General features: G+C 73.7%; 33 protein-coding genes. 19 read left to right on the top strand and 14 right to left on the bottom strand.

Annotation, left to right across the window (positions count from 1 at the left end):
* Nucleotide 1: 1 nt before the first annotated feature.
* The 3 genes from LQ51_RS13945 to LQ51_RS13935 all read right to left on the bottom strand — a co-directional run bounded on the left by LQ51_RS13945 (nt 2) and on the right by LQ51_RS13935 (nt 4,501).
* Entirely contained in the window at nt 2–1,024 is a 1,023-nt protein-coding gene (locus LQ51_RS13945) for a serine/threonine-protein kinase (protein WP_082159414.1), read from the bottom strand.
* A gap of 79 nt (nt 1,025–1,103) precedes the next feature.
* Nucleotides 1,104–2,429, bottom strand: coding sequence for a glycosyltransferase family 4 protein (locus LQ51_RS13940; protein ID WP_046565897.1), 1,326 nt, complete (start codon nt 2,427–2,429; stop codon nt 1,104–1,106).
* A gap of 128 nt (nt 2,430–2,557) precedes the next feature.
* Entirely contained in the window at nt 2,558–4,501 is a 1,944-nt protein-coding gene (locus LQ51_RS13935; protein ID WP_046565896.1) for an amylo-alpha-1,6-glucosidase, read from the bottom strand.
* Between the two features lie 42 nt (nt 4,502–4,543).
* Here LQ51_RS13935 and LQ51_RS13930 point away from each other — a divergent pair, with 42 nt between their 5' ends.
* The 5 genes from LQ51_RS13930 (at nt 4,544) to LQ51_RS13910 (ending at nt 11,074) form a co-directional block, all read left to right on the top strand.
* Nucleotides 4,544–7,270 (top strand): MGH1-like glycoside hydrolase domain-containing protein, encoded by a 2,727-nt coding sequence (locus LQ51_RS13930; protein ID WP_046565893.1) that lies wholly within the window; start codon nt 4,544–4,546, stop codon nt 7,268–7,270.
* Between the two features lie 111 nt (nt 7,271–7,381).
* The gene (locus LQ51_RS13925; protein WP_046565892.1) at nt 7,382–8,080 is read left to right on the top strand and encodes an HAD family hydrolase; all 699 of its coding nucleotides are present in this window, start codon (nt 7,382–7,384) and stop codon (nt 8,078–8,080) included.
* 21 nt (nt 8,081–8,101) lie between these two features.
* Nucleotides 8,102–8,893, top strand: a complete 792-nt coding sequence (locus LQ51_RS13920) for a DUF4184 family protein (RefSeq protein ID WP_046565890.1) — start codon at nt 8,102–8,104, stop codon at nt 8,891–8,893.
* A gap of 373 nt (nt 8,894–9,266) precedes the next feature.
* Complete coding sequence (locus LQ51_RS13915) at nt 9,267–10,046, top strand: L,D-transpeptidase family protein (protein WP_052744871.1); 780 nt, start codon at nt 9,267–9,269, stop codon at nt 10,044–10,046.
* Nucleotides 10,047–10,141: 95 nt separating this feature from the next.
* Complete coding sequence (locus tag LQ51_RS13910) at nt 10,142–11,074, top strand: rhomboid family intramembrane serine protease (protein ID WP_046565888.1); 933 nt, start codon at nt 10,142–10,144, stop codon at nt 11,072–11,074.
* A 66-nt stretch (nt 11,075–11,140) separates the two neighbouring features.
* Here LQ51_RS13910 and LQ51_RS13905 read toward each other — a convergent pair whose 3' ends face one another.
* Nucleotides 11,141–11,416, bottom strand: coding sequence for a hypothetical protein (locus LQ51_RS13905; protein ID WP_046565885.1), 276 nt, complete (start codon nt 11,414–11,416; stop codon nt 11,141–11,143).
* Between the two features lie 47 nt (nt 11,417–11,463).
* Entirely contained in the window at nt 11,464–11,895 is a 432-nt protein-coding gene (locus tag LQ51_RS13900; RefSeq protein WP_046565884.1) for a RusA family crossover junction endodeoxyribonuclease, read from the bottom strand.
* 527 nt (nt 11,896–12,422) lie between these two features.
* Here LQ51_RS13900 and LQ51_RS13895 point away from each other — a divergent pair.
* From LQ51_RS13895 to LQ51_RS13880, 4 genes are read left to right on the top strand one after another with little or no spacing between them, the layout of a single operon-like run.
* Entirely contained in the window at nt 12,423–13,712 is a 1,290-nt protein-coding gene (locus LQ51_RS13895) for an ABC transporter substrate-binding protein (protein WP_046565882.1), read from the top strand.
* Between the two features lie 43 nt (nt 13,713–13,755).
* Nucleotides 13,756–14,751, top strand: coding sequence for a carbohydrate ABC transporter permease (locus LQ51_RS13890; protein WP_046565880.1), 996 nt, complete (start codon nt 13,756–13,758; stop codon nt 14,749–14,751).
* A gap of 1 nt (nt 14,752) precedes the next feature.
* Nucleotides 14,753–15,589, top strand: coding sequence for a carbohydrate ABC transporter permease (locus LQ51_RS13885; RefSeq protein ID WP_046565878.1), 837 nt, complete (start codon nt 14,753–14,755; stop codon nt 15,587–15,589).
* 9 nt (nt 15,590–15,598) lie between these two features.
* Complete coding sequence (locus tag LQ51_RS13880) at nt 15,599–16,807, top strand: ABC transporter ATP-binding protein (RefSeq protein WP_046565875.1); 1,209 nt, start codon at nt 15,599–15,601, stop codon at nt 16,805–16,807.
* A gap of 138 nt (nt 16,808–16,945) precedes the next feature.
* Here the strand turns inward: LQ51_RS13880 and LQ51_RS13875 are convergent, their stop codons facing one another.
* The 3 genes from LQ51_RS13875 to LQ51_RS13865 all read right to left on the bottom strand — a co-directional run bounded on the left by LQ51_RS13875 (nt 16,946) and on the right by LQ51_RS13865 (nt 19,587).
* Complete coding sequence (locus tag LQ51_RS13875; RefSeq protein ID WP_046565873.1) at nt 16,946–17,275, bottom strand: nucleoside triphosphate pyrophosphohydrolase family protein; 330 nt, start codon at nt 17,273–17,275, stop codon at nt 16,946–16,948.
* A gap of 365 nt (nt 17,276–17,640) precedes the next feature.
* Complete coding sequence (locus tag LQ51_RS13870; RefSeq protein WP_046565872.1) at nt 17,641–18,744, bottom strand: winged helix DNA-binding domain-containing protein; 1,104 nt, start codon at nt 18,742–18,744, stop codon at nt 17,641–17,643.
* A gap of 114 nt (nt 18,745–18,858) precedes the next feature.
* Nucleotides 18,859–19,587 (bottom strand): YsnF/AvaK domain-containing protein, encoded by a 729-nt coding sequence (locus LQ51_RS13865; protein ID WP_046565870.1) that lies wholly within the window; start codon nt 19,585–19,587, stop codon nt 18,859–18,861.
* Between the two features lie 186 nt (nt 19,588–19,773).
* Here LQ51_RS13865 and LQ51_RS13860 point away from each other — a divergent pair, with 186 nt between their 5' ends.
* Nucleotides 19,774–20,166: a DUF4190 domain-containing protein gene (locus tag LQ51_RS13860; protein WP_046565906.1), complete on the top strand. Its 393-nt coding sequence runs from the start codon at nt 19,774–19,776 to the stop codon at nt 20,164–20,166.
* A 291-nt stretch (nt 20,167–20,457) separates the two neighbouring features.
* On the top strand, nt 20,458–21,075 hold the full coding sequence (gene wrbA, locus LQ51_RS13855; RefSeq protein ID WP_046565868.1) for an NAD(P)H:quinone oxidoreductase: 618 nt from the start codon (nt 20,458–20,460) through the stop codon (nt 21,073–21,075).
* 70 nt (nt 21,076–21,145) lie between these two features.
* Here the strand turns inward: wrbA and LQ51_RS13850 are convergent, their stop codons facing one another.
* Entirely contained in the window at nt 21,146–23,092 is a 1,947-nt protein-coding gene (locus LQ51_RS13850) for a chorismate-binding protein (protein WP_046565866.1), read from the bottom strand.
* Between the two features lie 260 nt (nt 23,093–23,352).
* Between LQ51_RS13850 and LQ51_RS13845 the strand changes: the two genes are divergently transcribed.
* From LQ51_RS13845 to LQ51_RS13835, 3 genes are all read left to right on the top strand, one after another.
* Nucleotides 23,353–24,753 (top strand): FGGY family carbohydrate kinase, encoded by a 1,401-nt coding sequence (locus LQ51_RS13845; protein ID WP_046565865.1) that lies wholly within the window; start codon nt 23,353–23,355, stop codon nt 24,751–24,753.
* Between the two features lie 218 nt (nt 24,754–24,971).
* The gene (locus tag LQ51_RS13840; protein ID WP_231605743.1) at nt 24,972–27,458 is read left to right on the top strand and encodes a sensor histidine kinase; all 2,487 of its coding nucleotides are present in this window, start codon (nt 24,972–24,974) and stop codon (nt 27,456–27,458) included.
* A 5-nt stretch (nt 27,459–27,463) separates the two neighbouring features.
* Nucleotides 27,464–27,877 carry a roadblock/LC7 domain-containing protein gene (locus LQ51_RS13835; protein WP_197087705.1) on the top strand — a complete coding sequence of 138 codons (414 nt, stop codon included), beginning with the start codon at nt 27,464–27,466 and terminating at the stop codon, nt 27,875–27,877.
* A gap of 63 nt (nt 27,878–27,940) precedes the next feature.
* Here the strand turns inward: LQ51_RS13835 and LQ51_RS13830 are convergent, their stop codons facing one another.
* Nucleotides 27,941–29,437, bottom strand: coding sequence for a GH1 family beta-glucosidase (locus LQ51_RS13830; protein WP_046565862.1), 1,497 nt, complete (start codon nt 29,435–29,437; stop codon nt 27,941–27,943).
* Nucleotides 29,438–30,291: 854 nt separating this feature from the next.
* Between LQ51_RS13830 and LQ51_RS13825 the strand changes: the two genes are divergently transcribed.
* Nucleotides 30,292–33,189, top strand: a complete 2,898-nt coding sequence (locus tag LQ51_RS13825; RefSeq protein ID WP_197087707.1) for a glycoside hydrolase family 48 protein — start codon at nt 30,292–30,294, stop codon at nt 33,187–33,189.
* Nucleotides 33,190–33,529: 340 nt separating this feature from the next.
* Here the strand turns inward: LQ51_RS13825 and LQ51_RS13820 are convergent, their stop codons facing one another.
* Nucleotides 33,530–34,213 carry a DUF3159 domain-containing protein gene (locus tag LQ51_RS13820; RefSeq protein WP_082159416.1) on the bottom strand — a complete coding sequence of 228 codons (684 nt, stop codon included), beginning with the start codon at nt 34,211–34,213 and terminating at the stop codon, nt 33,530–33,532.
* Nucleotides 34,214–34,559: 346 nt separating this feature from the next.
* Here LQ51_RS13820 and LQ51_RS13815 point away from each other — a divergent pair, with 346 nt between their 5' ends.
* Nucleotides 34,560–35,447, top strand: a complete 888-nt coding sequence (locus LQ51_RS13815) for a phosphatase PAP2 family protein (protein WP_046565903.1) — start codon at nt 34,560–34,562, stop codon at nt 35,445–35,447.
* Between the two features lie 6 nt (nt 35,448–35,453).
* Here LQ51_RS13815 and LQ51_RS13810 read toward each other — a convergent pair whose 3' ends face one another.
* Nucleotides 35,454–35,906 (bottom strand): YbhB/YbcL family Raf kinase inhibitor-like protein, encoded by a 453-nt coding sequence (locus tag LQ51_RS13810; protein WP_046565858.1) that lies wholly within the window; start codon nt 35,904–35,906, stop codon nt 35,454–35,456.
* 104 nt (nt 35,907–36,010) lie between these two features.
* Between LQ51_RS13810 and LQ51_RS13805 the strand changes: the two genes are divergently transcribed.
* Nucleotides 36,011–36,721 (top strand): maleylpyruvate isomerase family mycothiol-dependent enzyme, encoded by a 711-nt coding sequence (locus LQ51_RS13805; protein WP_046565901.1) that lies wholly within the window; start codon nt 36,011–36,013, stop codon nt 36,719–36,721.
* Between the two features lie 87 nt (nt 36,722–36,808).
* Here LQ51_RS13805 and LQ51_RS13800 read toward each other — a convergent pair whose 3' ends face one another.
* Together LQ51_RS13800 and LQ51_RS13795 are read right to left on the bottom strand one after the other, a co-directional pair.
* Entirely contained in the window at nt 36,809–37,660 is an 852-nt protein-coding gene (locus LQ51_RS13800; protein ID WP_046565856.1) for a DUF1028 domain-containing protein, read from the bottom strand.
* A gap of 23 nt (nt 37,661–37,683) precedes the next feature.
* Nucleotides 37,684–38,895: a low temperature requirement protein A gene (locus LQ51_RS13795; RefSeq protein ID WP_046565899.1), complete on the bottom strand. Its 1,212-nt coding sequence runs from the start codon at nt 38,893–38,895 to the stop codon at nt 37,684–37,686.
* Nucleotides 38,896–39,045: 150 nt separating this feature from the next.
* Here LQ51_RS13795 and LQ51_RS13790 point away from each other — a divergent pair, with 150 nt between their 5' ends.
* The gene (locus LQ51_RS13790) at nt 39,046–40,032 is read left to right on the top strand and encodes an LLM class F420-dependent oxidoreductase (RefSeq protein WP_046565854.1); all 987 of its coding nucleotides are present in this window, start codon (nt 39,046–39,048) and stop codon (nt 40,030–40,032) included.
* Complete coding sequence (locus LQ51_RS13785) at nt 40,029–40,829, top strand: SDR family oxidoreductase (protein ID WP_046565853.1); 801 nt, start codon at nt 40,029–40,031, stop codon at nt 40,827–40,829. The genes LQ51_RS13790 and LQ51_RS13785 overlap by 4 nt, the downstream gene beginning before the upstream one ends.
* Nucleotides 40,830–40,915 lie beyond the last annotated feature (86 nt).

Here is a 40,915-nt window from a genome sequence, read left to right as displayed (position 1 = left end):
TCTACCGGGCCGCCGAGGGCGGCGGGGCGTCGGCGGCCGGGCCGGTCGCCGCGGCCGGGCCGGTCGGCCGGGCCGCCGGAGTTCCGCCCGGGGCCGCGGCCGCGGCCGCCGGAGGCGCCCCCGGTGGCCCGCCGAACGGCGGGGCCGCGCCGGCGCCGTCCCAGGTGGCGGCGTCCGGACGCGCGGAGGCCGGTACGCGTCGGATGACCACACCGGCGGCGGCGGCCGCCAGCAGCCGGGCCGCCTCGTCGTGGCGCAGCCGCCGACGCGGGTCGCGGCGCAGCAGGCCGGCCAGCACCGGCTCCAGCGGGCCGGCGTGCGGGGCCGGATCCGGCGGCTGGCTGGCCAGCGCGGCGAGCGTGGCCATCGCGGTGCTCCGGGCGTACGGCGAGCGCCCCTCCACGGCGGTGTGCAGGGTGGCGCCGAGCGACCAGAGGTCCGCCTCGACGCTGGACACCCCCTCGGCGGCCCGCTCCGGGGCCACGTACTGCGGCGAGCCGAGGACCAGGCCGGGCCGGGTCATCCGGCCGTCGCCGCCGTCGAAGACGGCCAACCCGAAGTCGCTGAGCAGCACCCGGCCGTCCCGGGCCAGCAGCACGTTGGCCGGTTTCACGTCCCGGTGCAGCACCCCGGCCCCGTGCGCGGCGCCCAGCGCCGCCAGCACCGCCTGCCCGATGCCGGCCGCCCGGCGCGGGTCGACCGGCCCTTCGGCGTCGACGAGTTCCTGCAACGACCGGGACGGGACGTACTCCATGACCAGCCAGGGATCGTCGTCGACCTGGACCACGTCGTAGACGTGCACGACGTTGGGATGGCTGAGCCGGGCCGCCGTCCGGGCCTCGCGCAGCGTACGGCGGCGCAGCTCGTCCCGCTCGTTCGCGGCGAGCCACTGCGGCGGCAGCACCTGCTTCACCGCCACCTCGCGGTGCAGCGTCTCGTCGCGGGCCCGCCAGACCCGCCCCATCCCGCCGCGGCCGACCAGTTCGAGCAGGCGGTACCGGCCGGCGATCACTACCTGCTGCACCGCTCTCCTCACCGCTGGTGGAGGTCCACAATAGCCAACGGATCGGACGGCACCTATCGCCCGTCAGGGCCTTCCCCGGTCAGCTCGCGGCACCGGTCAGCAGATTGCCGTCCGGGATGGCGATCGCCGAACGGTTCCCGGCCAGCAGGGTGGCGGCCCGGCGCGCCTGGAAACCGTCGTGGTCCCGGCGGGCGGTGGCGTAAACACCGGCGGTGCGGGCCGCGATGGTCGCCCAGCCGTACCGCTCGACCACCATGCTGCGGGCGCGGCGGGCCACCCGGCGGGCGAAGACCTCGTCGCCGAGGAGCTGGTCGACCGCGCCGGCCAGGGCGTCCGGGTCGCCGTGCGGGAAGGTCACCCCGGTCACGCCCGGCTCGACGATCTCGGCCAGCCCGCCGGTCGCCGCCACCGCGAGCGGCGCGCCGGCCGCGGCCGCCTCGAGGGCGATCATGCCGAACGGCTCGTACAGGCTGGGGATCACCGTGGCGTCGGTGGCGGCGAGGACCGCCGGGAGCTGCCCGGCGTCCAGAAAACCGGCGAACCGGACCGTCTCGCCGACCTGCAGCCGCCGCGCCTGGTCGACCAGCTCCTGCCGGTACGGGCCGTCGCCGGCGATCACCACCCGCAGCCCCGGATGGCGTCGCCGCAACGACGGCACGGCATGCACCAGGTGCTGCACGCCCTTCTCGTAGACCAGCCGGCCGGCGTACCCGACCAGGGGGCCGTTTCCGGCGAAGCGGGCCCGGGCCGAGGTGACCGCGCGGGGGCGGGCGTGCCAGGCCCGGCCGTCCACCCCGTTCGGCACCACGTCGACCCGCCCGGTCGGCACCTCGAACAGCCGTGCCACCTGGTCACGCATGTAGCCGGAGCAGGCGATGAGCCGGGCCGAGGCGTTGCTCAGCCAGTGCTCGACGCCGTGGATGGTGCGGTTCATCTCCCCGGGCAGCCAACCCTGGTGCCGGCCCGCCTCGGTGGCGTGGATGGTGCTCACCAGCGGCAGGTCCAGGTGCTCGGCCAGGGTGACCGCGGTGTGCGCGACCAGCCAGTCGTGGGCGTGGATCACGTCGAAGCCGCCGACGCCGGCGGCGCGCAGCGCGGCCCGGGTGAGGGTGTGGTTGAAGGCCATCGTCCAGGCCAGCAGGGAGTCCGTGGCGAGCGGGAAGCGGACCGGGTCCTCGGCGGCGCGGACGATCCGCACGCCGTCGGCGTACTCCTCCAGGGGTGCGCCGTCGGCGTGCCGGGTGACGACGGTGACCTCGTGGCCGGCGGCGGCCAGGGCGACGGAGAGGGCGTGCACGTGGCGGCCGAGGCCACCGACGAGCACGGGCGGGTACTCCCAGGACAGCATCAGCACCCGCTGGTGCCGGGCGGGCTGGAGGTCGAACACTGCGGCGTCAGCTGACATGCGGCCCCCTTTGAGTTGTGTCTCGCGCCCCCGCGCCGCACCGCGCCGGGTACGTCGGGGGGTCGCGGCCCATCCTGCCCAGAGGTCGATAACCAGCGGAGACACGCTGGTTGCCGGTGTGTAACGGGTTACCGGCGGGGGCGCCGGACGCGCAGCAGCTCGGCCACCGACCAGGCCTGGAACGGGCAGCCGGTGGCGGCGTGCGGGGCGATCCCGTCGGCGGTCTCGCTGACCGAGCCGAGCCCGTACTCGGTCAGGTGCCCGGTCAGCCCGACCAGCAGGTCGTCGACGGGCAGCCCGGCCCGGCGGTACGCGTCGACGAGCGGCCCGGTCAGCCACGGCCAGACGGTGCCCTGGTGGTAGCCTGCGTCCCGCTCGGCCGGGCCGCCCCGGTGCCGGCCGACGAAGCCGGGGGAGCCGGGCGCGAGGCTGCGCGGGCCGAGCGGGGTGAACAGCGCCTCGGTGACCTGGCGCAGCGCCGCCTCGTCCGGGTCGAGGGGGGCGTACGGCAGGGACCAGGCCAGCAGCTGGTTGGGGCGGAGCAGGTCGTCGTCGTGGTGCGGCGCCCCGCCGAGCGGGTACGCCGGGGCGGGCGCGTCCACCACGTCGTGCAGCCAGCCGGCCGGCCCCGGGAACCGCTCCCGGAACGACCCGGCCGCCCGGTCGTGCAGCGTGCGCAGCCCGCCGGCGTCCCCGCCGGTGCGCCCGGTCAGTTCGACGAGCCCGGCCAGCCCGTTGACCCAGAGCGCGTTGACCTCCACCGGCTTGCCGGTACGCGGGGTCACCGGCACCCCGTACACGCGGGCGTCCATCCAGGTCAGTGCCACGTCGGGCGGGCCGCCCTGGGTGAGCAGCCCGTCGGCCGGGTCCACGCCGATGCCGTACCGGGTGCCGGCCACGTGCGCCGCCACCACGGCGTGCAGCGCGGGCAGCAGCTCCGCGCCGAGGTCGGTGTCGCCGGTCAGGGTGACGTGCCGGCTCACCGCGTGCAGGAACCACAGCGTGGCGTCGACGGTGTTGTGCTCCACCCGCCCGGTGTCGGCGGTGTTCGCCAGCATCCCCTCCGACAGCGTCGCCGCGTACGCCCGCAGCAGCTCCCGCCCCTCGTCGGCCCGGTTGGTGGCCAGGAACAGCCCCTCGTAGGAGGTCATGGTGTCCCGGGACCAGGCGCCGAACCACGGGTAGCCGGCCACCACGTCCGGCCCGGTGGCGGTGCGGACCACGAACGCGTCGGCGGCGAGGGCCAGGGTCGCCTCGACCTCGTCGGCCGGCTTCGCGGCGGCCACCACCGCGCGGTGCCGCCGCCGGGCCGCCGCCACCAGCGCGGTCGCCGGTGGCGGCTCCTCGGCGAGGTCGTCGGCCCAGGCCAGCACCGACAGCTCGGCGCCCGGCTCGTCCAGCGAGGCGGAGAACCGGCCCGCGTACCAGAGGTCCTCGTCCGGGTGCAGCCCGCGCGCCGCCTCCTCCCGGTGGTGGACCCCGAGCCACCACTGCCCCGCAGGCGTCCAGTCCGGCCCGGCCAGCCGGAACGCCCCCTCGACCACCGCCCCGCCGGCGACCGGGTCCAGCCGCGGGGCCGGTCCGTCGGCGCGGCGTTCGCCGTGCGCGTCCCGCCAGGTGCAGGCGGCCGCCAGGTCGAGCCGGACCGGCCCGCCGGAGACCAGCCGGTGCACCACCGCCACGCAGGACCGGCCGTACGCCATGGCGATCTCCCGCTCGAGCACCACGTCGCCGACCCGCCACCGCCAGCGGGGCACCCCGTCGGCCAGGTCGAAGCGCTCCAGCAGCTCGAACCCGCGCGGGTCCACCACCCCGGAGGACCATTCGTGGGCGCCGAGGCGCACCTGCGCCCCGGACGGCAGGGTCACCGCCGGATCGAGGCTGACCAGTCCCACCCGGCGGGACGCCGGGGTCTGACCGGCCACCACCAGCAGCCCGTGGTAGCGGCGGGTGCGCAGCCCACCGACGGTGCCCATCGCGTAGCCGCCGCGCCCGTCGGTGACCAGCCACTCCCTGGACGCGCCGGCGGCCAGGTCGCCACAGACCCCCGGTCCGAACCGAATGTCGATCAACTTTCCTCCACCGGCCGCGAGGTGTAACGCGCCACGACGACAATGGCCGCTGTGGTGAAGTACCCCGGCGGCGTCGAAGATGTGCAGGTGATCACTGACCGTCCGACCTCCGCGACCCCCGACCCCGAGCGGCACCGGCTCGCCCAGGCCGACGCCGGCGAGCAGGACTGGCGCGCATGGGGTCCCTATCTGTCCGAGCGGGCGTGGGGGACGGTACGGGAGGACTACAGCGAGCACGGCACGGCGTGGGACTACTTTCCCCACGATCACGCGCGGTCCCGAGCCTACCGGTGGAACGAGGACGGGATGGCGGGCGTCTGCGACGACCGGCAGACGTTCTGCTTCGCGCTGGCGCTGTGGAACGGACGTGACCCGATCCTCAAGGAGCGGATGTTCGGCCTCGGCGGGGACGGCGGCAACCACGGGGAGGACGTCAAGGAGTACTGGTGGTACGAGGACTCCACCCCCACCCACTCGTGGATGCGCTGGCGCTACCACTACCCGCAGGCCGCCTTCCCGTACGACGAGCTGGTCGCGGTCAACGCGCTGCGCGGCCGGGACGACACCGAGTACGAGCTGGTCGACACGGGGATCTTCGACGACGACCGGTACTGGGCGGTGACCGTCGACTACGCCAAGGCGTCACCCACCGATCTCTGCGTCCTGATCACGGTGGCCAACCGAGGCGACACCGACGAGACCCTGCACGTGCTGCCCACGCTCTGGTTCCGCAACACCTGGGCCTGGGGACTGCCGGGCGGCGACCGGGTGCCCCGGATCGTGGGCACGCCGGCCGGCGCGTCCCCCGGCGCGGGCGCCCGGCTGCTCGGCGAGCACCGGGTGCTCGGCCAGTTGCTGCTGGAGGGGGAGGGCGAGCCCACCCCGCTGCTCTGCGACAACGACACGAACGCCGAGCGGCTCTGGGGGCTGCCCGGCCGGTCGCCGTACCCGAAGGACGGCATCAACGACCACGTGGTGACCGGGGCGGACACCGTCAACCCGGACCGGGAGGGGACCAAGGGCGCGCTGCACTACGTGCTGGACGTGCCGGCCGGCGGGCAGCGGCAGATCCGGCTGCGGCTGACCCGTACCGCCCCGCCCCCGGCGAGTGCCCCGCCGCCCCCGGCGGAGCTCGGTGACGACTTCGACGCCGTGCTCTGGGCCCGCCGCGCCGAGGCCAACCGCTTCTTCGCGGGCGTCGTCCCGGCCACCGCCACCGCCGACGAGGCCCTGGTCGCCCGGCAGGCGATCGCCGGGCTGCTGTGGGGCAAGCAGTTCTACCACTTCGACGTCAAACGGTGGCTGGAGGGCGACCCCGGCTCGTCCCCGCCGCCCGCCGGCCGCCGGCACGGGCGCAACAGCGCCTGGTGGCACATGAACAGCTTCGACGTGATCTCCATGCCGGATCCGTGGGAGTACCCCTGGTACGCGGCCTGGGACCTGGCCTTCCACTGCGTCACCATGGCCCGGGTCGACCCCGGCTTCGCCAAGGAACAGCTGCTGCTCCTGCTGCGCGAGTGGTACCTGCACCCCAACGGGCAGATCCCCGCGTACGAGTGGGCGTTCGGCGACGTGAACCCGCCGGTGCACGCCTGGGCGGCGCTGAAGGTCTTCGAGATCGACGGCGGCCGGGACCACGAGTTCCTCGCCCGGGTGATGCACAAGCTGCTGCTCAACTTCACCTGGTGGGTCAACCGCAAGGACACCGGCGGCAACAACGTCTTCGAGGGCGGCTTCCTCGGGCTGGACAACGTCGGCCCGTTCGACCGCTCGGCCGCGCTGCCGGTCGCCGGGACGCTGGAGCAGTCCGACGGCACCGGCTGGATGGCCATGTACGCGCTCAACCTGCTCGACATGGCCGTCGTGCTGGCCGAGCACGACCGGGCGTACGTGGACACCGCCACCAAGTTCTTCGAGCACTTCGCGTACATCGCGGCGGCCGCGTACGAGCAGGGGCTCTGGGACGACGAGGACGCGTTCTTCTACGACGTGCTGCGGCTGCCCGACGGCACGAAGGTGCCGCTGAAGGTCCGCTCGGTGGTCGGGCTGCTGCCGCTGGCCGCGGTCACCCGGCTCACCGCGCGGACCCTGCGCCGCCTGCCCGAGCTGGGCGCCCGGCTGCGCTGGTTCCTCACCAACCGCCCCGAGTACGCCGAGGTGATCGGCGCCCGCCGGCTCGGTCCGGACGGCCGCCAGCAGCGGCTGCTGTCCATGGTCGGCCCGGAGCAGGTGGTCCGGCTGCTCGCCCGGATGCTCGACACCGACGAGTTCCTCTCCGAGTACGGCCTGCGTACCCTCTCCCGGGCCCACCTGGACAAGCCGTTCACGGTCAGCCTGGGCGGGCAGGAGTTCAGCGTCGGCTACGAGCCGGCCGAGTCGACCAGCGGCCTGTTCGGCGGCAACTCGAACTGGCGCGGGCCGATCTGGATGCCGACCAATTTCCTGCTGATCAGCGCGCTGCGCGACTACGCGGCCTTCTTCGGCGACGACCTCCAGGTGGAGTACCCGACCCGCTCGGGGGTGAAGAAGACCCTGGACCAGATCGCGGACGACCTCTCCGCCCGGTTGATCTCGCTGTTCACCCGGGACGGCTGGGGCCGGCGGCCGATCTACGGTGCGGCCCAGCTGTTCCAGACCCACCCGGACTGGCGGGACCTGCTCTGCTTCCCGGAGTACTTCCACGGCGACAACGGCGCCGGGCTGGGCGCGTGGCACCAGACCGGCTGGACCGCCCTGGTGGCCGACCTGATCCTCACGCTGCGCCGCTGAGCCGCGCGGCACCCGCCCGGCCGCCGGGCCGGACCGTCGTAAATCCGGCTGCCGCGCTCGTCGGGTCGCTGTAGCGTGTCCCGGTCCAACGACACGGGGGAGGGGTCCGCGATGGTACGGGGCCGGGACGCGGCGGTACTGGTCTTCGACGCCGACGACACGCTCTGGGAGAACAACGTCGTCTTCGAGCGGGTCATCGACGACTTTCTCGCCTGGCTGGACCACCCGACGCTGGACCGCGCCGAGATCCGGGCCGTGCTGGACGACATCGAGCGGGCCAACGCGGTCGCGCACGGCTACGGCAGCAAGGTCTTCCTGCGCAGCCTCGGCGAGTGTCTGGAGAAGCTGCGGTCGCGTCCGGCCACCGCGGCCGAGCGCGCCGAGATCGACGAACTGGCGGCGGCGCTGACCGCCCATCAGGTGGAGTTGATGCCCGGGGTCGCGGAGACGCTGGACGACCTGGCCACCCGGCACGAGCTGCTGCTGCTCACCAAGGGCGAGCGGGAGGAGCAGCAGCGCAAGCTCGACGCCTGCGGCCTGCTGCACCACTTCGGGGCCGCGCACATCGTGCCCGAGAAGGACGTCGAGACGTACCGCTGGCTGGCCCGGGAACACGGCTTCGACCCGGCCGCCGCCTGGATGATCGGCAACTCGCCCCGCTCGGACATCCGGCCGGCGCGGGCGGCCGGGATGAACGCGGTCTTCATCCCGAACGAGAACACCTGGGTGCTGGAGCACGACGAGCTGGACCCGACCGACCACCGGGTGATCCGCCTGGGCGCCTTCCCTGACCTGGTCCAACACTTCTGATCTGGCGGTAACCTCCGAGCTGTGCCGCTCACCTTCCCGTCGCATCTGGCGCCGGTGCTGCCGCTGAAGCTGTGGCGCCCGCACTGGTTCGACGGGGTGGCGCTGGCCACCGGTGCGGTCGCCCCGGACGTGGGCTACCTGTTCACCGGCACCCGGCTCGACCCCGGGCTGCGCACCCACACCCTCGGCGGGCTGCTCTGGTGGTGCCTGCCGGTCGCGCTGGCGTACGCCTGGATCGTCCGCCGGGTGATCGCCGGCATCGCGGTGCACCTGCCCGGCGGGCGCCTCTTCGGCTGGGCCGATCACGCCGCGCTGGGTGCCGTCCGGCACCCGTGGCAGGTCACCACCTGCTCCGCGCTGATCGGCGCGGCCAGCCACGTCGCGTGGGACCGGCTCACCCACACCGAGCGGCTGCCCCGGCTGCTGGGCGTCGCGGACTTCCACGCGGCGACCGGCCTGTACTGGTGGCAGTTCGCGGACGTGATCAGCTCGCTGGGCGGCGGCCTCGTGGTGCTCACCCTGGCCGTCGGCGGCGCCCGCCGGGGTGAGATCGTGGACGGGGTACGACCGCCCGCGCCGCCGGCCCGTCCCGCGGTCTTCTGGGCGGTGGCGTTGCCGGTCACCGCGCTCGGTTGCCTGGTGCTGCCGGGCCTGCCGGCGGCCGGTGTCGCGGCGCCGGCAGGGGTGCGGCTGCTGCACCTGGCGGCGGTCGCGTTGATCGCCGGGGCGGCCGTCGCGGGTGGTCTGGTCGGGCCCCGGCCGGAGCCCCGGCCGACCACTCGCCTCGAGGACAAACAGCGCCAGGTCGGCTGACCCCGTTACGCCGACATGCCGGTTTTCGACCTTGGCATCAATCACATTCCGCGGAGCCCGGTAAACCTTGTCCGGCCTGCGACGCGCTGCCTAACCTGAGCCGGCGTTCACGGCTCTTCGGGGTGAGTCGGGAATGCGCCGAAGTCCGGTAGTTGGGCACCGTGGAGCTGAGTGCAGGCGGGCCGGCTCGCCGTGTTGAGCCCGGCGTGGCGGCGTGCCACGCCTGCCGGTGCTCGCGACGGCGGAGACCGCTACCACGCCGGACGGCTGGGGTCAGGACCGGGGAGTTGCGGACCCGGTCCTGACCCGTCCGGCAGAAATGTCACTCTCCACGGGGCTGCGGGATTTCGGGCGAAGTGCCAGGATCGTCCGGGTGAAGCGGAGATCCCTCATCATCGGCGCCGCCGCGGGCGTCGCGGCGCCGGTCATCGCCGGCGGCGCCACGCCCGCCGCGGCGGCCATCACCGATCCCGACGTCGGACCGACCAACCCCGCCCTGCCCCGCGGCGGCGTGGTCACCAAGAACCGCGCCTCGCTGCTGCGCACGCTGCCGAAGGAGACCACGCAGGTGGTCATCGTCGGCGCGACGAGCTGGACCACCACGTCCGCGACGCTCGAGACGTTCCGGAAGGCCGGCGCCCGCTGGGTGCCGGTGTCCGCGCCGCTGCCGGCCCGGATCGGCGCCAAGGGCTTCAGCGACAACCACGTCGAGGGCGTCGCGACCACACCCACCGGCGTCTACTCCTTCGGCCCGACCATGTATGGCATCGCCGCCAACCCGGGCGTCCGGTACCCCTACCACCCGATCGTCACCAACGACTGGTGGAACGAGAACCCGGCCTCGCCCGCGTACAACACGTTCCAGCACAGCACCACCAACCCCGGCGGCTACAGCGAGGCGCTCTGGCAGGAGCGGCCCGCGTACACCCACTTCGCGGTGATCACCTACAACATGGCGCCGAACGTGCCCAAGCCGGTCCCCGGCGCCGGCAGCGGGATCTTCCTGCACGAGTTCAGCACGACCCCGTCGGGCCCGACCGCGGGCTGCGTCAGCCTCTCCCACGAGCACCTGGTCGGCGTGCTCACCTGGCTGGACCCGGCCGCCCACCCGCGCATCGTGCTCAGCCCCTACGCGGTGCTCGACCGCTACTGACCCGCCGGCCGCCCGGACCGGCCGATGCGCGTGCCCGGCCGGTCGGGGTAGCCTCCGGTCCCACCCGACGCCCGACCTGGGGACCCGCGTACGACATGGACACCATCAGCACCAACCCGCCTCCCGCCGAGGACGGGCGGACCACCTGCTACCGGCACCCCCGGCGGGAGACGCTGCTGCGCTGCGCCCGCTGCGACCGGCACATCTGCCCGGACTGCATGCGCGAGGCCCCGGTGGGGCACCGCTGCCCGGACTGCGTACGCGACGACAACCGCACCGTCCGGCAGGCCCGGACCGTCTTCGGTGGCCGGCCGACCAGCCGCCCGGTGGTGACGTACACGCTCATCGCGCTCACCGTGCTGGCCTACCTGCTGGAGCTGGCCCACCCGGCGATCCTCGACCAGTTCGACAGCATCGGCACCGCGCTGGTCGACGACGCCGGCCAGCGGTACGTCGACGACGGCGCCGACTACCCGGGCTACCGGCTCATCGGGATCGCGCACGGCGAGTGGTACCGCCTGATCACCTCCGCCTTCCTGCACCTGCTGCCCACCCAGGGCGTCCTCGGCATCCTGCACATCGTGTTCAACCTGTACTGGCTCTGGCTGCTCGGTCGGGTGGTCGAGGAACGGCTCGGCGGGTCGCGGTTCCTGGCGGTCTACCTGCTCGCCGCGCTCGGCGGTTCGGTGCTCGGCTTCCTCGTCGACCCGCACCAGGGCGCCGTGGGCGCCTCCGGCGCGGTGTACGGGCTGGCCGGCTGCTACGTGGTGCTCGCCCGACGGCTGCACCACCACCCGATCGAGCCGAGCCGGGTGATCATCCCGTTCCTGATCTGGATGGTGCTCTCCGCCGGTTGGACGTCCTGGCAGGGGCACCTGGGTGGCCTGCTGGTCGGAGGCCTGGCGGGCCTCGGGATCGCGTACGCGCCGGCGAAGCGGCGGACGGCCGTGCAGGCGGCGGTGATCGTCGCCCTGGCGCTGCTGCTGCTCGCGCTGGTGCTGCTGCGGTCGATGAACCTCAACGGCTGAACAGCAGCCAGCGCCCGCCGCGCCGGCCCGCCATCGGTACGGGCCGCGCGGCCGGTCCCGTGCGGGTCAGGAGATCTCGCCCCGGACGATCGCCACGGCCACCCGGCAGAACTCGTCCATGTCCGGGTTGAACCCCGCGGCGATGTCCGGGTGCAGGCCGGCGCGGGTCTCGTCGAGCAGCCGACGGCACACGTCCTCGACCGGCTCGCCCGCGTAGTCGGCGCGGATCCGATCGGCGGCCGCCTGCAAAGCCGAGGTCAGCTGATCCTCCAGCGGGCCGCGCAGCTTCTGCTGCACCGGATCCAGCCCTCTCGGATCGAGCGTGACATGTGGCTCCGACATCGGCGCTCCCTTCATCGGCGTCCGCGATACCCCACCGCGGCCGTCGGTCAAACCGCCGTCGGTACGGCGGCCACCCGGACCTGGTACGAGAAGTCCTCGGCCGGCTCCTCGGCGTACGCCAGCCGGCGGATCTGCCGGTCGTCGCCGTAGAGGGCGACGTCGACCAGCACCCCGAGGTGGGCCAGGCCGATGTTCGCCACCCGCTTCTTGTCCTGGAGCACCGCGCAGACCCCGCCCAGCAGCGTGCTGGCGTCGGAGGTGCGGTGCCCGGGCGGACAGCGCAGGGTCACGTCCACCTCCACCGGACCGGCGAGCGGGGTCCAGCCGGAGTGCTGGGCCGCCGTGCAGGCGGCCTGGAGCAGGGCACGGACCCTCGTCGCCTGCCGGTGCCCGGCGGCGAAGAGGGACAGGGCCTCGGTCTTGACCGGGGGCAGGCCGCTCACCTCGAACGTCAGGGCGAGAGCGCGGGTGTCCTGCACGACGGCACCTCCTCGTTGGGCTGATCCTGCCCAACCGGTGGGACCGCAGAGGGACGTTCGCGCGAGAACCAACCGATCGGGCGGGCTGGGGGTCGGCCGGAGGCGTATCGACTTCGACGGCGACGCGCTGGCTGCGGAGCAGACCTGACGCTAACCCACCGAAGCGCACGCTGGGTAGCCTCACCGTCCACAGCCTGGGACGTGCGCCCGGCCGCCCGGCGGATCGCCACGGCCGGACGGCGGGCGACGCAGGCTGGCCGGACCGGCGGGCGGCGACCAGGCCGGCCGGACCGGGCGGGCGGCGACCGGGCCGCGCAGGCCGCGCGGGGTGATCCGTCCCACCAGGTGACCTGTGGTGTCCGTCCCGTGACCGTCACGTTTCATGACGTCGCAGGTAGGGCACTGTCCAGCGCACGAAACGCCCGGGGCGCGGGCGAAACGGTGCGTGGCCGGTGTCCCGACCGTCTCGCCGTGCGCCGGGGCACGGGTGACCTCCCCGGCTCTTCGCCAACGAGAGGGGGAGGGCGATGACGACAGACCCCGACAGGGCCGCGCAACGGCGGCGACCGGCACGGCGTGCCGCCGCGGCAGCCGCCGCGCTGGCGTTGACGGCGCCGCTGGCCGCCTGCGGTTCCGGCGGTGACGGCGGCCCGCCGACGATCAACCTGTACTACCCGCCGGAGCAGAACCTGCAGAAGGTGGTCGACGACTGCAACGCCCGCGCCGACGGGCGCTACCGGATCGTCTACCGGGTGCTGCCCCGGCAGGCCGACGAGCAGCGGGTGCAGATGGTGCGCCGGCTCGCCGCGCAGGACAGCGGCATGGACGTGCTCGGCCTCGACATCACCTGGACCCAGGAGTTCGCCAGCGCCGACTGGATCCGGGAGTGGACCGGCCAGGACAAGGCCGAGGTGGAGCAGGGCACCCTCGCCGGCCCGCTGGACACCGCCCGCTACGAGGGCAAGCTGTACGCCGCGCCGAAGAACACCAACGTCCAGCTCCTCTGGTACCGCACCGACCTGGTGCCGGAGCCGCCGAAGACGTGGGACGAGATGATCAGCGCGGCCCAGCAGCTCAAGCAGCAGGGCAAGCCGTACCAGGTGCTCACCATGGGCGCGCAGTACGAGGGTCTGGTCGTCCTCTACAACACGCTGGCGGAGAGCGCCGGCGGCAAGATCCTCAGCGACGACGGCAAGCGGGCCGTGATGGACGCCGGCACCGTACGCGCGCTCGACCAGCTCAAGAAGTTCGCCACGTCGGGCGTGACGTCGCCGTCGTTCAGCAACGCCACCGAGGACCCGGTCCGGCTGGAGTTCCAGTCCGGCGCGGGCGCCTTCCAGGTCAACTGGCCGTTCGTGTATCCGGCCATGCAGGAGGCGAACCCGGAGCTGGCGCAGAAGGTGAAGTGGGCCCGGGTGCCGGGCATCGAGGCGAACACCCCGAGCAAGGTCACCATCGGCGGGGTCAACCTGGCGGTCAGCACCTACTCGAAGCATCCGGGGGAGTCCTTCGAGGCCGCGAAGTGCATCCGCGACGCCGAGCACCAGAAGTTCTCCGCCGTCAAGGACGGCGTCCCGCCGACCATCGAGCGGGTTTACGACGACCCGGAGATGGACCAGGCGTACCCGATGAAGGACACCATCCTGGAGGAGCTCAAGGAGCCGGCGGTCCGGCCGTTGACCCCCGCGTACCAGAGCATCTCCACGGTGATGTCGGCGATCCTGTCGCCGCCGTCCGGCATCCGCCCCGAGCAGACCGCGGACGAGCTGCGCTCGGCGATCGCCGACGCCCTCGAGTCAAAGGGGGTCCTGCCGTGACCGTCCGTCACCGCTTCGCCGACGACCGTCCGGAGGTGACCGCATGAGCATCAACGCCACGCCCGCCGGTGCGGACGTCGCGGCCGAGGCCGAACGCCCCACCGGCCGGCACGCCGCGGTGCCCGGCCAGCGCGCCGGCCGCCGGCCCAGGCCCCCGCTGAGCGAGAACAAGCGGGCCGAGCGACGCCTCGGCTGGCTGCTCTGCGCGCCGGCCGCCCTGGTCATGGTGCTGGTCACCGCGTACCCGATCCTCTACTCGGTCTGGCTGTCCCTGCAGCGCTTCGACCTGCGCTTCCCGGACGAGCGCGAGTTCGTCGGGCTGGACAACTACGTGACCGTGCTGACCAACCAGTTCTGGTGGACCGCGTTCGGGGTGACCGCCCTGATCACCGTGGTCACCGTGGTGATCGAGCTGGTGCTCGGCATGGGCCTGGCCCTGATCATGCACCGGACCCTGGTCGGCCGGGGCATCGTCCGCACCGCGGCGCTGATCCCGTACGGCATCGTCACGGTCGTGGCGGCTTTCTCCTGGCGGTACGCCTGGACGCCCGGCACCGGCTACCTGGCCAACCTCCTCGACGGCAGCGCCCCGCTCACCGAGCGGGCCAGCTCACTGGCGATCATCATGCTGGCCGAGATCTGGAAGACCACCCCGTTCATGGCGCTGCTGCTGATGGCCGGGCTGGCGCTGGTGCCCGAGGACCTGCTCAAGGCGGCCTCCACCGACGGCGCGACCGGGTGGCAGCGGTTCACCAAGGTGATGTTGCCGGTGATGAAGCCGGCCATCCTGGTCGCCCTGCTCTTCCGCACCCTGGACGCGTTCCGGGTCTTCGACAACATCTTCGTGCTCACCTCGGGCGCCAACGAGACCTCGTCGGTATCGATGCTGGCCTACAACAACCTGATCCGGGGCTTGAACCTCGGCATCGGCTCCACGATGTCGGTGCTGATCTTCCTCACCGTGGCGATCATCGCGTTCGTCTTCGTGAAGCTGTTCGGCACCGCTGCCCCGGGCAGCGACGACGGGGAGAGGCGCTGACATGGCAGTGGAAACCACCACCCGGGCGAAGCTGCGCTGGGGCCTGCTGGACGTCATCGTGGTCGTCTTCGCGCTGGTTCCGGTGCTCTGGATCGCCTCGCTGTCCTTCAAGACCTCGGCCACGCTCACCGACGGCAAGTTCTGGCCGCGGGAGTGGACGCTGGACAACTACCGGACCATCTTCGACACCGACCAGTTCGTCCGGGCCCTGATCAACTCGATCGGCATCGCGCTAATCGCCACCGCCATCGCGGTGGTGCTCGGGACGATGGCCGCGTACGCGATCTCCCGGCTGGACTTCCCCGGCAAGAAGCTGCTGGTCGGCGTCTCGCTGCTGATCGCGATGTTCCCGCAGGTGTCGCTGGTGTCGCCGCTGTTCGAGATCGAGCGGCAGCTGGGCATCTTCGACACCTGGCCGGGGCTGATCCTGCCGTACATCACGTTCGCGCTGCCGCTGGCGATCTACACGCTGTCGGCGTTCTTCAAGCAGATCCCGTGGGACCTGGAGAAGGCGGCGAAGATGGACGGCGCCACCCAGGGCCAGGCGTTCCGGCGGGTGATCGCGCCGCTGGCCGCGCCCGGCGTGTTCACCACGGCCATCCTGGTCTTCATCTTCTGCTGGAACGACTTCCTGTTCGCGATCACGCTCACCTCGACCGAGCGGTCCCGCACGGTGCCGGTGGCGCTGCAGTTCTTCACCGGTGAGTCGCAGTTCGAGGACCCGACCGGGGCGATCTGCGCCGCCGCCGTGGTGATCACCGTGCCGATCATCCTGTTCGTGCTCTTCTTCCAGCGCCGCATCGTCTCGGGTCTGACCTCCGGCGCAGTAAAGGGATAGGTGGTAGCAATGGCCGACATCGTGCTGGACAAGGTGAGCAAGCGGTTCCCGGACGGGACCACCGCGGTGCGGGACGTCGACCTGGAGATCGCCGACGGCGAGTTCGTGATCCTGGTCGGCCCGTCGGGCTGCGGAAAGTCCACCACCCTGAACATGATCGCCGGGTTGGAGGACATCAGCTCCGGTGAGCTGCGCATCGGCGGCGAGCGGGTGAACGACAAGGCGCCCCGGGAGCGGGACATCGCCATGGTCTTCCAGTCGTACGCGCTCTACCCGAACATGACCGTGCGGGAGAACATGGCGTTCCCCCTGCGGCTGGCGAAGCTGGACAAGGAGACCATCAACCAGAAGGTCGACGAGGCGGCAAAGGTGCTGGAGCTGACCGCGCTGCTGGACCGCAAACCGGCCAACCTCTCCGGTGGGCAGCGGCAGCGGGTGGCGATGGGCCGGGCGATCGTACGCCAGCCCAAGGCGTTCCTGATGGACGAGCCGCTGTCCAACCTGGATGCCAAGCTGCGGGTGCAGATGCGCACGGTGGTGTCCCGGCTGCAGAAGCAGCTCGGCACCACCACCGTCTACGTCACCCACGACCAGACCGAGGCGATGACCCTCGGCGACCGGGTGGTGATCATGCGGGGCGGCGCGGTGCAGCAGGTCGGCCCGCCGCAGGAGCTCTACGACCACCCACGCAACCTGTTCGTGGCCGGGTTCATCGGCTCGCCGTCGATGAACTTCCTGCACGCCGCGGTCGCCGACGGCCGGCTGCGGACCGCGCTTGGCGATGTGCCGATCGGGGACCGGATCCGCCGCCAGCTCGACGGTGCCGACGCGCCCCGGGAACTGATCCTCGGCATCCGACCCGAGCACTTCGAGGACGCCGAGCTGCTGGACGAGGAGACCCGCCGCCGGGGCATGGAGTTCGACGCTCCCGTCGAGATCGTCGAGTCGATGGGCTCCGACAAGTACGTCTACTTCACGGTCGAGGGGGAGCGGGCCACCGCCGCCGAGCTGGAGGAGCTGGCCGCCGACGCCGGCGCGGCCGACTTCAGCGGCGCGGGATCGAACCTGGTCACCCGGCTCTCCGCCGAGTCGCCGGTACGCGAGGGCGAGCAGCGCCGGGTCTGGTTCAACCTGGAAAAGATCCACCTGTTCGACCCGGCCAGCGGCCGGAACCTCACCCTGCACGAGGGTCGGGCGGCAGGCGCGCTGGCCGACTGACCGTAGCCGAAGGCCAGGGCCGGGGGCGACGTCAGCCCCCGGCTCTCGGCTTCTGCCCCCGGTCCTCGGCTCCTGGCCCCGGTCCTGGGCTTCCGGCCGGTCCTCGGTCGCTTGCCCCCGCGCCCTCCCTCGCGCCGGTCAGCGGTTGTCGCCGCTGCCGCCCAGCACGCCCCGGCTCTGGCGGCTGGCGACCTTGGCCAGGTTGGCCGTCGCGATGTCGTCCAGCGACAGGTCGAGATAGTCCGCGAGCACCGCCAGGTACCAGAGCACGTCGCCGAGCTCCTTTGCGATGTCGGCCCGGTCGATCCGCGACTCGTCGCTGTCGTGGTCGCGCACCCACTTCTTGAACTTCTCGGCGATCTCACCGGACTCGCCGACCAGCCCGAGCACCAGGTGGAGCAGCTCGTTCGCCCGGTCGCGCGGAGCGGCGGTACGCAGGGCGCCACGCTGATAGTCATTCAGATCCACGGCGGACCAGTATGTCCGACCCTTCTCACCCGACCGCCGGACCCCGCCACGGCGGCATGACGCGCGCACCCCCACCCGGTCCGACACGTGCCGACGACTACCAAATGTAATCGCCCTGCACGCCCGACCGGGTGGGCGGTGCGCCGCCTTTGCTCTGCAGCCATCGGCGCAGCATGCAACGGAGCGTGAGCGCTGCGTCCGTGGCTGCAGAGCAAAGGCGGCGACCAGGGTAGGGATCGGTTCGCTGGCGGGCCAAGGAAACACCAGGTCAAAGGCGTGCGGGCGGAAACGGCGGGGAAGGCCTACCTCGACCACCGGTGACGCTCAGTGATGCACCGTCCCTAGTAGGCCCGGAGCGGCAGTCGTCACCAAGAGTTGCGGAGCGGCAGGCCCAGGTAATCGGCGTAGGTGGCCAGGGCGGACTCCACCCGGGACCGCAGGGCCGCGTCGAACGGGGTCAGCGGCTGGACGGTGACCGTGACGGCACGCTTCCCGACCGTCCGCTTCCAGATGCCCACCACCCGGCCGCCGCGTACCACGGTCGACTGGAAGATCCCGTTGTTGCCGGGGACCACGGCGTTGGCGTGCGCCGGGTCGAGCATCAGCGAGCGGTCCCGGAAGCCGAGCAGATATTCGTCGAAGCCGGGCAGCGTGTGTACGTCGTCGACCGGCTCGGGTGGGGCGTCCAGCAGCGTGGCGTCGACCACCGCCGCCACACCGTCGACCTCGACCGGAGCCAGCGCGTCACCGGCCACCGCGAAGCCACGGCGGGCGTCGGTCACGGTGAGCCCGGTCCACCGGGCCAGATCGTGCGCGGTGACCGGGCCGTGGCTGCGCACATAGCGCCGCGCCAGGATGCCGAGCGCCTCGTCGCGCTCCGGCCGGTGCGGCTCGGGCACCCACTCGTCCAGCAGGGCGAACGTCTGCTCCTTGCCCACCTGGGGGGCGATGCAGGTGACACCGCGCTGACTCGCGTACCAGAGCAGGTGGTAGCCCCGCTGACCGCCGGTGTCCAGGCCGGCGGCGCGGAGCACGTCCAGGCATTCGGCGCGGGTCAGCCGGCCCCCGCCGGCCAGGGCGGCACCGAGCACGTCGGCGGCCCGGTCGGCGTCGGCCGCGGTGAGGCCGAGCTGGGCCTGCCGGGTTGCGGCCGAGGCCAGCATCCGCACGCCGGTCACCGCGAGCATCCAGTGGGCGTCGCGGGACGGTACGAGATGCACGGTGCCGCGCATCGGCCAGGTCCGCAGCGCCTCCCGCCGCTCCAGCGCCGCGCGCACATCCGCCTGGGTGCGCCCGGGCAGGCGTACGCCGAGCGACCACTCGCCGCTCGCCACGTCCTGGGCCTGCATGGCGCCGAACCACTCGACCACCTCGGCCACCCCGCCCGGACGCGCCACCGGGTGCGGGCGAAGCAGCAGGCTGGTCATCCGCAGCGCCAGCGCCTCGGCGCCGGTGAGGCGTACGGTCACGAGCGGCCCTTCGTCGGCGGTGGACGGCCAGCATAGATCGCCGGTACGACGACGTGCGGTCCGCCGACAACCGGGCCGGGCGGGCATCGCCCACCCGCCCGGTACGCACGTCGGTCAGCGGTTCCGGCGTGCCCGCTCCGGCACGTCGGCGTCCACCAGTTCCCGGCGGACCTGCGCGTTGACCGGCTGCTCCTCGACGACCTCGTCCTTGGTCAGCCGGACCCGCTCGACCGGGACCTGCTCCTTGCCGACCACCGGACGCTCGGCGCGCAGCTCCATCTCGCGCTGCTCCTCGCCGATCTCCGCCCGGGCGGCACCCCGGTCGGCCTCGCTGACCGGCTCGTGCACCACGGTCACCTCGTCGTGCTCGACCGGAACACTCGTCTGCACGTTCTCGGTCACCACCCGCTTGTTCAGGCGGGCCGTGCCGGCCGGCTCGCTCTCGGTGCCGACCCGCAGTCGCTCCTCGGACCGGGTCACCTCCGGCGCGCCCGGCATCCGCTGAGGCGGCTGCGCGGCCTGCTCCCCGAGCTGGTAGTGCTGGTACAGCTGGGTGAGCTGATCCACGCTGAGCGGCTGGTCGGTGCCGGTCTCGACGGCCGGGGCGCTGCGGACGGTCGCCTTGTCGTACGGCACCTGGAGCGGGCCGTCCGGCTGCATCCGGGCCGCCTGGAGCGGAGCCATCTGCTCACGGTGGCCCATCACCCCGGTCTTCACGCTGACCCAGGTCGCCTCCCCGGCGGCGTCGGCCCATACCTGGCCCACACTGCCGATCTTGGCGCCCGAGCGGTCCTGGACGTCCTGTCCGTACAGCGAACGCACCTGCTGCTCGGTCAGTCGCATGGTTCGTCCTTCCTCTCGTGGGTCACGACCTGAGTCCCCGCCGGTGCGTCGGGCATTCCGCGGAACCGGGACGAATAGGAGGAGGAGCGGCAGCGGTGCCGGAAATGCCCGCCGACGCGACGCATGAAGGCCGCCGGAGCGGGGATGCGCCGCCGGAAACCGGTGCGAGGATTGCGAGGTGTGCTGATGACAGCGTCCAGTGAACCGGCACCGGGTGCCGGCCGAAACGCCGCCACCCGGCCAGCGGCCGGACCCACCCGGGCGAAGACCAGCGCCGCGGCGACGTTCGCGCTCGTGTTCGGGGTGGCGGCCCTGCTCAGCGTGCTCACCGCGATCCTGGCCTCGGTCGGGCTGGTGCTCGGGATCATCGGCGTCATCCTGGGCATCGTCGGGCTGCGGATGAGCCAGCGCCCGGGAGTCACCGGGCGGGGCGTGGCGATCGGTGGCCTGGTGCTCAGCGTCCTGGCGGTGCTGCTCGGGCTCGCCCTCGCCGCCGGCATCAGCACGTTCGTCAACAACAAGCAGGCGGTGGACCGGCTGGAGAAGCGGGTCAGCGACCTGCGGGACAAGCTCGACTGAGCGTCGCTGGGGGAGAGAGCCCCTGATCGCGCTACGCCAGCCGCGTTGCCGGCGGAGCGCGATCCCCCGTTCAGGTGCCCCGGTGCAGGGGCGGCGGCTGTGCCGGCACCGGTGCGAACAGGATCCCCGGTGCCGGCGACCCAGGCGGCGCTTCCCTCCGGAACTTGCGCAAATCTTGAGCCCCGACAAGTGATTGACAGCGGTGCGCGGCCGGCCTGGCACCGGCCCCGTTTGCCCAGGCAGCCACCGGGTAGGCGTCGGCGCTGACCGACACCGAGGAGGACACGTCTGATGGATGGCCAGGTCAAGGCCGCGGTGATCTACTACAGCGCGACCGGAATCACGTACCAGATGGCGCAGGCGGCGGTCGAGGCCGCCGGCGAGGCCGGGGCCGAGGTACGCCTGCGCAAGGTCCGCGAGCTGGCGCCCGACGAGGCGATCCGGTCCAACTCGGGTTGGCAGGCGCACCGCCTGGAGACGCAGGACGTGATGGAGGCCCAGCCGGACGACCTGTCCTGGGCCGACGTGGTGATCATGGGATCGCCCACCCGGTACGGAATGGTCGCGGCGCAGCTCAAGCAGTTCATCGACACCACCGGCCCGCTCTGGGCCCAGGGCGCGCTGGCCAACAAGGTCTACAGCGGCTTCACCTCGACAGCGACCTCGCACGGCGGCCAGGAGGCCACCCTGCTCTCGCTGTACACGATCTTCTACCACTGGGGCGGCATCGTGGTCACCCCCGGCTACACCGACCCCAGCCAGTTCGTCGCCGGCAACCCGTACGGCGCCTCGCACACCAGCAACAACGGGGAGATCGCCCCGGACCACCTGGCCCTCGGCGCCACCGCGCTCACGGCCAAGCGGGCGGTGCAGATGGGTGCCGCGCTGAAGCGGGGCCTGGCCGGCTGAGCGTGACGTGGCGACCGGTGGTTCGGACGAGGGCTCTCGAACCCGCCCGAACCACCGGTCACCGCATGCCCTACCCGCGATCGTCCGATCCATGCCCGGTGAGCGCCGGTCGGGCGAGAAGATGGCCGAGCAGCTCCGCCAGCACCGCCATCCCGTCCCGGCTGAGCACCGACTCCGGGTGGAACTGCACGCCCGCGAAACCGGACCCGCGCAGCGCGTGCACCGACCCGTCCACCGGGTCGCGGGACAGCTCCACCGGCCCGTACGGGCCGGCCAGCCGGTCCACCCCGGCGCGGGCCGTGAAGCTGGAGTAGAAGCCGACCCGGCGGGGCGTGCCGAAGAGCGTCACCTCCCGCTGCAACCCCTGGTAGGGCGCGTCCCGGCGGTCCAGCCGCAAGCCGAGCAGGCCGGCGAGCAGCTGGTGGCCCAGGCAGACCGCGAGGGTCGGCCGGGCCGCCGCCAGCAGCTCGGCCAGCAGCGCGCGCAGGGTCGCCATCTTCGGGTCGGCCAGGTCGTTCGGGTCACCCGGGCCGGGGCCGACCACCACGAGGTCGTACCCGCCGACCGGGCCGGGACGGTGCCAGTCGCGGCGCCGTACGCTCAACCCGAGCGCACCGAGCTGGTGGGCGAGCATCCCGGTGAAGGTGTCCTCGCCGTCCACGATCAGCGCCCGCCGGCCGGCCAGCCCCGGCAGCGCGGTCGCGCCCGGGGTGCGCTGGTCCAGCCAGAACCGGGCCAGCGGCGCGTTGCGGGCGGCCAGCGCGGCGTGTACCTGCGGGTCCTCGGCCAGCGGCGGGGCCGGCGCCCGGTGCGGCGTGGCCGGGCCGGTGCCCCGGTCGTCCGCCGGGGCCTGCGGGCCGAGCCCGAACGCGGCCAGCACGCCCGCCGCCTTCGCGTGCGTCTCGGCCACCTCGCCGGCGGCGGTGGAGTGCCGGACCAGGGTGGCCCCGACCGGCACCCGCAGCTCGCCGGCGGGGGAGAGCTCGGCGGTGCGGATCAGGATCGGCGCGTCCAGGGTCTGCCGGCCCTCGGCGTCCCGGCCGAGCAGGGCGAGCACCCCGGCGTAGTAGCGGCGGCCGGTCCGTTCGTGCCGGGCGATCACCCGGCAGGCGTTCTCCATCGGGCTGCCGGTCACGGTCGGGGCGAACATGGTTTCCCGCAGCACCTCCCGCACGTCGCGGGAACCGCGGCCGGCGAGCAGGTACTCGGTGTGCGTCAGGTGGGCCATCTCCTTCAGGTACGGCCCGACCACCTGGCCGCCGTGCTCGGCGACGGTCGCCATCATCTTCAGTTCCTCGTCGAGCACCATGTACAGCTCCTCGACCTCCTTGTCGTCGTGCAGGAAGTCGAGCAGGGCCGCCCGGTCGGCCGCCGCGCCGCTGTGCCGGAAGGTGCCGCTGATCGGGTTCATCATCACCAGGCCGTCGTCCACGCTGACGTGCCGTTCCGGGCTCGCCCCGACCAGCGTCCGGGTGCCCGTGTGCACCACGAAGGTCCAGTACGCCCCACGCTCGCCGAGCAGCAGCCGGCGCAGCGCGGCCAGGGCCGCCCGCAGCGGCTCGCCGGCCACGGTGGCCCGCAGCGTGCGGTGGATGACGAAGTTGGCGCCCGCGCCCCCGCCGATCTCCTCGGCCAGCACCCGGCCGACGACCTCGGCGTACTCGGCGTCGGAGATGTCGAAGGCGGCGTCGCGGGTCACCACCGGCTGGTCCGGCAGCGCGGCCACCACCTCGTCGAGCGGGATCCGCCGGTGCCGGGCGACCGTCAGGTACTCCATCGGCGTGCCGTCGTCGACGCAGGCGAAACCGCGTTCGGCGACCTGTCGGTACGGGACCAGGGCCAGCGTGTGCGGCCCCGGACCGCCCTCGGGCAGCGGCAGCTCGGCGAGCCGGTCGGCGGTGCGTACCGGGCCGGTGAACAGGTCGACGTGGTCGGCGCCTTCGCGGCGGACGAGGGCGAACGGGCCGGGGTCGCGGCCGGCCGCGACGGCGGCGAGCGGGTCGTGCGGGCGGGTCATCGGGTCTCCTCGGTGGGCCGGAGGCCGCCGATGGGGCGACCCGGTGCACCGGGATGGACCGGCGGCCGCCTCGTCGGGCGGCCGCGTGGGGAAGCTACGCGCGGGGGTGGGCCGCCGGGTCGGCGGGCCACCAGCAGGACAGGTGCGCGGGCATGACGATCACTGTACGCGAGCCGACCCTGCCGGGGAACCCGATCGACGCGTCCGGGGCACACGGATCTTGGCTTCACCGCCCGTCCCGGCGGGTAGGTTGACCGGCGATGGACATTCTCGCGGTGGATCTGGGCACCTCATCGGTACGGGGACTCGTGCTCGACGAGGGCTGCGCCCCGCGTCCCGGCGCGCTCGCCCGCCGCAAGGTGCACCTGAGCACCGGCGAGGACGGCACCGGCACCCTGGACGGCCCCGGCTACCTGGCCAGTCTCTTCGAGTGCCTGGACGAGCTGGCCGCCGGCGGGCACCTGCACGACGTCGAGCTGGTCGCGCTCTCCGCGCAGTGGCACTCGGTGCTGCCGCTGGGCGTCGACGGCGCCCCGCTCGGCCCGGTGCTGACCTGGTTGGACACCCGCCCCGCGCCGGCCGGTGGGCCCGGGCCGGCCGATGCCGACGCGTTCCACCAGCGCACCGGCACCTGGTGGCACCGCTGCTACTGGACGGTGCGGCTGCCCTGGCTGCGGCAGCGGTGCGGATCCCGGGTGGACCGGTTCGTGGGGCTGGTCGAGTACGTCCTCGGCGCGCTGCTCGACGAGGCGCCGATGTCCATGTCGATGGCCTCCGGCACCGGGCTGCTGGACCTGCGCCGGATCGTCTGGGACGCCGAGGCGACCGAGCTGGCCGGCGTACATCCGGCGGAGCTGCCGGCGGTGGCCCCGCAGGGCTGGCAGGGGCGGCTCCGCCGCGAGCATGCCCGCCGCTGGCCGGCGCTGGCCCGGGCCAACTGGTGCGCCCCGGTCGGTGACGGGGCCGCCTCCAACGTCGGTTCCGGCTGCGTCGACCCGTCCCGCGCGGCAGTCACGGTGGGCACCTCCGCAGCGGTACGCCTGCTCCAGGCGGTACCGGCCGGGGCCGAGCTGCCACCGCTCGCCGCCGAGCTGTGGCGCTACCGGGTCGACGACGAGTACGTGGTGACCGGGGCGGCGTACTCCAGCGGGGGGAATCTGTACGCCTGGGCGCGGCGGGAGCTGCGGTTGCCCGAGGGCGCCGAGCTGGAGGCGGCGCTGGCCGGGGCGGCCCGGCGCCGGCACATCCGGGTCAACCCGCGGTTCGGCGGTGACCGGCCGCCCGGCCTCGCGCCCGCCGGCTCGGGGGAGCTGGCCGGGCTCACCTTCGGCAGCACCGCCGTGGACATCCTCGCCGGGCTGATGACCGGGCTGTGCGGGATCATCGCCGACGACCTGGCCGTGCTGGAGACGGGCGCCGCGGGTCCGACCGAGGTGGTGCTGGGTGGCGGCGCCATGGCCGGCTCCGCCTGGTGGCGGGCCGCGTTCGTCCAGGCCTTGGCCCCGCGCAGCGTGTGCTACCAGCGCAACCCGGAGGTCGGCGCGATCGGCGCGGCGCTGGTGGCCACGGGCCGGATCGCCACCGCGGCGGGCATCGACGGGATCGGCCGGACGGACGAGCCCGATCCACCGAACACCGTAGGCGGGGCCCGGCCGGGCTGACTTTCCTGGTCGCGGGGGTCGGGCAGCCGTTGACACCGCCCGGTGGCCTGGTTGGATGGAGCCCGCTCCCCGTCGCGCGGGAGTCGTGGGGGACCGAGGAGGCAGGTGTGGAGGGAGGCGCCGAGCCGGCTCGTGGGCCGGCTGCGTCGCGCCGTCGTCCGGCCGGGGACCGGCCGGCGGCGACCCGCCGATCCGCCTTCCGGTTGCGGGACTGGCGGATGGGCACCAAGCTCGCCACGGTGCTGGTCATCCCGTCCGTCGCCTTCCTGGTGCTGGCCGGCGTGCAGACCACTGCGCTGGTCGGGCGGACCACGGCGCTGAGCACGTTCGCCCAGCAGGTCGGCATCGGCCGGCAGATCACCACCGCGGTGGACCGGCTCCAGCAGGAGCGGGACCGGGCCGCCGGTGAGCTGGCGGCGCTGCGCGACGCGATCGCCGCCGGTGAGCGGTTCGCGGCGGTCGCCGCGCTGAAGCCGTTGCAGGCGGCGTCCGACCGGGCGATGGCCGAGCTGCGCGAGGCCGCCGAGCCGCTCGCCGGGGCCAGCGCCTCCTGGCGGGTCGCGTACCAGGAGGTGCTGGAGGCGTACGACCAGGTCGCCTACATCCGGGCCGCGATCGCGCCGGCGGTGCTCAGCAGCGACACCATCCTCAGCAACTACCACCGCGCGGTGGCGGCGCTGCTCAACCTGCTGGCCGAGCCGTCGCCCGGTGACGACCAGCGGGCGCTCACCGACGCGGTGCTGCGCTACGTGCAGCTGTCCCGGGTCAAGGAACTCTCCTCCCGGATCCGGGCCGAGCTCTACGCGGCCGCCCGCGGCGGCCGGTACGAGGCCGACGACCAGGTGACCCTGACCGACCTGCGCGCCCAGCAGCTCACCGCGCTGGGCGCGTTCCGGGTCGCGGCCACCACCGAGCAGGTCCGCCGCTACGACCAGACGTCGGTGGACCCGGCGTTCGTGGCGGCCACCAAGCTGGAGGAGAATAGCCTGCCCACCGGCACCGCGGCGCCGGCGGTGCTGCCCGCGCCGCAGTGGTGGGCGGCCAGCGAGCAGCGCCAGGAGCTGTTGCGCCAGCTCGAGGGGGAGGTTCTCGGCGACGCGGTCCGCCAGGCCGACGACGCCAGCGCCGGCCAGCTGCGGGACACCCTGCTGGTGCTGGGCGGCATCGTGGCGGTGCTGCTGGTCGCCGTGCTGATCTCTCTGCTGGTGGGCCGCTCCATCGCCCGCTCGATGCGGCTGCTGCGCAGCCAGGCGCTGCGCATCGCGCAGGTCGAACTGCCGCACACCCTGCACCGGCTGCGGGTGGTGGACCGCCCGGTGGGCGCGATCGAGGTGGCGCCGGCGGTGGTCACCTCCCGCGACGAGCTGGGCGAGCTGGCCGAGGCGTTCGTGGCGGTGCACCGCAGCGCCGTCGACGTGGCGGTGGAGCAGGCGATGATGCGGCGCAACGTCAACGCCATGTTCGTCAACCTGGCCCGGCGCAGCCAGGTGCTGGTCGAGCGGCAGCTCGAACTCCTCGACGACCTGGAGCGCGAGGAGAGCGACCCGGAGCAGTTGGAGAACCTGTTCAAGCTCGACCACCTGGCCGCCCGGATGCGGCGCAACGACGAGAGCCTGCTGGTGCTCGCCGGCAGCGAGTCCAGCCGCCGGTGGAACCGTCCGGTCGGGCTGGGAGCGGTGCTGCTCGCCGCGAGCGCCGAGATCGAGCAGTACCAGCGGGTGCGCCACGAGGCGCCGGCCGACCTGCACGTGCGCGGGCACGCCGTCGGTGACCTGGTGCACCTCTTCGCCGAGCTGCTGGAGAACGCCACCGCTTTCTCCCGCCCCGACACGATGGTCCGGGTGGCCACCCGCGCCGAGGGGGCGGGCGCGCTGGTGGAGATCACCGACCAAGGGCTCGGGATGAGCCCGTCGGCGCTGGCGGAGGCGAACGCGGTGCTGGCCGAGCCGCCCGCGGCGGACGTGGCCGCCTCGGAACGGATGGGGCTGTTCGTGGTCGGCCACCTCGGCGCCCGGCACCGCCTCCAGGTGTGGTTGCGCTCCGGCGGGGAGGGCCTGGTGGCGGCGGTCCGGATCCCCGCCGAGCTGCTGGCCCCGGCGCCGCCCGACGGCGCGGACCAGCCGGCCGCGCGGCGGAGGCTGACCAGCCAGGTGGCCGCGGCGTCCGGGGCCGGCCCGTTGCGGGCCGCGACCACCGAGCTTCCGGTGGCCGGCCGCAGTCCCGCGCATCCGCCGGCCGGGCTGCCGGCCGGCGGCCGGGGGCGGCCCTCGACCGGGGGGCCGCCGGCGCGTCCGCTGCCGCTGGGGGCGCCCGCCGGGGCGGCGCCGGCCGTGCCCCGCCAGGTGCGCCCGATGCCGGTACGGGCCGAGGACGTGCTCAGCCCGGCGGCCGGTGCGGCGCGCGGCGGCGGTTGGTTTTCCCGCCAGGGACCGTCGAGTTCGGTGCTCGGCGTGACGCCGCCGCCGGCCGCGACGCCGGTCACCGGTGGGACCAACGCGCGGGGCCTGCCGGTCCGGGTACCGATGGCGCAGCTCGCCGCGGTCACCGAGGCGGGGCCGGCGAGCCGGTCGGCGCCGCGCCAGGACCTGGACCCGGACGCGGTCGGCGGCATGCTCTCCCGCTACTACAGCGGGGTGCGGCGGGCCGAGGCCGAGGAGACCACCGTGATGTACCTGCCGCGCGACGAAGGGGGACGACAACAGTGACGACGTTGAGCCAGGAGGCAGGTGACCTGAGCTGGCTGGTGAACGCGTTCGCCGAGCGGGTCCCCGGGGTGGCCCACGCCGTGGTGGTCTCCTCCGACGGACTGTTGGTGGCGATCTCCGCGCATCTGCCGCGCGATCACGCGGACAAGCTCGCGGCGGTGACCTCGGGGCTGATGAGCATCACCGCCGGCGCGGCGCAGATGTTCGACGGGGACGTCGTCAAGCAGACGGTGGTCGAGATGGGCCGCGGCTATTTCCTGGTCATGCAGATCCGGGACGGGTCGATCCTGGCCACCCTGGCCGCCGCGGACGCCGATGTCGGCGTGGTCGGCTACGAGATGGCCCGGCTGGCGAAGCAGGCCGGCGAGATGCTCACCCCGGCGTTGCGGGCGGAACTCCAGCAGGCGCTGCCCCGCTGAGCGGGGCGCGCCCGGCCGGCGCCGTAGCGTCCCGGCCGGGCCGCCCGCCGGTGTGGCCAGGCCCTACAGGCCGTTCTTGCGGATGACGTCGCGGTACCAGTGGGCGCTGCGCTTGAGCACCCGCCGCTGGCTCGGGTAGTCGACGTAGACCAGGCCCCAGCGCTGCTCGTAGCCCTCGGCCCACTCGAAGTTGTCCAGCAGCGACCAGACGTGGTAGCTCTCCAACGGCACGCCGTCGCGGATCGCCCGGTGGGCGGCGGCGAAGTGGTCGCGGAGGAAGTCGATCCGGCCCTGGTCGTCCACGGTGCCGTCGGCGGCGAGGGTGTCCGGGCAGGGCAGGCCGTTCTCGGTGATGGTGATCGGGAGCCGGCCGTAGTCGCGGGTGACCCGGGTGAGGATGTCGTACATCCCGTCGGGGTAGATCTGCTGCCATTCGGCCTCGGAGGTCGGCCACTTGCGCACCGTGTCGCGCTGGGCGGTCACGTAGAGAGGCGTGTAGTACTGCACCGCGAGCAGGTCGACCGGGCTAGAGATGATCTTGAGGTCGCCGTCCCGGATGCCCTTGGCCATCCGGCTGTCCGCGCCCAGGTCGGCCAGCACGTCCTGCGGGTACGCGCCCTTGAGGATCGAGTCCAGGTAGAGGCGGTTCTCGTAGCCGTCGTGCAGCCGGGTGGCGGCGGCCGCCTCGGTGGTGTCGTCGGCCGGGTAGCAGGGGTGCAGGTTCAACGCCGGACCGATGCGCACCTTCGTCCCGCCGGCGCGCAGCGCCTGGACGGCGAGACCGTGGGCGAGCTGGAGGTGGTGGGCGACCAGGTACGCCGCCTCCGGGTCCTGCCGGCCGGGCGCGTGGTGCCCCCAGATGTAGCCGTTCTGCACCACGGTCTTCGGCTCGTTGATGGTCAGCCAGACCGGCACCCGGTCGCCCAGGGCGCGGAACACGGCCTCGGCGTAGTCGCCGAACCGGTCGGCGGTGTCCCGGTTCTCCCAGCCGCCGTCGTCCTGCAACGCCTGGGGCAGGTCCCAGTGGAACAGGGTGGCCATCGGCGCGATGCCCCGCTCGTGCAGCCCGTCCACCAGCCGTCGGTAGAAGTCGAGGCCGCGCTGGTTGGGCTTGCCGGTGCCGTCGGCCTGGATCCGTGGCCAGGAGATGGAGAAGCGGTAGCTGCGCAGGCCCAGGTCGCGCATGAGGTCGAGGTCGGCGGCGTACCGGTGGTAGTGGTCGGCGGCCACGTCGCCGGTGTCGCCGTTGCGGGTGCGGCCGGGGGTGTGGCTGAAGGTGTCCCAGACCGATTCGCCCCGGCCGTCCTCCTTGGCCGCGCCCTCGATCTGGTAGGCGGAGGTGGCCGCGCCCCAGCCGAAGCCGGTCGGGAAGCGCACGGCCCCCCGGCCGGTGTCCGCGCTGTCCGTGTCCCGGTCCGGGGTGTCGTCGCAGCCGGCGGTGGTGGCGGTGGCGGCGAGCCCGGTCGCGGCGGCGCCGGTGAGCCCGGCGCGGGCCGCGCCGGCGGCGGTCGCGGAGAGCGCGGCGCGGCGGAGCAGGCGCCGTCGGGTGAGTAGCGACATGTGTTCTCCTCGCAATGGGTGGCCGCCCCGACGGGCCGGGAGCGCTCCCATCATAGGTCAGGAGCGGCCGGCCGGGTCCCCGTGGGCGGGCCGGCGCAGCAGCGAGGCCCGGCCGGTCGGGCGGCCGGGATGGGGTGGGCGGGGTTGTCGCTCGGGGGCGGGCGAGCGGCGAAGGTTGGGGCAGATAGCGAAGGAGGCCGGCCGGGTGGCGCGTCACGCCTGTCCCGTCGGCCTCTTTTCCCGTCGACAACGGGGGTTTAGTGTGGGGACGGGGGAGGGCAACCCCCGTCCCCACCTGTGATGCACACACGCACGTGTGGAATTGGCGTCCTTCGTGCGTGTCGCGCGGGAGCCGGGCCACGCGAGTGGCTCTGGTTCCACCTCCCTCCATGTCGGTGGGCGATGGCTGACGGCGGCGTCCGGGCTGGCCCGCCGTCAGCCCTTTGGGCTTGGCGCGCCGGGCACGTGTGTACCCGGCGATCTGGTACTTGCATCTCCGTCGATGGAAGCGCTCCCACCGGCGATGCTTGCGACTGTAACGCCCGTCACGGCTTTGTGAAAGCCCCTAAACGAGATCGAAACATCGACCTGGGTGTCTGCGCTGGCCGTTGTGGTGGGAGCGCTTCCATGGCACACTCTCCAATCAACCGCGACGCGGAGCCAGCTCGCGCGAGCGAGGGCCGCCGAGGGCACCCGGTGCAACCGGTGCGGCGCCCCCGATCCCCGGCACGGCCGGGTCGACCACCTTTCCGGGCGCCTCCGTCCCCCCGCGTACGCCCCGTCGACGCGTGGAGGCGCTCCGCCGGGGCTCCGGTCCCGGCCTGGTCCGAGGAGACACCGCGCACATGAGACTCATGGCCAGACGTCGCCGAACGGCGATGGTCGCCGCCATCACCCTCGCCATCGGCGGGGTGACCCTGCCGGCCGGCGCCGCGCAGGCCGCACCCGCCTGCGACGTGACGTACGCGACGAACGACTGGGGCACGGGCTTCACCGCCAACGTGACCATCAAGAACCTGGGCGACGCCGTCAACGCCTGGACGCTCAAGTTCGCCTTCCCGAACAGCAGCCAGCGGGTCACCCAGGGCTGGTCGGCGAAGTGGAGCCAGTCCGGCAGCGAGGTGACCGCCACCAACGAGTCGTGGAACGGCAGCCTCGGCACGGGCGCCTCCACCACCATCGGCTTCAACGGCAGCTACTCCGGTAGCAACCCGAAGCCGGCCTCGTTCACGCTCAACGGGGTGACCTGCAACGGCACCTCGGCCAACCAGCCGCCGACGGTCTCGCTCGGCGTGCCCACCGGGCCCTTCGAGGCCCCCGCCGACGTGCCGCTGACGGCCACCGCCAGCGACCCGGACGGCACCATCAGCAAGGTCGAGTTCTACCGCAACGGCCTGCTGGTCAACACCGACACCAGCGCCCCCTACGCCTACACGCTGGAGGACCTGCCGGCCGGCAGCTACACCGTGCAGGCCAAGGCGTACGACAACGCCAACGGCATCGGCGTCGCCGAGAAGTCGTTCACCGTCAACCCGGCCTCCGGACCGGTGCTGGTGGCGACCCCCTCGGCGGTCAGCGTCAGCGAGGGCGGCACCTCGTCGGTGAAGTTCACCCTCAGCGCCGCGCCGACCAGCAACGTCGCGGTCTCCCTCGCCCTCAGCGGGGACAGCGACATCACCGTGTCGCCGAGCACGCTGACCCTGACGCCGAGCAACTGGAGCAGTGGGGTCAGCGCCACCGTCGCCGCCGCGGAGGACGCCGACACCGTCGGCGGCACCGCCACGCTCACCGCCTCGGCCACCGGGTTCGCGCCGGTCGCGGTCACCGTCACCGAGGTCGACAACGACGTGCCGGGCGGGGACAACGCCTACATCAAGAAGTTCCTCGACCAGTACGGCAAGATCAAGAACTCGGGCTACTTCAGCCCCGAGGGCGTGCCGTACCACTCGATCGAGACGCTGATCGTGGAGGCGCCCGACTACGGCCACGAGACCACCTCGGAGGCGTTCAGCTTCTGGATCTGGCTGGAGGCGCAGTACGGCCGGGTCACCCAGAACTGGGCCCCGTTCAACAACGCCTGGACGGTGATGGAGAAGTACATCATCCCGTCGCACGCCGACCAGGCCACGGCCGGCGCCGCGGGCACCCCGCAGTACGCGGCCGAGCACAACCTGCCCAGCCAGTACCCGTCGGCCCTGGAGCCGAACGTGCCGGTCGGCCAGGACCCGCTCCGCTCCGAGCTGCAGTCCACCTACGGCACCGGTGACATCTACGGCATGCACTGGCTGCTCGACGTGGACAACACCTACGGCTACGGCCACTGCGGCGACGGCACCACCCGGCCGGCGTACATCAACACCTTCCAGCGGGGCACCCAGGAGTCGGTGTGGGAGACCGTGCCGCAGCCGTCCTGCGACACGTTCAAGCACGGCGGCCAGTACGGCTACCTCGACCTGTTCGTCAAGGAGTCCAGCGCCCCGGCCAAGCAGTGGAAGTACACCGACGCCCCGGACGCCGACGCCCGCGCCGTGCAGGCCGCGTACTGGGCGCTGACCTGGGCCAAGGCGCAGGGCAAGCAGGCCGACGTCGCGGCCACCGTGGCCAAGGCCGCCAAGATGGGCGACTACCTGCGGTACGCGATGTTCGACAAGTACTTCAAGAAGATCGGCAACTGCGTGGGCGCGTCCACCTGCCCGGCCGGCAGCGGTCGCGACTCGGCGCACTACCTGCTCTCCTGGTACTACGCCTGGGGTGGCGCGTACGACACCTCGCAGAACTGGTCGTGGCGGATCGGCTCCAGCCACAGCCACTTCGGCTACCAGAACCCGTTCGCGGCCTGGGCGCTGACCAACGTGGCCGAGCTCAAGCCGAAGTCGCCGACGGCCACGTCGGACTGGCAGAAGAGCCTCGACCGGCAGCTGGAGTTCTACACCTGGCTCCAGTCGGCCGAGGGTGGCATCGCCGGCGGCGCCACCAACAGCTGGGACGGCAGCTACGCCCAGCCGCCGTCGGGCACCGCCACCTTCTACGGCATGTTCTATGACGTCGACCCGGTCTACAACGACCCGCCGTCCAACCAGTGGTTCGGCATGCAGGCCTGGTCGATGCAGCGGATCGCCGAGCTGTACCTGGAGACCGGCAACGCCAAGGCCAAGGCGCTGCTGGACAAGTGGGTGCCGTGGGCCATCGCCAACACCACCACCGGCACCAACTGGTCGATCCCGTCGGACATGAAGTGGACCGGCCAGCCCAACAACTGGAACCCGTCCAGCCCGCAGCCGAACACCAACCTGCACGTCGAGGTGACGGTGAAGGGCCAGGACGTCGGCGTGGCCGCCGCCTACGCCCGGACCCTCATCGCGTACGCCGCGAAGTCCGGCAACGCGGCGGCGAAGACCACCGCCAAGGGCCTGCTGGACGCGCTGTCCGCCGCCGCTGACGCCAAGGGCGTCTCGATGCCGGAGTCGCGTGGCGACTACCGGCGCTTCGACGACGTCTACAACGCCACCGACGGGCAGGGTCTCTACATCCCCTCCGGCTGGTCCGGGAAGATGCCGAACGGCGACGCCATCGCCCCCGGCAAGAGCTTCCTGGACATCCGGTCGTTCTACAAGAACGACCCGGACTGGCCGAAGGTGCAGGCGTACCTCAACGGGGGTGCGGAGCCGGTCTTCAACTACCACCGGTTCTGGGCCCAGGCGGACGTCGCGATGGCGTACGCCGACTACGGCACCTACTTCCCGAACGGGTGAGGTGACGCTTCCGCCACGGGCGGGCGGCTTGCGCCCGTGGCGGAGGCCGGCCGGGCACAGGGGGAACGGAGTGCCCGGTCGGCCGACGGCCTGATTCCCACGGTCAGGCCGGGTGGGCCGGCCGTCCGGATGACGCAGCGGACGGACCGGCCCACCCTCATGTCCGGAGACGAACGTGCCGCGAAAAAAGGTGGCGAAATTCCGCCCGTCACGGGATCACACAGCGGCCGGGAACGGAGTAACGTACGTCATCGGAGAGGCCGCTCCCCCCGTGGCGGCCTCTCTTTACTTTGCCGCCTCTCCTTACCGTTGCGGCCTCTCCCTACGTGGCGGCCGCTGCCTACTTGTCCGGCGCGGCGTCCGCAGCGGACGGTGCCACCGGGTGCCGCAGCCCCGGATGTCCGGCCGGCAGCGCACGGCGGATCACCACCCAGCTCACCGCCAGCGCGGCGGCGACCAGCGGCCAGGTCAACGCCACCCGGGCGACCACCAGCGCGAGCACCTGACCGCCCAGCCAGAGCGGCACGAACACCGCCACCCGCAGCAGGTAGGTCGCCGCCCACACCCAACTGCCCCGGGCGTACGCGCGCAGCAGGGCGGGGTCGCGCCGCCACCGGGTCCGCTGTCCCAACGCCGCGCCGACCACCACGCCGAGCAGCGGCCAGCGCACCACGATGCTGACCGCCCAGGCGAGCGCGCTGGCCGCGTTGGAGACCAGTTGCACCAGGAAGAAGTCGGCGGCCCGGCCGGTGCGCAGCGCGATCAGCGCGGCCACGCAGACGGCGAGCAGACCGATCAGCACCGCCCGGGGCCGGTCCCCGCGGCGCAACCGCCAGCCGGCCAGCGCCGCGGCGGCCAGCACCGCCGCCACCACACCGCCCCACAGCCCGGCGAGCAGCCAGCCGACGGCGAACGCCACCGGCGGCAGGGTCGCGTCGACCGTGCCGCGCCGGCCGCCCAGCAGGTCGGCCAGGGACTCGGTGCCCTCCCGCGAGGGGCGCTCGCGCTCCGGCGTACTGGTCACCGCCATCCCCTTTCACCGGTCCGGCCCAACCTACTAAGAACTCCCAGCCCAGCTGAGTATGGGCTCGTCCTCGGTGATCAGGCCGACTCCGACGCCCCGGTGGATCGTCGAGGGCGGCCACGTCCCGGGGGCGATCGCCCTCCGGCACCGGTTCGACGACGAGCTCGGCCAGATCGGCTACGGCGTGCGGCCGTCCGCGGGCCCGCACCTGCGCCCGGCCGCCCGCCGGAACCCCACTCAGGCACCTGCGGCCGGGAGGCGCGACGCGGCCCAGCAGCATGGGATCAGGACCGGTCGGCCGGCGACGGCGGCCCGACGAGCGGCGGACCCGAGCGGCCGTTACGGTGTGCGGGTGCGCGAGACGGCGAGGGGTTGGACGGCGGTCTGGCTGGTCCTGCTGGCACTGGTCCAGGCGACCGCGTTGCTGCTGGTGTGGCGCTTCGCCGTGCACACCCGCACCGGCCAGTGGCTGGACACGGTGGCGTTGACCGGCAACCGGATCGGCCAGGACCGCATCGACGGCCCGGTGGACAGCCTCCTCAACGCCATGTCGGTGGTGTCGCTGCTGGTGGCGACCGCGGTGATCGGCTTCATCGCGCTGATCCGGGGCCGCAAGACGCTCGCGGTCACCGCCACCCTGCTGATCGCCGGGGCGAACGTGAGCACCCAACTGCTCAAGCACTACCTGGTCCGCCCCGACTTCGGCATCGACCCGGAGCGCGCGGTGGCCGGCAACAGCCTGCCCAGCGGGCACACGGCGGTCGCCGCCTCGGTGGCGATCGCGCTCATCCTGGTGCTGCCGCCGAAGGTGCGGGTGCTCGGCGCGTTCCTCGGCGCCGGGTACGCGGCCGCCGCCGGCGTGGCCACCCTCTCCGCCGGCTGGCACCGGCCCAGCGACGCGGTCGCCGCGTTCCTCCTGGTCGGCGGCTGGGCGGCGGTGGGCGGCCTGGTGCTGCTGTTCTTCCAGCGGGACCGGGCCGAGATCTCCCCGGCCGACGCGCACCGGCTGGCCGCCGCGCTGCTCGGCCTGGTCGGCGTGCTCGCGCTGGCCGCCTGCGGGCTCGCCCTCGCCTGGCTCACCGCGTACTCCGGCACTCCCGCCGCCGAGCTGGGCCGCCGTCCGCTCTTCATCGGGTACGCGGGCAGCGCGGCCGGCATCGCCGGCACGATGGCGCTGGTGGCCGCGCTGGTCCTCGCGGTGGTGCACCGGCTGGTGCCCCGCTACAAGGGCTGACGCCGGTCACCGGTAGTAGGTGCCCACCGTGGTGCCGCTGGCGATCTCCCGGCCCTTCAGCGCCTGGTGCACGTCGGTCGCCCTGGGTGCGCCGGGCAGTTCCAGCGGCCGGTTCAGCGCGTAGAGGCGGAAGAAGTAGCGGTGCGGGTCCTCGCCCTGCGGCGGCAGCGGCCCGCTCCACCCGGTCTCCCCGAAGCTGTTCGGCCACTCCTGGCCCCCGGGCGGCACCCCGCCCTCGGGCACCTCGCCGGACTCCGGGGCGATCCCGGTGACCAGCCAGTGCAGGAACGGCTCCTTGCCGGCGTCCGGATCCTCGACGAGCAGGACCAGTTCCTCCGCGGCGTCCGGCACGTCCGCCCACTGCAACGGCGGCGAGACGTTCCCGCCGTCCTTGGCGAACCGCCCGGGCAGCAGGTCGTGGTCGGTGAACGCGGTGCTGCGCAGCATGATGCCGGCCATTCGGCGCCCCCTCTCCTCGTCGCCCGGCGCGTACCCGGCCGCCCGGCGACGAAACGGCGGTGGCAGGCTGGGCGGCCGGGTACGGACCGGACGGGGAGGACGGCATGGACACGGTGCGCGCGGCGTTCCGGGACGAGTGCGGACGGCTTGAGGAGGTGCTGGGCGGCCTGGCCGACGGGGACCTCGACCGGCCCACGCCCTGCCCGCCGTGGACGGTGCGGGACCTGCTCGCGCACGTACGCACCGGCGCCGGCCGGCTGGTGGACATGCTCGCCGCGCCGGCCCCCGAGCGGGCGGAGGTGGACGCCTCCGGCTACTTCGGGGCGGCCAAGTTCGCCCCGGAGGTCGACCGGGACCGGATCGACGGCGCCCGGCGGGAGGCGCACGCGCTGCCCGGCGTACCGGAGGTGGCGGCGGGTTTCGCGCGGGCCTGGCGGGCCACCGACGCGGCCGTCGCCGGGCAGCCGCCGGGGCGGCTGGTGCGGACCCGGCACGGCGACGCGATGACGCTCACCGAGTTCCTGCGTACCCGGGTGGTGGAGGTCGCGGTGCACGGCCTGGACCTGGCCGACGCGCTGGGCCGGCCGCCCTGGCTGACTCCCACCGCCGCGGCGGTCGTGGCGGACCTACTCACCGGCGGCTCGCCGGCGCCGCGCGGCGGCGCACCGACCCGGCCCGGCCGGGCGCTCCCCGACGGGCTCGGCTGGGACGCGCTCACCCTGGTCCGCAAGGCCACCGGCCGGTCGGCGCTCACCGACCGGGAGCGGGCGCTGGTCGACCGGTCCGGCGTCCGCTGGCTGTCCTTCGGCGGCTGACGGCCGCCCGTCAGCCGGGCGGCCCGGAGCACGGCTGGCCGCCGCTGGTCCGGCGGAACGGCCCGCGGCGCGGCTGGCCGCCGGCGGTCAGGCGGCGCTGGCCTGCGCGGCGACGCGGCGTAGGTGGTCCAGGACGACCGGGTCGATCCGGCCGGGAAGGATCCGCTCCTCCAGGTTCTCCACGCCGCCCCAGGAGGCGAGCGCGTCGTCCAGTCCGGGCGCGCCGACCGGGTGCCCGGCGGCGGCCAGCAGCGCGGACACCTCCTCGGCGACCGGGCCGGTGAGCGGGAGCAGGGTGGCCGGGTCCTGCTCGCCGAAGAGCAGCTGATGGATGTCGAGCAGCCGACCCAGCTCGGCGACCGGATCCCGGTGGTCGTCGACCCGCAGGTCGACCAGCTCGTCGCCGGTGCCGCCGTAGCCGCCGCCGCGCCGCACCACGAGCAGCGCGGCGCTCTGCCGGCCGCGCCGGTCGCCGCCGGCCCGGTCACCGGCGGCCAGCGCGGCCAGCAGCCGCTGCGGGAAGGGCAGTTCGGTGCCGGCCAGCCAGGCGTCGCGGAGCGCGTCGACGACCTCCGGCCCGGTCAGGATGTTGCCCTGCGCCGCCCAGCCGTCGCCGGACTGGCCGCCGGCCCACGGGTGGCAGCGCGGACCCGTCCAGGTGGCCCCGTCGCCGGTCGTGCCGACCACGCCGAGCTGCCGGTCGTCGCGGCCGGGGTCGGCGGCGACCAGGCCGGCCACCACGTCGGCCGCCGCGACGCCGGTGCGCAGCAGGGCCAGCCCCTGCGCCCGGTACGCCAGGTTGGCGTGGGCCTGGGAGGCCACCGCGCCCACCTGCGCCGCGGCGGCCGGGACCAGTGCCCCGGCGGCGAGGAACTTGCTGGCCACGGCGACGCCGTGCACGAGTCCGTCGGCCGAGCGGGCGACGATCGAGAAGGTCACCCGCGGATGGTATCGCCGCCGGGTCAGAACGGTGGGGCGGCCGGTTCGGGTGGGTGGCCCTGGGCGCGCCGGGCGTCGGCCACCGCCACCGCGAGCAGCACCAGGGGAGCGGCCACCGCCGCGACCAGCGGCGGGCCGGGGCGCAGCACCGGCGCGATCACCACCAGGACGAGGATCGCGATCCACCGGGACCGGGACACCCGGCCGAACACCTCGTACTCGAAGCGGGCCCGGCCGGCCAGGAACAGCGCCGGACCGCCGAGGATCATGGCGAGCCAGCCGACCTGGTTGTGTCCGGTGGGGTGTTCGTTGACCAGCTCGTAGCCGATCGCGGTGGACACCACCCCGATCACCATCACCAGGTGGGTGTCGGCGGCGGACCGGCCGATGGTGGCCGGGTGCGCCGCCCGGGTGACCGCCTCGCCGAGGATCTGCCCGGCCCGCTGCACGTAGATCCGCCACAGCAGCACGGAGGTGAGCAGCGCCGCGGCGAACGCGGCGGTCCGGGGCACGCTGGCCGCGTCCCGGCTGTACGACACCCCGGCGATGAGGATCGTCTCGCCGAGCGCCACCAGGAAGAACTGCTGGTAGCGCTCGGCCAGGTGCTCGCCGTGGATGTCCCAGCGCGAGACGGTCGACCGGCCCAGCCCGGGCACCGGCCAGCCGAACCGGGCCCCCAGATACTGCAGCAGCAGCGCCAGCGTCCAGAGCGTCACCCGGGCCGTGGTGGGCAGCAGCGCGCCGACCAGCCAGAGCACCCCGGTCGTGCCGAAGATGATCAGCATGCGTAGCTTGAGCCGGCGGTGCCGCAGCCGGCGCAGCGTGAGCAACAGGATGCCCGGCCGGCTCACCTGCACCACCACGTACGCGACGGCGAAGGCCAGCCCGGCGGAGCTGAAGGCGCGGGGGATGGCCACCCCCATCACCATGCTGCCCACCAGGGCCGTGATGACGATGACCTGCAGCCAGATGTGGTACGGGTCGTACCGGCTGGTGGTCCACGCGGTGCCCTGCCAGACCGACCAGAGCGCGAGCAGGAGCAGCAGCGTCTTGCCGCCGCCGGTCAGCGCCGTCCAGCCGGTCTTGCCCCCTTCCAGCGCGAGGTCCTCGAACGCGCGCGCGGAGATCCGGGTCAGCGCGAAGACGAACACCAGGTCGAAGAAGAGCTCCAGGAACGTGGCCCGGTTCGGGCCCTGCTCGGGCCCGGCCAGGACGGCCGGTTCCGGAGTCCTCACCGCCGCCGCCCGACCCGGGTGCACTTCACCTGGCAGTCGTAGCACTCTTTCCGGATTTATCGGGCGCTTATCCTCCGGATCGACCCGATCCGGATCTTGCTCGGGTCGGCCGTGACCGGGCACGATCGACCGGTGACGAATCGATGGGGCATGACCGTACCGCTGAGCGGCATCCCGCTCGCCGACCACGCCGCCGTCTACGCGGCCCTGGACCGGGCCGGCTTCACCGACGTGTGGTCCTCGGAGGTCGCCGGCGCCGACGCGTTCACCCCGCTGGCGCTCGCCGCGGCCTGGCAGCCCCGGCTGCGCCTCGGCACGGCCATCGCCCCGGTCTTCACCCGGGGCCCGGGGCTGCTCGCGATGAGCGCGGCCGCCCTCGCCGAGGCCGCGCCGGGGCGCTTCGCGCTCGGCATCGGTGCCTCCTCGCCCGTGCTGGTCCGCGACTGGAACGCGGTCCGCTTCGACGAGCCGTTCAAGCGGACCCGCGACGTGCTGCGCTTCCTGCGCGCCGCGCTGCGCGGCGAGACCGTCGACGAGGTGTACGACACCTTCACCGTCCGCCGGTTCACCCTGGAACGCCCGCCGGCCGTGCCCCCGCCGGTGCTGGTGGCCGCGCTGCGCCCCGGCATGCTGCGGCTCGCCGCCGCCGAGGCCGACGGAGTGATCCTCAACTGGCTCGCCGCCGACGACGTGCCGACCGCCCTCGCCGAGCTGGGCGAGCGCCGACCCGGATTCGAGGTCGCCGCGCGGATCTTCGTCTGCCCGACCGAGGACGCCGAGCACGCCCGGGCGCTGGGCCGTCGGCTGATCACCGGCTACCTGACCGTGCCGGCGTACGCGGCCTTCCACCGCTGGCTCGGCCGCACCCAGCTCGACCCGATGTGGGAGAAATGGGCGGCCGGGGACCGGCGGGGCGCCGCCGCGGCCGTACCGGACGAGGTGGTCGACGCGCTGGTGCTGCACGGCACGCCCGAGGACTGCGCCGCGCAGGTCCGCCGGTACGCCGAGCACGGGGTGGACGTGCCGGTGCTGGCGGTGCTGCCCACCCCGGAGCTGACCGCCGGCGGGGCGGCGGCGCTGTCGGCGCTGCTGCCCCGGCTCGGGCCGCGCACCGGCGCCGCAGGGGAGTCGAGGTGAACCTCACCGACCGGGTCGTGGTGATCACCGGCGGGGCCGGCGGCATCGGCTCGGCGCTGGGCCGCCGGTTCGCGGCCGAGGGCGCCGCCGCCGTCGTCCTGGCCGACCTGGACGCCGACGCGGCACGCGCCGCGGCCGAGCGGATCGGCCCGGTCGCGCACGGCGTCGCGCTGGACGTCACCGACGGCGCGCAGGTGCGCGCCCTGGTCGAGGAGACCGAGCGGCGGCACGGGCGGATCGACCTGTTCTGCGCCAACGCCGGCGTGGCCACCGGCGGGGGAGTGGACGCCCCCGACGCCGACTGGGAACGGGCCTGGCAGGTGAACGTGCTGGCCCACGTGCACACGGCCCGGGCCGTGCTGCCGGCGATGCTCCGGCGCGGCCAGGGCTACCTGCTCTTCACCTGCTCGGCGGCGGGCGTACTGACCGCCGTGGGCGACGCCCCGTACACCGCGACCAAGCACGCCGCCGTCGGCTTCGCCGAATGGCTCGCCATCACCTACCGGGACGCCGGCATCAAGGTCAGCGCGCTCTGCCCGCAGGGCGTGGACACCCCGATGCTCGCCGACGGCCTCGCCGCCGGGCAGCTGGGCGCCCGGGTGATCGCCGCCTCCGGCGCGGTGCTCACCCCCGACCAGGTGGCCGAGGCCACCGTCGCCGGGCTCGCCGAGGAGCGTTTCCTCATCCTGCCCCACCCGGAGGTCGCCGGGTACGCGCGCCGCCGGGCCGAGGACCCCGACGGCTGGCAGGCCGGCCTGCGCAAGCTGGTCCGCAAACTGCGCGCCGCCGGTCAGTAGGAGTCCCCGCCCCCGCTCCCGCCGTCGAAGCCGCCCCCGCCGTCGAAGCCGCCACCGAGGTGGGCGGCGTCGCCGACGACGGGGAG

This window comes from Micromonospora sp. HK10, assembly GCF_000982955.1.
In the GTDB taxonomy this organism is placed as follows: domain Bacteria; phylum Actinomycetota; class Actinomycetes; order Mycobacteriales; family Micromonosporaceae; genus Micromonospora.
Note: the sequence above shows the minus strand (reverse complement) of the source record. Positions and strands in the feature narration are given on the sequence as shown.

What these genes read in the sequence shown, in the direction of transcription:
- LQ51_RS13940 (WP_046565897.1), bottom strand. Translation starts at nt 2,429, where the DNA reads ATGTCAGCTGACGCCGCAGTGTTCGACCTCCAGCCCGCCCGGCACCAG.
- LQ51_RS13930 (WP_046565893.1), top strand. Translation starts at nt 4,544, where the DNA reads ATGGCCGCTGTGGTGAAGTACCCCGGCGGCGTCGAAGATGTGCAGGTG.
- LQ51_RS13925 (WP_046565892.1), top strand. Translation starts at nt 7,382, where the DNA reads ATGGTACGGGGCCGGGACGCGGCGGTACTGGTCTTCGACGCCGACGAC.
- LQ51_RS13910 (WP_046565888.1), top strand. Translation starts at nt 10,142, where the DNA reads ATGGACACCATCAGCACCAACCCGCCTCCCGCCGAGGACGGGCGGACC.
- LQ51_RS13905 (WP_046565885.1), bottom strand. Translation starts at nt 11,416, where the DNA reads ATGTCGGAGCCACATGTCACGCTCGATCCGAGAGGGCTGGATCCGGTG.
- LQ51_RS13895 (WP_046565882.1), top strand. Translation starts at nt 12,423, where the DNA reads ATGACGACAGACCCCGACAGGGCCGCGCAACGGCGGCGACCGGCACGG.
- LQ51_RS13890 (WP_046565880.1), top strand. Translation starts at nt 13,756, where the DNA reads ATGAGCATCAACGCCACGCCCGCCGGTGCGGACGTCGCGGCCGAGGCC.
- LQ51_RS13885 (WP_046565878.1), top strand. Translation starts at nt 14,753, where the DNA reads ATGGCAGTGGAAACCACCACCCGGGCGAAGCTGCGCTGGGGCCTGCTG.
- LQ51_RS13880 (WP_046565875.1), top strand. Translation starts at nt 15,599, where the DNA reads ATGGCCGACATCGTGCTGGACAAGGTGAGCAAGCGGTTCCCGGACGGG.
- LQ51_RS13865 (WP_046565870.1), bottom strand. Translation starts at nt 19,587, where the DNA reads ATGCGACTGACCGAGCAGCAGGTGCGTTCGCTGTACGGACAGGACGTC.
- LQ51_RS13860 (WP_046565906.1), top strand. Translation starts at nt 19,774, where the DNA reads ATGACAGCGTCCAGTGAACCGGCACCGGGTGCCGGCCGAAACGCCGCC.
- wrbA (WP_046565868.1), top strand. Translation starts at nt 20,458, where the DNA reads ATGGATGGCCAGGTCAAGGCCGCGGTGATCTACTACAGCGCGACCGGA.
- LQ51_RS13850 (WP_046565866.1), bottom strand. Translation starts at nt 23,092, where the DNA reads ATGACCCGCCCGCACGACCCGCTCGCCGCCGTCGCGGCCGGCCGCGAC.
- LQ51_RS13845 (WP_046565865.1), top strand. Translation starts at nt 23,353, where the DNA reads ATGGACATTCTCGCGGTGGATCTGGGCACCTCATCGGTACGGGGACTC.
- LQ51_RS13840 (WP_231605743.1), top strand. Translation starts at nt 24,972, where the DNA reads ATGGGCACCAAGCTCGCCACGGTGCTGGTCATCCCGTCCGTCGCCTTC.
- LQ51_RS13830 (WP_046565862.1), bottom strand. Translation starts at nt 29,437, where the DNA reads ATGTCGCTACTCACCCGACGGCGCCTGCTCCGCCGCGCCGCGCTCTCC.
- LQ51_RS13825 (WP_197087707.1), top strand. Translation starts at nt 30,292, where the DNA reads ATGGCCAGACGTCGCCGAACGGCGATGGTCGCCGCCATCACCCTCGCC.
- LQ51_RS13810 (WP_046565858.1), bottom strand. Translation starts at nt 35,906, where the DNA reads ATGGCCGGCATCATGCTGCGCAGCACCGCGTTCACCGACCACGACCTG.
- LQ51_RS13805 (WP_046565901.1), top strand. Translation starts at nt 36,011, where the DNA reads ATGGACACGGTGCGCGCGGCGTTCCGGGACGAGTGCGGACGGCTTGAG.
- LQ51_RS13790 (WP_046565854.1), top strand. Translation starts at nt 39,046, where the DNA reads ATGACCGTACCGCTGAGCGGCATCCCGCTCGCCGACCACGCCGCCGTC.